This is a genomic window from Thiocystis violacea, from assembly GCF_016583565.1.
Taxonomy (GTDB): Bacteria; Pseudomonadota; Gammaproteobacteria; order Chromatiales; family Chromatiaceae; genus Thiorhodococcus; species Thiorhodococcus violaceus_A.
This window is the reverse complement of sequence record NZ_NRRF01000043.1, coordinates 1-44579: the sequence shown is the minus strand read 5'-3', so window position 1 is coordinate 44579 and position 44579 is coordinate 1. Positions and strand designations below refer to the sequence as shown.

Genomic DNA, 44579 nt, shown 5'->3' with positions numbered 1-44579 from the left:
GAGCGCGGCTTTCGCTTCCTTAAGGACCCGATGTTCATGGCCGCGACGCGCTTCCTCAAGAAGCCCGAGCGCATCATGGCCCTGATGATGGTCATGACCCTGTGCCTGTTGGTCTACGCCGCCTTGGAGCAGCGTATCCGAGAGACCCTCAAGGCCGAGCAGGAGAGCGTCCCCGATCAGACGGGCAAGCCCACCGCGCGTCCCACGGCGCGCTGGGTGTTCCAATTTTTCAAAGGCATCCATGTGCTGGTCGTTGAGCACGTCGAGCAGATCGTGCTCAACGTCGAGCAACACCACAGCGTCTTACTGCAGCTGCTCGGGCCGCGCTATGTGGCGATATATTCTGCAAGCGGCTGACGGGGTGCGGAATGACGGCTATGGGATCGGGACGGCCGGTCTTTGGTTTCTCGGAGATCACCTTGAGAGATCCGCCACTCGGCGATGCGCTGGGCGGCGCCCCTCGGCCCGACCGACCGGGACGGGGTTGCCCGACATCGCCGCGCTGGCGGACTCAGTCGACTGGGACGTAATAGAGCCAGGCGTCCTGGTCGACCTTGAGGTCGATGAGGCTGCCGTTGCGCACGTCCAGGTGCACGTAGATCGGCTCCCCGGCCTGGACCAGGATGCCGTAGCCGGCCGGGAAGCTGATGCTGGTGTTGGTGATGTTGGAGCCGATGTAGGTGCTCCCGGTACTCGCGCCGTAGTCGAAGAGTCCGGGGCCTGCATATTTCGCCCGGAAGATGCATCCCTTGGAGTCGTCTCCCGCACACTGGTACATCTCCGGCCGTGTGCTGACCTCGACATCCGCATAGAGGTCGATATCGGCCTGCTCGGCGACCGAGACGCCCAGGATGGCGATGGCCGTCTTTGGCGCCCAGGATCCGGCGCGGTCCTTGTGACAGGTTTCACCCCGGTTGCAGAGACCGGTGGTGGCCTTGATCACGGCCGTGCTCAGCGGTTTGATGCCGTCCCCGCTGGCGGGGCCGATCAAAAGAAGTGAAGAGAGGAACCCTAAGGCGGTCAGGGCGCGAACGGAGTGAGCGTTAAAGGTCATCGTCGATCCTTAGCGAGTCGAGACAGAGGCTGGCGAAGCGCCAAGCTTCACCTGAATGGAATGATTCCCTGGTCCGGGAGGTAAGACGACACGGGCCGCGCCCGCACGCACGGGAAGCGGCATGCCGTTGAGCTGGGCGGAGACGACCGCGCTGCCCGCGTCGGTATTCTCCACCTGGATTTCGCACTGGGTCAGGCCGTCGGGGAGGCGATAGCGGACGCGAAAGCCCGGCCAGCTCGCCGGGAGACAGGGGCGGATGATGAGCACCCGGCCCTCCTCGACCTGGATGCCCAGGACGGATTCGAGCGCGACCCGATACCACCAGCCGGCCGAGCCGGTGTACCAACTCCAACCGCCGCGCCCGATGTGCGGCGTGGCGCCATAGACGTCGGCGGCAACCACATAGGGCTCCAGCCGGTAGCGCCAGACGTCCCGGGGCGTTCGGGTGTGACTGACCGGACTCAGCATGGCCAGCAGCGGCGCCGCGCGCTCGCGCCGCCCCAGCTCCGCCAGCGCCTTGATGGCCCAGCACGCCGCGTGGGTGTACTGACCGCCGTTCTCGCGCACCCCGGCGACATAGCCCTTGATGTAGCCTGGATCCTTGGGCGTGTCGACGAACGGGGGCGTCAGCAGCCGAATCAGCCGCTCGGACTCGCTGACCAGCTCTGTCTCCATGGCGTCGAGGGCCTGCTCGGCGCGTGCGCGCGGAACCGCGCCCGAGATCACCGCCCAGGACTGCACGAGGGCGTCGATGCGGCACTCGGCATCGGCGGCGGATCCGAGCGGGGCTCCGTCGTCGTCGTAGGCGCGTCGGTACCAGCCGCCGTCCCAGCCGGCCGTCTCCAGGGCCGCTTCCAGATCCGCTTGATGGGCACGGTAGACCTCGATCCGGCGCCGGTCGCCGCGCGCCTCGCAGAGCGGGATGAAGTCGCCGAGGATGCGATGGAGGAAGAAGGCCATCCAGACGCTTTCACCACGCCCCTCGCGGCCGACGCGGTTCATGCCGTCGTTCCAGTCCCCCGTGCCCATGAGCGGTAGCCCGTGTGCGCCGAGCGTCAGGGAGCGGTCGATGGCGCGGCAGCCGTGGTCGTAGAGATCGGCGCTCTCGCCGCTCGGGGTCGGTTTCAGGTAGTCCTCGTCCTGTCCCGGCGCCAGCTCTGGGGCGCTCAGGTAGGGGATCTGTTCGTCCAGAATCGCCCGATCGCCCGTCACCCGGACATAGTGCGCGGTCAGATAGGGCAGCCAGAGCAGGTCGTCCGAGAAGCGCGTTCGCAGCCCGCGCTCCAGGGGCCGCGGGTGCCACCAATGCAGGACGTCGCCCTCGGCGAACTGGTGGGCCGCATGCAACAGGATCTGCTCGCGTGTCAGATCCGGCCGGATCGCGGCGAGCGCGGCGGCATCCTGGAGCTGGTCGCGGTAGCCGTAGGCGCCGCCGGACTGGTAGAAGGCCGAGCGCGCCCAGATCCGGCAGCCGAGGTTCTGGTAGAGCAGCCAGCCGTTGAGCATGAGGTCGATCGCCGGCTCGGGCGTCTCCACCTGGACGTGCGAGACCAGGTCGTCCCAGAAGCCCAGGGCCTCATCCAGTGCGGCCCCGATCGCGGCCGTGTCCTGGTAGCGCGCCAAGAGGCCACTGAGGTCTGCGTCGCTCATCACCTCGCCGAGCAGAAAATCGCAGGTCAGAGTTTCCCCTGGCTGGATAAACGCTTGCAGCTGCTGACCGAAGCAGGGATCCAGCCCGACACCGCGGGCGCCATTCAGGCGCATGCCCGGCGCAAGGGCCGCGGGTGCCGTCGGATCGGCGTGCCGACCCATGAAGGCCAGCCGATCACAGGTAAAAGCACGCTGCTCGATGAGAGCGCCAGAGGTGACCGCTGTCGCGAAGGCGATCCCGCCGGCGAAGTCGCCAGCGGCGGGATTGGTGGCGCGCAGGAGGGCTCGCCCGGCATCGAGCGCCGTCTCGATCGGGCTCTCGGTCGCCGACTGGTTGCCCATGACCAGGCGTTGATAGCTGAAGAGCGATAAGCGCCTTGGTTGGCTGCCCAGATTGGTGAGACGCAGGCGTAGCACCCGCAGTGGATCCTCGCGCGGGACGAAGAGCGTCGTCTCCTGCGCGAGACCGGCGTGCTCGGCCTCGAAGCGCGAGAACCCCAGGCCATGTGTCGCCCGGTAGTCGACGGGCGCCGGGCGCGGACCCGGCATGGGCGACCACGCCTCGCCGCTCGCCTCGTCGCGCAGATAGAGCGCTTCGCCGTGCGGATCGCTGACCGGATCGTTGGACCAGGGCGTGAGACGGTTCGCCTGGCTGTTGCGCGACCAGGTGTAACCGGCGCCGGACTCGCTCACCAGGCAGCCGAAGCGGGGATTGGCGATGACGTTGATCCAGGGCTGTGGCGGGCGCCGATGGTCCTCTCCCTCATGCGGCAGACGGATCTCGTAGGCGCGGCCGTCGGCGCGGAAACCGCCATAGCCATTGAAGAGGCGAAGTCCGTCGACCGCCTCGGCGGCGGGCGCTGGCGTCGGTGCCTCCTGAGCCGGTGGCGGGGATGTCTGCCCGACTCGGGCCACGCCCTCGCCGTCCAGCAGCGCAAGGGCGCCCGCGCGGTCCGGCGCGGCACCCGTGAGCCAGGTCAGCTCGACGGCCTGTCCGGGGTCCAGATCGACGCGGGCGCGCAGCGCAAGGATGGGATCCAGGACGTTGCCGAGGTGTCCGTCGAGCGGCCGATCCGAGGTCAAGGCGAGAGGACGCGCGGGCGTGCGACCGCGACCGAGAAAGGCCGCGCGGTCCGTCTCCCAGGCATCGGCGGAGGCACCGATCAAGGCATGCAGCATCCAGGGCCAGGACTCGTCCTTCCCGCGCGGGCGCCGGTGCGCGAGCAAAGCGCCTGTCGCCGGATCGCGCTCGGTCTGGACGAAGAGCTTGGCGAAGGCCGGGTGCGCGGCATCCGCGCCGGCATGCAGGAGCACCACCTCCAGATAGCTCGTGAGCTCGATCCGGCGCGGGAGGTCCGAGCCATTGGTGAGCCGCAGACGGCGGCGTTCGAGGTCTTTGCCCGCGTCGAGGCTGAGTTCCAGGCGGGCGGCGATGCCCTGATCCTCGCGTTCGAGCAGAAAACACCCGTCCTGGCAGCGGGTCCGGTAGAGGGATGGCGGAACGCGGGTCGGTTGGTAGCCGAGCGACCAGAAGTGGCCGGAGTCCAGGTCCCTCAGATAGAGAATGCTCCCGAGATCGTCCTGGATGGGATCCGCGCGCCACCGGGTGAGCGCCAGCCCGTTCCAGCTGGTCTGACCCGCGCCGGAGTCCGTGATGAGGACCTCCAGCCGGCCGTTGCTCAGTCCATGGGTGGCCGACTCCGGACCCATGGGATCCGTGAAGGTGTCATTGTCCATGCCTGCTCGCTCCGAATCGTGCTCGCGGTTGGATCAGCCGACCAGGCTGACCTCGGCCGGGAGGGTCGTGACACGCGCCTCCGTGGCGTTGAAATCCCGGGTCTGCTCGCCGTTCACCGCGACGCTCACCAGGGGACCCGGCAGCGGGACCGCGATCCGCAGACCGCCGATCGGGAGCTTCAGATCGCCGGCGACCCGCACCCAGAAGGCCTCGCCCTGCGTGCGCTTGATGTCGAGGTCGAGCGGGCCGTAGATGGTCGGCAACCCGCGCACCGAAATCTCGCCGGCGTCCAGCCAGTCGGTGGGAATGCCGGCGGCGATCACCAGCGAATGGTCGGCCTCGCGCTCATAGGCGAAGAGGTCGCGGAACGCCAGGCAGTATTCGGCGCCGATCCAGGCGTGCGGCAGATCGCCCTGGTGACCCGGCGCCCGGGGATCCCTCCAGGTGATCTCGGGCCACTGGTTCCAGACCGCCGGACGCCGGTCGCTCAGATAGAAGCGCAGCAGCTCGTGCGCGTCGTCGCGCCGCCCGAGACGGACCAAGGCGCCCACGATGCGGATCTCATAGGCGGTGTAGTTGGTCCAGGGCACCGGGTTGCGGCCATGCACGTCCCGGAAGCGTTGCATGAAGAGGTCGAAGCTGTGCTGCATGGCCGGACCGGGCAGCCGGTGGCTTTCGTCGATGAGCGTCAGGGCGTTGGCCGTCGCGGTCGGATCCGGGTCCGCCCATTCGACGGATCCAGGCAGAAACTCGATGCCGCGCTCCTGCATGGTCCGGCCAATGGAGACGTGCAAGGTGGCGCGGAAATCGTCGCGCAGGAGTCCGTCGTGCGCGACCTTGGCGCTGTCGCCCATCACCAGCGCCAGCTCGGCGGCGTCCTTGAGGCCGCGCAGCGCCCAGAAGTCGTCCCAGTAGGAATGGACCGGGTGGGCCAGGTAGCCCTCGTGACTGACCGACTCGGGCAGCAGGCCGAAGCAGGCGCGATGCTTGTTGGTCTGATAGTGCGGCGTCATGCGCCCGGCGCGCAGCTGCTCGAGATAGGCGACGGCCTTGCGCACGGCCGGCCACAGCGCCTCGACGAGCTGACGGTCGCCGGAAAAGCGGTAGTAATCCGCCACGGCGAAGATGAACTGGCCGTGGCTGTCATGCTCGGCCAGCCAATCGACGCCCTGGCGGTCGACGCAACAGGGTACGTTGCCATCCTCCGCCTGAAACTGGGCGTACCAGCGGATGAAGTCGCCCGCCTCGCGCACGCAGCCGAAGCGCAGCAGTGCCGCGGCCATGACCGCACCGTCGCGGATCCATGAGCGGGTGTAGCGGCGCGGTCCAGGCTGCAAGGCCGGGCCATCGCGATTGATGAGGATGTGGGCGAGCGCGGTCTTGGCGCACTCCCAGTAGTCTTGGGCCACTGCGGGGAGCCTCATCTCAACGCCGCCGAGCCGCTGCGACCATTGCTCGAGCGCCGCGCCGAGCCGCCCCTCGCCGTCGAAGTCCTCGCCCGCGACGTCCCGGGGATCGGCGTCCTGCCGCTCGCCGAGCGGCGCGGCGAGCCAGATGTCTTGCGAGCCGCCCGGCTCGACGGTCAGATCGAAGCGCAGGGCGCCAGAGGCGAAGCCGAACATGTCCAGAACCTCCTGCGCCGCCGGCAGGGTATCGTCGGCGACATAGTCGGCGATGGAGCCCTCGTCGAAGGTCGCCGCCCCGAAGCCCGCCAGCGGCGAGATGGGGACCAGCGCCAGGCGGCCATTGACCCGTACGGCCCCCGCCTTGAGGGCGATGATGCGCAGGTGGCGCACGCCACCGATGTCCTTGTAGCCCTGCCAGGGCGGCGAGACCTGGAAGGGGCGAATCGCCGCATAGAGGCTGGCCCGCAGGGAGGCCGAGCGGTGGTTCTCCAGACGGTAGCGCAGGTAGAGCCAGGCCCGCTCCGGCGGACCCTCCGCGAAGGCCGTCGTGGTCAGGGCCAGGCCGGCCGAGAGCCAGGTCGACTCCGGGATCGGCAGCGGCGGCTGCGCCAGCGACTGCTGGACGGTGCAGTCGGCCCAGGTCAGCAGCTCGCCCTGCACGCTCAGCATGGGTTCGATGCAATAGCCGGCGCGCACGACCTCCACCATGCCCTCCTCGTTGAAGAGTGCCGGGATGGTGCCGTCCGGGATGTCGACCGGGGTCCAATAGCTCTGCTCGCGGTAGAGCCAGCGCGGGTAGCGGCCGCGTTGCGAGTCCTCGGCCAGACGGTGGAAGAAGTCGTTGATGGAGCGCGCAAAGCTCTCGGGCTGCAGCTCGAAGCCCACCAGCCCGGGCGCCGCGTCAGCCTCCCGACCACTGATGGTGAGCCGGAGCAACCGCGAGCAGCCGCGCGGCAGGTAGACATAGCTGCGCGCACCGACGGACCGCGGCGCCTCATAGATGGACGTCCAGGCGTCCCCCTCGGCGCTCGCCAGAACTTTGAACGAGCGCGGCTCGGGCGAATTCCAGTGCAAGACCAGTCCGCCGTAGTCGCAGGGCTCGTGATAGTCGAGTTCGACCCAGGCAGGCAGGTGCTCCGGGGACCAGAAGCTGTCCGGCTGTCCGTCCAGGACGCAGGCGGCGCCATGCTCCGGCCGGCTGCTGGATGCCCGCGCAACCGGTGCCCGCGAGGGGGTGCGGTCCTCCAACCTCAGATCCGAGAGCCAGAGATCGCCGCGCCCCCCTGGCCCCGCCGTGACGGCGATCTCGATGGCGCCGATCTCGCCCGGCGCGCCACCGCCCGCCGGTCCCCAGCCGAAGTCGATCTGGCGGCTGGCGATGCGGATGCGGTGCCAGTCCGCGCCAAAATCGAAGGACTCGTCCCGGAAGCGCCAGACGTTCTCGCCACTGGGGTCGATCAGCTTGAACTCGAAGGCGTTGGCGGGCGCCCGCGCCCGCACCCGCATCAGCAAGGCGAAGCTGTCCGGCAGCGACAGACGCAGGGTCTTGCGCGCGACCACGAAGCCGCCGCCCTCGCCGAAATCGAAGCTCAACCGCATCGACGAGCCATCCGGACCCGAGTCCGGCACCAGGGCGAGCTGGGCCTGTCCGGAGACGATGGCAGACCAGGCGGAGAGATCCGAGAAATCATCCAGATCCAGGATTTGCATGCAGTCGATCCTCAACAATGGGGCATGAGACCGAGGGCGCCGGACGCGGGCTCCAGGGCGACGGCGAATGCATCTCGGCGCTGCTGGGGTCTACGCTATACTGCACCAGGCCCAAAGTCACCTGGCGCGCGGACTCACCTGACCGAAACCCGACCGCCCCCCTCACCCACACTCGAACGGTGACCGCTGCGATGCGCATCATCTGGCCCCTCCTGAACGCCTTCAAGGTTCCCATGACGCCTGCGATCTGGAACCGCTTCCTCCTCATGATGCGCCAGCTCGGCGCCTCCGAGATCGGCGGGCAGGCCAAGCTGCTCTTCGTGCTGTTGATCCTCTTTCTGTTTGCGATGAACGGCCTGAACGTGCTCAACAGCTATATGAACCGGGATTTCATGACGGCGGTCGAGCATCAGGACATGCAGGGCTTCGTGCACTATGCCCTGCTCTTCATCTTCGTCTTGGGCATTTCCACTGTCGTTGCGGTCATCTATCGCTACACCGAGGAGAAGCTGGGCCTGATCTGGCGCAAATGGCTCACCCAGCAGGCGATCGACCGTTACCTGGACGACCGCACCTATTTCCGGCTGCATTCCAGCGGTCAGCTGCCGAACCCAGACCAACGCATCTCCGAGGACATCCGCGCGCTCACGGCCACGACCCTCTCCTTCACCCTGATGTTCCTCAACGCGACCTTCACGGTGGTGGCCTTCTCGGGCGTACTCTGGACCATCAGCCCCCTGCTCTTCGTGGTCGCGGTCGCCTACTCCATCCTCGGCTCGCTGCTGACCATCTATCTCGGCAAACCGCTGGTCAAGCTCAACTACGATCAGCTCGACCGCGAGGCCAACTTCCGCTCGCGCCTGGTCCATGTGCGCGAGAACGCGGAGTCCGTCGCCCTGCTCAGGCGCGAGGAGCGCCTCAGGGTCCGACTGAGATACCGCCTGGATCAGCTCACGTCCAACTTCCAGCGCATCATCGAGGTCAACCGGAACCTCGGCTTCTTCACCACCGGCTACAACTATCTGATCCAGATCATCCCGGCGCTCTTCGTCGCCCCCCTGTTCATCAAGGGGCACGCCGAGTTCGGCGTCATCACCCAGTCCGCCGTGGCCTTCGGGCATCTGCTCGGGGCCTTCTCCCTGATCGTCACCCAGTTCCAGTCGATCTCGACCTACACCGCGGTGGTGGCGCGTCTCAATGCGCTGCGCGACGCCATGACCCAGACAGGCCCGGAGCAGGCGCCCAAGGTGGAATTCTGCGAGGACTGCGGCAGCATCGCCTTCGAGCACCTGACGCTCAACGCCCAGCGTGACGGCCGACTCCTGCTGAAGGATCTGAGCCTCTCCGTCCCCTCGGGCGTCTGTCTGCTGGTGCGCTCGACCAGCGAGGCGGCGGAGAAGGCGCTGTTCCGGGCGACCGCGGATCTCTGGTATCGCGGCGAGGGCCGTATCCTGCACCCCGGGCACGATGCCATCTTCTTCCTGCCGGAGCGCCCCTATGTCCCGCCCGGCACCCTGCGCGAGATCCTCCTGCGCACGGCGCAGGAGCGCTGGCTGCCGGACTGGCAGATCCTCGCCAGCCTCGAATCGCTCAACCTCCAGCAGGCACTGGCCAAGGCCGGCGGCCTGGATACGGAGCACGACTGGGGTGACCTCCTCTCGTTGAGCGAACAGCAACGCCTGAGCTTCGCGCGGGTTCTGCTCGCCTCGCCGCGCTTCGTCTTCCTGGATCACCCCAGCCGCAGCCTGAGCGAGTGTTCGCTGGGCGAGCTGCTGAATCTGCTGCGCAATCAGGGCATCACCTATCTCACCCTGGGCGACATGGATGACGATCCGCGTTTCTACGACCGCCTGCTCGAGATCGCGGCAGACGGCTCGTGGCGCATCCGCCCCCCGACGTCGAACGACGCAGCGGACAGCGACCGCCCGGGCGGCAAGGGCTCCGGCGCGCGCAAGCACCGGCCGCCAGCGTCGGATGTGGAGGATCTATGAGCCCTGCGGCCCCGTTTCCGGCCGGCTTCCTCTGGGGAGCCGCGACCTCGGCCTACCAGATCGAGGGCTTTCCGCTCGCCGGGGGCGCCGGCCCCAGCATCTGGCACCGCTTCGCCCACACGCCGGGGCGGGTCGCGCGGGGCGAGACTGGCGACCTGGCCTGCGATCACTACCATCGCTACCTGGACGACGTCGCCATCATGGCGGACCTGGGCCTGGACAGTTACCGTTTCAGCGTGGCCTGGGGGCGCGTGTTGCCCGAGGGGCGTGGCGCGGTCAACCAACAGGGGCTGGACTTCTACGCGCGCCTGGTCGACGCCTTGCTGGAGCGCGGCATCCGGCCCATGGCCACCCTCTATCACTGGGATCTCCCCGCCGCCCTGCACGACCGCGGTGGCTGGTTGAATCCGGACAGCCCGCGCTGGTTCGCGGACTACGCCGAGGTCCTCTTCCGGGCACTGGACGACCGCGTGCCCTTCTGGATCACGGTGAACGAGCCCTGGGTCGTCGCCGTCCTCGGCTATCTCGAGGGCCAGCTGGCCCCCGGACACCGCGACCTTTTCGAGACACCCAGGGTGGCCCACCATCTGCTGCTCGCCCATGCGCAGGCCGTGGCGGCCTATCGCAGCCTTGGCCGGCACCAGATCGGCATCGCGGTCAATCTCGAGCCCCAGCACCCCGAATCCCCGTCGGCCGCGGACCTGGAGGCGACCAATCGGCGAGACGCCTTCATCAACCGCTGGTTCCTGGACCCGCTGCGGCTCGGCCGCTATCCGGAGGAACTCGCATCCATCTTCGGGCTCGCCTGGCCGGACTTCCCGGAGACGGACCTGGAGCGGTTGCGGGACAGCGGCGATTTCATCGGCGTCAACTACTACGCACGCGGTCTGGTCCGCGCCGCCCCGGATGCGCCGCCCCTGTGCGCGGCGCGCGTCAGCCCGCCGGATGCCGAGCTGACAGCCATGGGATGGGAGGTCTATCCGCGGGGACTCACGCAGACGCTGCTCTGGCTCAAGGAGCGTTACGCCAATCCGCCCCTCTACATCACGGAAAACGGCGCGGCCTTCGCCGATCCGCCGCCGCGCGCAGGGCGCGTCGAGGATCCCAGGCGCGTCGCCTATCTGCGCTCTCACATCGCCGCCGCGGCAGCCGCCATCGCGCAGGATGTCGACCTGCGCGGCTACTTCGCCTGGTCCCTGCTGGACAACTTCGAGTGGGCCGAAGGCTACGACAAGCGCTTTGGCCTGGTTCAGGTCGACCCGCGCGACCAGACCCGAGTGCCCAAGGCGAGTGCCCGCTTCTATCGCGAGGTCATCGCCTCACGCGGGGCCGCGGCGATGCCGGATTGGGCGCCAAGAGGTGACGCACGCTAGGAGGGAAAACCTCCGCCCTGCGGGCTCGAATGCCGCCGTGGCGCTCGGCGGACCAGCCCATCGTGACGACGCGGCGCCGAGAGGAGATGACCAAGGCCCGGCCAGCAGCGGCGTTCCACGCTCGCCCGAGCCGCCCGCGGCGCGCTTCCCCTCACCCCGTCCTGGGCGTCTGCGCGACCGGGTCCGAGGCAGCCCAGAGGCGTGTGTGCAGCAGATACAGCCCCTCGCGGTGCGAGAGCAGCGCCCGCTTCTCGCGCAGGCTGAGCAAGTCGGCACCCTCATCCTGCAGCTGGAAGATCAAGCCTTCCAGGATATGCCGGCGTCGCCGGCTCTGGGGCTCATCGTGCAGCAGCGAGTCGTGCAGGGCATAGATGCAGGGCTCCTTCATCGCAGCCGTCCAAAGCGGCTGCGCTGCGGTGGACGCGCAGGCCAGGGGCAGCGGATCCGCCAGCTTCTCCTCCAGTTGCTTGAGCACCCGCGGCTCCTCGGTCTCGGCCGGCGTCAGGAAGAGCCCGGCCCCTTTCGCCCAAACCCCCAGCGAGGTCCGGCTGGTGAGGATGGAGACGGGAATGGAGAGCGCCAAGCCCGCGAGCACGGGCGTGAACCACCAGAAGAAGTCCGGCACATAGACGTAGGCGGCATAGCCGGTCACGACGGCAATCAAGGTATGGATGCCATGCGCGCCAACGGCCTCGACGAATCCGGTCTGGTGGTCGCCGCGCTGCTGCGACGGCCAGCCGACCGTGGTGCGCAGCAGGATGGCCGCGACGAACTTGCTCTGGAAGAGCATGAGCACGGGCGCGAGCAGCACCGAGAGCAGACTCTCGATGAGCACGCTCAGACTGGCCCCGCGCAGTCCGCCGAAGCGCCTCGCCTCGTCGCGATCGACGGCGAGCAGGACCAGCGCCAGGATCTTGGGCAGGAAGAGGATGATGAGCGTCACCCAGAGCACCGTGGTCATCTCGACCACGTAGGACTCCGGCCAGATCGGCACCACGTTGTGTCCGAAGAAGTAGACCGGCACCCGCAGGCTCTTGAGGTAGGCCTCGACCCCCGTCGCAATGAGGAACAGCAGCCACAGCGGCGAGGCCGCATAGGACATGACGCCCATGGCGAAGTGGATGCGACTCAAGGTCTTGAAGCGGTGCGCGAGAATGAGCCGAGCGTGCTGCAGGTTGCCCTGGCACCAGCGCCGGTCGCGCTTGGCGTAGTCGATCAGGGTCGGCGGGATCTCCTCATAGCTGCCGCCGAGGTCGTGCGCGAGCTGCACCTTCCAACCGGCGCGGGCGAGCAGCGCGGCCTCGACGAAGTCGTGACTCAGGATGTCGCCGCCGAAGGGCTCGCTGCCCGGCAGCTTGGGCAAGCCGCAGTGGTCCGCGAAGGGTCGCACCCGCAGGATGGCGTTGTGGCCCCAAAAATTGGCCGTGTCCTGCTGCCAGAAGGACAGACCCGCGGCGAACATGCGCCCGTAGAGGCTGCCCGCGAACTGGAGCATGCGCGCGAAGAACGATGAGCGGTTGACCGGGACTGGCGGCACCTGCAAGAGCGCGAGCTGGCTGTCCGCCTCCATCCGGCGGACCATCTCGACCAGGGTTTCGCCGCTCATGATGCTGTCGGCGTCCAGCACGATCATGTAGCGGTAGCGACCGCCCCAGTCGCGACAGAAGTCGGCGAGATTGCCGCTCTTGCGCGCGGTGTTCTCGACCCGGTTGCGGTAAAAGAGTCTGGCTGGCTCGCCCAAGTCCTCGATCCAGCGCCGCCAGAGCATCTCTTCCTGAATCCAGATATCCGGATCGCGCGTGTCGCTGAGGATGAAGAGCTCGAAGCCGGCCTGCTCGCCCGTCTCCTCCAGCGAGGCATACATGGCGCGCAGACCGGCGAAGACGCGCTCCGGGTCTTCGTTGTAGACGGGCATGACGAGCGCCGTCTTGAAGGCGCCCGCATCCAGCGCACGGGGGGGCGCCGCCGCGCGATCGCCGCGGAGGCGTTGGCGCATCAGACGGACGAATCCGATCGCTGCCGTCCAGAAGGAGGCGCTGATCCACAGCATGAGGATGGCGTAGAGGATGAGCAGCACCAGCTCGAGGGTCGAGATGCCGTCGTCCTGGATCGCCACCGACAGCAGCGACATGGTGAAGAGCGTGGTGAGGATGACCAGGGAGAAGTAGATCGGCCGATGGAAGTGCCGCGCGGGGACAGGTGCCAGCCAGAGGGACGTCATGAATTGCTCCGAGCGGACTTGCCGCGAATTCCGAGTAGCCGGCCCACCCGTGCCAGCAGCCTCGGCCCCGAGCGATGGCAGCAAAGCTCGATCGGGTTTGCGTCCATGACGAGCGGCGCACGCTCGGGAACGGCCGATACACGAGCGGCACGGATGGTCTGCGCCAGAGACGCCTGACTCAGACCGGCCCAACGCCGGGTCCAACCGGCGACATCGCCGCCGAGCACCGCGGCGCGCGCGGCGGAGAGCGCATCCGAGTCGCCATCCAGATCCAGCTCGGCGACCAGCCATTGATCGAGCAGCAGGTGCGTCTCCTCGATCGCGGCCTCCAGGGGATCGCCCAGCTGACCGACCACGATTCGCAGCTCGACACGCTTGAGGACCACTTGACTGAGCGCCAGGCGTTCATCTTCGGCGCGCACGCCGAGGGCGCTCAGGTAGCGGCGAGCACGCCGCTCCAGCTCCACGCGATCGAAGGGCACGGGTGCGCTCGCCGGGCTGAGGATCTCCAGCTCGGCGAGCAGATCGCTTACTCCCTCACCCATCGGAAACTCCAGGTTTCGCTCAGCACATCGTCGCCATGGCGCAGGAAGGCACGCAGGTCCGCCGGCTTGTCGCCATCGGGCTTGAGTTCGAAGAAGAGCCGCCAACCCTTGGTTTCGGGGTTCGCCTGCGCGACCGGCTTCGACAGCTCGCCCGAGGTGCTGGTGACCACGGCTTCGATCTCCGTCTCCGGATCGAGCTGCGCGAGCGACTCTCCGGCGAAATCCACCACGAACTTGCGCCGGCTGGGGTCCAGGATGTCGGTTCCGGCGGCCCCGATGCGCGTGGCGATGACATGCCCGCCCATCATGCCGGCCTCCAGATCCTGGCCAAAGCGCAGCCGGTACTCGAGCGTCCACTCCTCGCCGGCCTCCGGTTTCTGCTCGGGCATCCAGTAGGCAACGATGTTGTCGTAGCGCTCGGCGTTGCTCGGGATCTCGACCAGCTCCACGACACCCTTCCCCCAGTCCCCGACAGGCTCGATGAGGGCGCTGGGCCGATTCTGGTAGTGCGCCTCGAGATCCTCGTAGTTGCTGAAGTTGCGGTCGCGTTGGAAGACGCCGAACGACTTGGGGTTCTCCGCGACGAAATCGCTCACGCGCAAGCCGACCGGATTGACCAGGGGCCGCCAGATGCGCTCGCCGGTGCCGTTCTCGACCATGAGTCCGTCCGAGTCGTGGACCTCGGGCCGGAAGTCGTCGATGAAGCGGTCCGTGTCCTCGCCGTGGAAGAACATACTGGTGAGCGGGGCGATACCCAGCTTCTGGACCGACTTGCGCAGGAAGATATGCGCCTTGACGTCCATGACGGTCTCGATCCCGGGGCGGATCACGAAGCTGTAGGCACCCGTCGCGCTCTCGCTATCCAAGAGGGCATAGAGGGTGATGTCGACCGCGTCCTGCGCCGGCTTGCGCACCCAGAATTCGCGGAACACCGGGAACTCCTCCTTGGTCGGGAGGCCGGTATCGATCGCCAGCCCGCGCGCCGTGATGCCGTAGTTCAGCCCCTTGGAGACGCCGCGGAAATAGCTCGCGCCCAGGAAGACCACCACCTCGTCGAAGACCGAGTCCTGATTGATGGGATAGAGCAGACGCATCCCGGCGAAGCCGAGATCGGCCGGCATCTCCTGGGGCACCTGGTTCTTGCCGTAGTCGAAGAGATCGTGGCGGAAGGGCACGGGCTGTGACACCCCGCCATCGATGATGTTGAGCGTCACGCGGTCCTTGAAGAGGAAGCCGCGCGGGAAGAGCTGCATCTGGAAGGGCAGCCCCTCCTCTTTCCAGATGCTCTCCTTGCGATCGAAACGGATATCGCGGTACTTGTCGTAGTCCAGGTCGGCGAGGTAGTCCGGTAGAGCGGGCCGATCCGGCTCGTAGCCCGTGGTCGCCAGCTCCTGGGCACGCCGCACCACGGCCGCAAAGGTAAAGTTGCCAGGAGCGCCTTCGCTCGGTGACGGCTCGACCACGCCGGGCGTGTCATCGGCCCAGAGCGGCGCGCCAGAGACCAGCGTCAGTCCAAGAGAGAGGATTCCGAACAGTCGAGCGATCGTCATGATGTTCTCGATGAGTGGTTGATTCTTTGAGCGGGGGCGTCCGATCCGCCGCCCCATGAGGCGAGCGCCAGCGCGTTCGGCGCGGCGGGCACGCCGTTGGCCGCATTCCGGACGGACGGCCGAGCAGGCGGGATTCTACCTCGAAATGACCCTAGTTTTACGCCCCGAATAGCATCGGCGAGTCGATTTCACACTGCATCCATAGGGTCGCGGGCGGGCTCGCATGCCCGCGCAGCGCCAGCCACTGGCGCCAGCCGGCACGCAAGGCTTGAACTGGGTCCGCCGCGTCCCGGTCCGGACCTCAGGTGACAGCCGTGCGCGGGCGTTCCACCGCTGCGCTTCGCGCCCCCGCGGCATGCCGAAGAGCCAAGCGGCGGGCGACACGGTCATCGCGACGCCGCTGGGGCAAGACCGGCGCGCGCGGGGCGTGGGTCAGGCGTGGGTCCTGACACGTGCAGGAGGGGCGATGATCGAATCCGCGCGGGTCGCCGCGCATCGAGGCTCACGAAGTGGTCGCTTCGAGGCGCGGGAGACTGGTCACCGGTGAGCCCCCCTGACCGTCGCCGAAGGCCGGGATCGTCCGGCGCACCCGAGTGCGCGCGAGATCAAGCGGCGCGAGCCGCCTCCTCCTGCTCGTCGTGGTCGAAATGAATTCCGAGCAGGTATTGCCCTTCGGTCTTGAGATTCTCCGCCCAGACCACGAGTCCCACGCGCGAGGTGATCTTGTTCCAACCCATCTGCGGGCACTCGAAGGTGAGCAGCAAGTTCGCATTCACCGGGCAAGCGCGCGAGACCCACACGCACATCCCGCTCTCGCTCACATCACGAGCCACACCCTTTAGATTCAGGGGCTGCTCCGCCGCTCCTTCCAGATCCAGATTCTGCATCTGCACGTCGAACTCCAGGCCAAAACGCGGATGCCGACGCCGCTCTGCGACATAGCTCGATTCCATAGCCATTCCCTTTCAGCAATCACAGTGCCACAGAGCAATCATCGAAGTTGCTCTCGAAAAGATCAAGCCGGTCGGCGCGGAGAACTCGCAGCAACGCCCGCCTGAGGCGACTCCCTTGGCGGCCCCCGCCTGGCGACCCGGAGGGTGCTGACCCTGGCGTCGGCAGCGACCCGGTTGGCGCATGAAACCGACCATTGCGAGTCGAGGGAGAAGACTCTTGGACTATAGTTGAAGAGCAAGGTCTGCTCTCTGTGTCCATCTCCGCCGACCAAAGGGCCGGGGCCGCGGCGCCCTCCGACAGAGTCGATCGAGTCTTTCGTCAAGGCGCAGGGTCAGGAGCCAAGGCTGGTCAGCACGGACAACGCCACTCCCGAGTTCCAAGGGGCCGGCTGGATGAGCAGCAACCGGTCCGAAGGAGGCACGAAATGGCTAAGATCCACGTCTCTTACTTGATGATCGCACTCATCGCGTCAACCGGCCTCGGCGCCATCCCTGATTGCGGGCCGTTTTTCATGACAGCCGCGAAGGCCGATGTTTCACTCCAGGGTGCCGGCATCACCTTTCCTGACGGCAGTTTCCAATCCACTGCCTTTGCTGGCGCATACGGAGCGCCTGAGGAGGTCTTCCGTTCCGGTTGCAGCGTCAGCAGCTCGACGCAGACCAGCACGGGTCGCTGCACCGTCGAGCGCTCGATCCCAGAGGGCAAACGACTGGTGATCGAAACCGTGACTGGGCTCGGGTATGCGAGCGACTATATCCTTGGCGCAGCCAACCTGGGTTATTGGGTGGACAACGGCTCTGACACCGGCTCCCTGCACGTCAGGGCCGCCTTCCCCTGGATCGAGCAAGCCCAGGGATTCAGCCCGAGACGCTACTTCGGATTCAGCTTCTCCGGCCATCTCTACGTGGATGGGCCTGAGACGCTGCAGTTCGATGTCTATGGGAGTTCCAGCCAGGGGAGCGGGAGCTACTACAACATCGAGTATTTCGTGTCGGGTTATCTGGTCGACATGCTGCCGTAGGGACAGCAGGGTGCGCGCACCGCCCTCGGCGCGACAGGCGACCGGTCGCGGCGGGGCGCCGCTCCCACCGACTCAGGTCGCTGGGAGTCTCATTGAGCCGTTTTGATCAATTGAGCCGTTTTGATCAATTGAGCCGTTCTGATCAAGCGCCTGTCGAATCAGGCGCTGCGCGACGCGGGGTCCGCGGGCGAGGCGGCCGGCAGCCGAACCCAGACGATCAGGCCACCGTCGACGGCGGCATCGAAGCCGAGGGATCCGCCATAGGCATCGACCACGTCACGCACGATCGCCAGCCCAAGACCACTGCCGTCCTTGCGCTCGTCGAGCCGCACGCCCCGCTCTCCCAGACGGTCCCGATACTCGGCGGGCACTCCGGGACCATCGTCCGAGATGCGGATCTCGACCTGCTCGCCGGCCTTGACCTCCACCGCGATCTCGACTCTGGAGTGCGCCCATTTGCCGGCGTTCTCCAGCAGATTGCCGAGCAGTTCCAAGAGGTCGTCCGGCATCAAACCGACGCGAACCTGGTCCGGCGACACGACCTTCCACTGGAGTCGTTCCGCGCCCGGAATCCGCCGCAGGGTTCTGACGATCCGCCCAATCGCGGCGGCGACTTCGACCCCGACCGGTGCCGCGGCCCTGCCCGAGCGGACCCGTACCCGCACGAGCTCGCGGTCGACCCGACGGCGCATGGTCTCGGCGAGCTGCTCCAAATCGGCGGCGACGACCGGATTGCCCTGCGTTCGCAGGCGCGCGGCGTCCGCGGCGAGTGCGCTGAGCGGGGTCTTGAGACCATGCGCCAGATCCGCTGTCCAGGCACGGGCGCGCTCGACGGCCTCCTCGCGCGCCGCGAGCAATGCGTTCATCTCCATCACCAACGGCAGGACCTCGTCCGGGACGTTCTCGTCGAGTCGCTTCACGGCGCCCGAGCGGATCTTCGCCACGCCTCGGCGGACCCGCTCCAATGGGGCCAGGCCTGTTTGAATCTGCACCAGGGAGGCCAGCGTCAGGACGAGCGCCACGACGCCGAGATAGGGCAGCATGTCCGCGACGAAGGCGTCGCGCGCGTCGGTCAGCTCGCGCCGATCCATCGCGGCCATGAGGCGAACGGCCCTCGCCCCATCCTTGAACAGGACCAGGCGCTCACGCACCAGTAGGATCTGCCCGTCCGGTCCGGGCAGGACATGTGTGTGGACCGCGCCTGGCTCCAGGCGATCCGGCGGGAGGAGGATGCGGGTATCCCAGAGGGAGCGTGAGCGCAGCACGCCGATGTCCGGGGAGGCACCCGTCTCGTCGTCGATCTGCCAGTAATGCCCGCTCAAGGGATCGCCGAAACGTGGATCGGTCGGACTGGGGTCCAGCTGCAAGCGGCCCTCCGCGCCCAGGTTCGTGGCAGCCGCGAGCTGATTGACCTGGGCGAGCAGTTCGGCGCCGATGCGACGTTCCACATGGCGCTCGAAGAGCGTCATCAGACTGAGCCCGGCGACCAGGAGCGCGACCGAGACGGAGCCCGCCGCGGCCAGTATCAGCCGCACGCGCAGCGAGCGTCGCGTCATGAATCCTGCGCCTCGATGAGATAACCGAAGCCGCGCCGGGTCTGGATGAGATCGCTGCCGAGCTTGCGGCGCACCCGCCCGACCAGCACCTCGACCGCGTTGGAGTCGCGCTCGAAGTCCTGCGCATAGAGCTGCTCGGTCAGCTCCATCTGCGAGATCACCCGCCCGGCGTGTTGTATGAGATAGCTCACCAGGCGGTACTCCTGGGGCGAGAGGTGCACGGGAGCGCCGTCCAGACTGATGCGCATCTGGCGCGTGTCCAGAGTCAGCGTGCCGATCTGCAGCACGGCGGAGGCCCGACCCGCCGTCCGTCGGGTGAGCGCCCGCACCCGTGCGAGCAGCTCCTCCATGCGGAAGGGCTTGGGAAGATAGTCGTCGGCGCCGGCATCGATGCCATCGACACGCTCATGCCAGTCACCCCGCGCGCTGAGGATGAGCACCGGAAAGGTCTGACCGTTGGCGCGCCAGCGCCGCAGCACCGTCAAGCCGTCCATTCCCGGCAGGCCCAGATCCAGAATGACGCCGGACCAGTTCTCGGTATCGCCACGGAACCAGGCGTCTTCGCCGTCGCCGCTGCGCTCGACCACGAAGCCGGCCGTGTCCAAGGCCGCACTGACGCCCTCGGCCAGGCGATCGTCATCCTCGACCAGCAGCAGGCGCATCAGTCCGGCTCCCAGTGCAGCACGCGCGCATCCGCCCCATCCACGACCACCTCCAGCACTCGACCATCTTCGCCGATCATCTTGATTTCATAGACCCAATGGCCGTGCTCGCGCTCCAGTTCGAGACCCACGACCTCGCCCGCAACGGCCGCGCGGGCCGCCGCCAGGATCTCCTCGACCGGACGCACCTCGCCGTGCTCACGCGCGTGGCGGGCGCGATCATGATCGTGCTCATGGCGGTCAGGGTCGCACAGGCTCGGGCTCGCGCAGGTCGCCAGAACGAGCCCGAGACTGGGTGCCATGCGTGCGAGCGGCTTCACGGACTGGGATACCTCATATCGGCTGGTTCTGAAGATCAGATGGCTCCGCGGTCAAGGCGTCTGCCGCGACGGCAGTGGTTCAGACTGTCACAACCAAGCTGACCAAAGGCTGACAAGGCTGCTCAGCGAGCTGTCAGTGCCGCTGCGTTAGGCTGTGCGGCAATCCTCTCACCCCATCGCCCCACCGGCGTCGGGTAGCGAGGCCGACATCACCAGCACTGAAGCATCAGGCATTGGAGTTCCGAACAATGAGCGCCGAACAATGAGCACTGGGATGGGCGCCGCGAGCGCCCAGCACATCGATCGATCACCTCCCGCCAATCCCCAAGACCGGATCAATCCACCACCGAGGAAAGGGCCGACTTCCTCGCTTGCATCGAGGGCCAATAGGCCGGAGACATCCAGATGACCAGCCGCACAAGGATTAGCAGCACAATGACCAGCATCAAACAGATCCTTCCCCTTCTCACCCTCGCGGCACTCACCCTTGGTGGCGTCGGCGTCGCCTGCAGCGACTCGGACGATGACGAGGGGCACGGCGGCTGGGTGCGCTCGCGCGCAGACGTCGCCCCGGTCAGCAATCCCAACGACTCCGAGGAATGCGGCGCCTGTCACATGGCTTATCAGCCCGGCCTGCTTCCGGCCGATGCCTGGGCGCGGATCATGGATCCCACCGCACTGGCCGACCACTACGGCGACGATGCATCCTTGAGTGAGGAGCTACGCCGCGAGATCGCCGCCTATCTCAGCGCGAACGCCGCCGATCTGGCCGAGCGCACGCGCTCGCGGGCCTTCGCGCTCGCCTTGTCGAGCGGCACCGCGGGCGGCAGCCTGCCGCGCATCAGCGAGACGGACTACTTCCAGCGCAAACACGACGAGATCCCGGCCCGCATGGTCAAGGACAACCCGCGGGTCGGCAGCTTCAGCCAATGCAACAGCTGCCACCGCGACGCGGCCAAGGGGGTCTACAACGAGCACCAGGTGAGCATCCCAGGCTTCGGCGATTGGGAGGACTGAGCCGGACGGATCGGGGGTTGAAAGAACGGCCTCACACCCCGCCACGGCCTCGCGCGCGCCAGGCAGAGCGCCAGGCCGCGCGAGATCCGGGGCAATGGCGCCGCTGATCGACGATGAGCGCCATCACCCTGCACAGATTGGTCACCGAGATGTCATGCTTCCCAGCCGACATCCGAGCCGCGGCTGGACCAGAATAGAGAAGGAAGCACGCGGCCGATCTCCCGCCGGACCGGCGGAAAGACGACCTGGACAGAGTAGAGCAACAACCGCACTGATAGCTGAATGGAGCGCACCATGACGTACCGCAATCACAGACTCGCACTCGTCCTCGGCATGGCGACCTGCGCCGCCCTGCCGGTTTTTGCACAGGATGGCAGCCCACAGGCCCTCGGCCCCATGACCTTTGCCACCTTCGATCGCGATAGCGACGGCGTCGTCACCGAGCAGGAATTCAACGCCACGCGCGCCGAGCGCATGGCCGCGCGAGCGACCATGGGCGCCCCCATGCCCGGCGCCGCCAATGCGCCCAAGTTCGCCGACCTCGATCAGAATGGCGACGGGCAGGTGACGGCGGACGAATTCGACGCCTTCCACCAAGCCAGACTGCAGGGCCGCGGCGGGATGGGGCCAGGCGCGGGTCAAGGCATGGGGCCTGGGATGGGAATGGGTCAGGGTGGCGGTCGCGGAGCTGGCCGAGGCATGGGTTCCCACATGCCCACCTTCGCCGATTTCGACCTCAACGGCGATGGCAGCCTCACCGCGCAGGAGTTCTACCAGGCACGCGCCAACCGCATCGCCGAGCGCTCTCAGCAGGGCTATCCGATGCGCAATCTCGGCAATGCCCCGGACTTCAGCGCGATCGACCTCGATGGCAACGGGCAGGTCGATCCGCGGGAATTCCTCACGGCTCAAACCCAGCATCGGCAGCAGATGATGCAGGGGCCGACGGCACCGCAGGCACAGCCGCAAAACCGCTGACGCGCGTCACTGGACAGCGGGACAGCGGCAGGCGTTGCACACATGACAACGCAAGCGCCTGCCGCCGCCCATGAGCCGGTCGCCTCCGCGAGCACGCCCGAGACCGGCCGGCTCCCGTGACTGGACACCGATGCCTCAGAATCCCGCTAGCGGCCAACCGGTTCGGACCGCCCGCCCCCTGCATCTCAGGCCTTCTTGACGAACGCCGATTTCAGCTGCATGGCACCAATGCCAGCGATCTTGCAATCGATATTGTGATCGCCGTCCACAAGGCGGATGTTCTTGACCTTGGTTCCAACTTTCACGACAGACGACGAGCCCTTCACTTTCAAATCCTTGATCACAACCACCGCATCACCGTCGCTCAACACCGCGCCGTTGGCATCTTTCACGGCGGATTCGTTCGCCGCCGTGCTGTCCTCGCCCCCCCTCGCCCACTCGTGACCACATTGCGGACACACCAACATCGCGCCATCTTCGTAGGCGTACTCGGAATTGCAGTTTGGGCAGGGCGGGATATGACTCATTGACATCTCTCTTGTTCAGTCTTTGCGCGGGTGAAACAGCTCGCCACCAGGCTGGCCATTGCGAGCCTCGTCAATCGGCGACTCTCGATGGCGCGATACACGGCGCGCCGAAGCGGGCATCGCTGGCGCGGCGAAACGAAGGCATCCGTCCGCACCAACCCTGCTCGGCAAGGGTGGCGGCGATCTGATCGGCGATCCGCGGCAATTGGTCAGGAGGTCATGCAAAGGCGTTGCGGCGCAAGCCTTTGGCTCGGGGAGCTGGGGTGGCGCATTATCTGGCCGAAGTCGGGAAGCGTCCAGTCCTGGCGATCGACAATCCCAAGGCGCTCAACCAGATGCGCATGGCGACCCGAGATGACGCACGCGATTGTCGTTGACGTCGGGGCCAGGGCAAGGGTATTCCCATGGACGCAACGCGATACACTCCGCTTGAACCGGACCAATCGACATCACCATGCCTCTGACCCGCCGACAGCACGAGATCTTTGAGTACCTCAAGGAGAACATCGAGCACTTCGCTGAAGCACCCTCGCTCGACGTGCTTTGTGACCACCTCGGCCTGCGCTCGCGCGGATCGCTCCGCAAGCATATTCAGGCACTCGTTGCCGAGGGCTATGTCGAGCCCCTGCACGGCCGCCATGCTGGCGTGCGGCTCACACCAGGGCTCGGATCCGAAGATGCCCTGCCCTTCCTCGGCAGGATCGCCGCCGGCCGTCAGATCGAGGCCGTTCCCCAATGCGAAACCATTCAGGTACCCGCGCATCTGCGCACGCACCGGAATTGTTATGTCCTGCAAGTGACGGGGGATTCCATGTGCGAGGCGGGCATCCTCGACGGCGACTATGTCGTCATCGAGCATCGCAGGGTCGCCAGCAACGGGGAGACGGTCGTCGCCCTCGTCCGCGGCGAGGAGACCACGCTCAAGAACATCCAGCAGGAGCCGGACCGCGTCCTGCTCATCCCGCGCAACAGCGCGATGCAACCCCTGGAGTTCGCGCCGCACGAGGTCGAAATCCAAGGCGTTCTGGTTGGCTTGATGCGCAACTACGGATAGACAGGCATGACGGCCAGGGGCTGACTGGAGACGGGGCGAGCCGCCAGTCGAGGTCACCAAGAGTGCAGCGGGGAGGCGAACTCCCGCCGGAAAAACCGCACGAGCAAGACGTCGTCTCGTGCAGTCGGACCGAGGCTATCCCCGCGCCTCCTGCAGCTCCTGCAGCAATTCCAGCGGATCCATGACAATGCTGGTTCCATCCGGCGCCGAGAAGACGGAAACGAGCCGGTCGTCGCGCGCCATGCCCTTGAGCCAGCGGTCCATGAAGACGTCCAGATCCAGCGACTCGGCCTTGCAGTCCGACCAATCATCGTTGGCGAGCGCCTCGGCCAGCTCGGGCGAGGGCCAGAAAGGGAAGCAATCACGTCCGTCCTCGTCGCGGAAGGCGACGAAGCCGCCCGTCCCCGCGAGCGTCCAGACCTTGCCCTGCCTGACGCTTGCCTCGATGAAATACGCGTAGCGATCGTCCGCGGGGAGATCGAAGAGTGCGGCGAGGGTCTGGGTCGACTGAGGTGCGTTCATCGGCGGGATGATCCTTCTTGAGTGTGGCTGGCGCCTGGGCGCCGGAGATGCGGCCTTTGCGGGAGGCTTGACGTGTCTTGTTCAGCTCGGGCCAAAAGACCGCGCAGGGACTCTAACAGCCGCCTCTCGGGGACGAAAGCCCTAACGCTAGAACCGGCAGTCGACCGCTGTGCGCTTCATGCAGCGCATTGATCACCATGAAGACATTGGTCATCATGAGGACATTGATCGCCACGAAGATAGCGGCTTCCCGCTGAATCGCTCGCCGAGTGAAGGACAACCCAATCAACATCAAGGATTTCTCGATTTCGACCCTGTAGAGTGACGAAAGGCGGTCGCTGCGACTTGTCGAGCACCGATGTGCGCAGCAAAATAGCCTTAAAGTTCGTGTGGATCGAGAGAGGTGCGCGCGTGAAATGGTACGGAATCATGCTAGGCGCCATTTTGGGCATCTTGATGGGGACACTCATTGGGTACTTCCTCGTTCCTGGCATGCTCAAATAGGCCGTCAGGAAGCCTTCCCGTAACGCACGCCCACTCATACAGCCGATGGCGACTCCTCGACGCCCCGGCCCGAGCGGCGCGCCAACCATCGAATGGAATCAGGATCACCCCGGATCCGCTGACCAAGTGAGCGGACGGATTTACTGTGCTGGAGAATTGCCGATGAGGCCACTGAGGTACCGGGTCAGGCCTGGCAACTGGGATTTCGCTGGGGCAACCGTCAGGGAGGGCGGCGTGAATTTCTGCGTCTTCTCGCGTTATGCCGAACGGATGCAACTGATGCTGTTCGAGAGCGAGGACAGCACGGACCCTTACGAGGTCGTTCAGCTCGACCCGCGCACCAATCGCACCTTCTTCTTCTGGCACATCTTCGTCGAAGGGCTGCCGAACGGCACCTTTTACAACTGGCGCGCCGATGGCCATGTCGACACGCGCGAGACGGGCAGCCGGCTCGACAACGAGAAGGCACTGCTGGACCCCTGGGCGACGACCATCAACGACCAACTCTGGGACCGCGACGCGGCCTGCCGGCCGGGCGACAATGTGGAAACCGCCATCCGCGGTCAGGTGCTGCGCGACGACTACGATTGGGAGGGCGACAAGCCGCTCCATGTCCCACTCGCCGAGTCGGTCATCTATGAGATGCACGTCGCCGGCTTCACCCGTCACCCGTCCTCGGGGGTGGCCCATCCGGGCACCTTCGAGGGCATCATCGAGAAGATCCCCTACCTGAGGGATCTCGGGATCACCCACGTCGAGCTCATGCCCGTGATGGCATTCGATGTCCAGGATGTCCCGCCCAAGACCGCCAAGCTGGGCATGGAGAACTACTGGGGCTACAGCACCCACAGCTTCTTCGCGCCGCATCCCGGCTTCGCCGTCACCGCCTCGCATGCGCGCGATGAGTTCCGCGACATGGTCAAGGCCTTCCACAAGGCCGGCATCGCCATCATCCTGGACGTGGTCTTCAACCATACCGCCGAAGGCGGGGAAAATGGCCCCGTCATCAGCTTCAAGGCCTTCGGCAACGAGATCTTCTACCACCTCGACTTCGACGACCGACGCCAATACCGCGACTATACCGGCTGCGGGAACACCATGAACTGCAACCACCCCATGGTGACCCGCTTCCTGATCGACGCCCTGCTCTACTGGGTGCGCCACATGCACGTCGACGGCTTCCGCTTCGACCTCGCAAGCGCGCTGGCCCGCGGCGAAGACGGCAATCCGCAGTATCACGCCCCCGTGCTCTGGGCCATCGAGCTATCACCCTCGCTGAGCCGCGCGCACATCATCGCCGAGGCATGGGATGCCGCCGGGCTCTACCAGGTCGGCGATTTTCCCGGCTACCGCTGGTCGGAGTGGAACGGTCGCTACCGCGACGTGATCCGCAGCTTCGTGCGCGGAGACAGCGGCTTGGTGCCCGAGGTCGCGACCCGGATCGCCGGCTCCAGCGACATGTACGAGGGGCGCGGACGGCTGCCGATGAACTCCATCAATTTCGTCACCTGCCACGACGGCTTCACGTTGTGCGATCTGGTCAGCTACAACCAGAAGCACAACGAGGCCAACGGCGAGGACAACCGCGACGGCCACGACGACAACCGCAGCTGGAACTGCGGCCACGAGGGACCGACGGACGACCGGGAGATCCAACGACTGCGCACGCGCCAGGCACGCAACTTCATCAGCATCCTCATGCTGAGTCAGGGCGTGCCCATGCTGCTTTCCGGCGACGAGGTCTTCCGCACCAAACTCGGGAACAACAACACCTATTGCCAGAACAACGAGCTGTCCTGGTCGGACTGGGGATTGGTCGACAAGAATCGGGAGATGCTCGACTTCGTGCGCGCCATGATCGCCCTGCGCCGGCGCCATCCGAGCCTGACGCGCGACCGCTTCCTCACCGGCAAGCCGGAACGCGGCAAGACGCTGCCGGACATCGCCTGGCATGGCGTCGGGCTCGAGCAGCCTCAGTGGGACGACCCAACCAACCACGCACTGGCCTTCACCCTGGCTGGCAAGGACGAGGACGAGCCGCACCTGCATGTCATGCTGAACATGGGCATGACCGCGCTCGAGTTCGCCGTTCCTGGGCTCAAGGGGTTGAGCTGGTGCCTCGCCGTCGATACTTTCTGCGAACCCAGCGTGATCGAACCTGAAAACCAGCAACCCATCCAGCCGGGGCGCGTTGCTGTCCGCCCCCACAGCGTGGTGGTGCTCGAAGCCAGGGCGCTCTGAGGGCGAGCGGATCCGACCGCCCGGCCACGCAGCTCGGGAACATCCGCACTCTCAAAGAGGATTGAGTCATGCAGCTTGGAATGATCGGCCTCGGCCGAATGGGCGCGAACATGGTGCTGCGCCTCCTGGGCGCCGGCCACCAATGCGTGGTCTATGATCGTGATCCCCAGGCGGTGCAAGCCCTGGTCGACCAAGGCGCCGAGGGCGCGAGCGACCTGGCGGACCTCTGCGCCAAGCTGGACGCACCGCGCAATGTCTGGATGATGGTTCCGGCAGCCGTGGTCGAGGGGGTGATCCATGAGATCGCCCCCCACCTCGGCCGCGGCGACACCCTGATCGACGGCGGCAACTCCAATTACCGCGACGACCTGAAGCACGCCGCGCGGCTGCGGCCCGCGGGCATCCACTTCGTCGATTGCGGCACCAGCGGCGGCGTCTGGGGATTGGAGCGCGGCTACTGCCTGATGATCGGCGGCGAGCAGGAGGCGGTCGAGCGGCTGGATCCCATCTTCGCCGCCCTGGCCCCCGGGCCTGGCTCGATCGAGCGGACTCATGGGCGATCCGGCCCCGCGAGTCGATCCGAGCAGGGTTATCTTCACTGCGGCCCCAATGGTGCCGGGCACTTCGTCAAGATGGTCCACAACGGCATCGAGTATGTCCTCATGGCCGCCTATGCCGAGGGGCTGAACATCCTCAAGCACGCTGGCGTGGGTCGACAGGACCACGCCCTCGACGCCGAGACCGCGCCGCTCAGCCATCCCGAGCACTACCAGTACGACATCCCGATCGCCGAGGTCGCCGAGGTCTGGCGCCGCGGCAGCGTCGTCGCCTCCTGGCTGTTGGATCTCACCGCCAACGCCCTGCTCCAGGATCCGGAGCTGTCGGCCTTCGGCGGGCGCGTCTCGGACTCCGGCGAGGGCCGCTGGACCTGCCTCGCCGCGATCGAGACCGGCACGCCAGCCCCATTGCTCACCACCGCGCTCTTCGAGCGCTTCAGCTCGCGCGGCGAGGCGGACTTCGCCAATCAGATCCTCTCCGCCATGCGCTACCAGTTCGGCGGCCACCACGAGAAGCCCCAGGGCTGACCGCGCCCTCTTCGCGCTCGCCGCTCGGCGAGCCATCGACCTCACGGATCGCGCCTCAGGAGAAGCCTGGTGACCGACGAACGTCTGACCTCAGAGATCGCCCCGCCGGCCCCGCCGAACGTCATGATCATCTTCGGCGCCGGTGGCGACCTGACCAAGCGCAAGCTGATTCCCGCCCTCTTCTATCTGTGCCAAGGCCATCTGCTGCCCGACACCTTCGCGATTCTCGGTCTCGACCGGCTCGAGCTCGACGACGAGAGCTTTCGCGACGGCATGGCCGACGAGGTCAGGCAGCATGTCGGCGCCGCCTGGGACGCCGAGACCTGGTCACGCCTCTGTCAGCGACTGCATTACATGCAGGGCAACATCAAGGAGGAGACCACCTACATGGCGCTCTGCGAGCGTCTGTCTCGGCTGGACGCGGAGCGTGGCACCGAGGGCAATTATCTCTTCTACCTGGCCGTGCCGCCGAGTCTCTTCGGCGACATCACCCGGCACCTGGGCGCCGTCGGACTGACAGCGGAATCAGCAGAAGACTGGCGCCGCGTCATCATCGAAAAGCCCTTCGGCAACGACGTCGAGAGCGCCAAGGCGCTCAACCGGATGCTGCACGAGACCTTGGACGAGGGTCAGATCTATCGGATCGATCACTATCTCGGCAAGGAAACGGTTCAGAACATCATGGTGTTCCGGTTCGCGAACGGCTTCATCGAGCCCTTCTGGAACCGCCAGCACATCGACCACGTCCAGATCACGGTCGCTGAATCCGTGGGTGTCGAGCATCGCGGCGAGTATTACGAGCAGGCTGGCGCCCTGCGCGACATGATTCCCAATCACGTCCTGGTGCTTCTGGGATTCCTGGCCATGGAGCCGCCCAACTCCTTCGAGTCCCAGGCGGTGCGCGATGAGATCAACAAGGTGCTGGACGCCGTGCATCCACTGACCCCGGAGGAAGTCCTGACGCATGCCGTGCGGGGTCAATACGGCGAGGGCGTCATGCCCAGCGGCGAAAAGGTGCCGGCCTATCGCTCATCTCCGGGCGTCTCGCCCAACTCGGGCCGAGAAACCTATGCGGCGCTCAAGCTCACCATGGACAATTGGCGCTGGGCCGGCGTGCCCTTCTATCTGCGCACGGGCAAACGCCTGCCGGCCCAGTACACCGAGATCGTCATCCAGTACAGGCGCGCGCCCAAGATCATGTTCAAGAATACGGACGTCGAGCAGATGACCCCGGATCGGCTGGTGTTGCGTATCCAGCCCAACGAAGGCATTCAGATGAGTTTCGGCGCCAAGATCCCCGGGCCGCGCATGCGGGTCGGCACAGTCAACATGAACTTCTGCTACGCCGACTATTTCGGTAACGCCCCCGCGACCGGCTACGAGACCTTGATCTACGACTGCATGAACGGCGACGCCACCCTCTTCAAGCACGCGGATACAGTCGAAAAGGGCTGGGAGATCGTCGAGTCCGTCATGGATGTCTGGACCGCCCTGCCCGCGCGCAATTTCCCCAACTACGCGGCCGGGACCTGGGGTCCGGCCGCGGCCGGCGACCTGCTCAAGAACGATGGTCGCCTATGGCGGCGCATCGAGACCCCTTGAACCGAGTCCCTTGAGCCGAGACCAACTGAACCGAGCGAACAGCCGTGGTGAAACGCCGTGAATCCCATCGAGAGCCTGAACGCGGTCTGCCCCTGGTGCGATGCGCCTCTGGAGATGGAGATCGACCTGACCGCCGGAGACCGCTGCTATGTGGAAGACTGTCAGATCTGCTGCTCCCCCATCCTGGTCAACCTCACCCTGAGTCCAACGCCTGACGACGACTTCCGCGTGACCCTGACCAGAGAGGGAGACTAGATACCGATGACGCCGACTCCATTGGTGCTCGCATCCACGTCGGTCTATCGACGCGCCCTGCTGGAACGCCTCGGCTTGACCTTCGCAACCGCCTCACCTGACGTCGACGAGCGCCGCCGCCCGAATGAGCCGGCACAGGTGCTGGTGCTCAGATTGGCCGAAGCCAAGGCACGCGCGGTGGCTCAGACGCACCCGCACGCGCTCATCATCGGCTCGGATCAGGTCGCTTGTCTGGATGATGCGATCCTCGGCAAGCCGGGCAACCGGGAGACGGCGATCGAGCAACTAGAGCGCGCCTCGGGCCGCACGGTGGTCTTCCAGACCGGGCTCTGTCTCCTGGACGCTCGCAGCGGACAGGCCCAAACCCTGGTGGAACCCTTTCGTGTGCACTTCCGCACCCTGAGCGAGGCACAAATCCACGGCTATGTGGATCGCGAGCAGCCCTACGACTGTGCCGGAAGCTTCAAATCCGAGGGGCTCGGCATCGCGCTCTTCGAACGGCTCGAGGGCGACGACCCGAACGCCCTGATCGGCCTGCCGCTCATTCGGCTCATCGCCTTGCTCGAAGCCGCGGGCATCGACCCGCTCGGCGCCTAAATCACCGGTCTCGTAGGGGAATTTGCGCATTGCAAAGCGGTTCCTCGTGGGCGACACTTCGCGTTTGTTGGGAGAGATTCGTGCTAGAGTCTCGATATTTCAGGGGGATTTTCTGACAATGCGATCTGAAACCATGCAGGCCCGCGTGCTGTGGGCTTCAATGCTTTCCGTCTTCGCGCTGGTCATGTCGGGCTGCGCCGGGACCGGAGGCGAAAGACCACTGAGTGACGGTAGCGACATTGGTCAGACGCGTCACAGCTATGGCGACTCGCGCACCTTCCCGGTACCGGCCGAGCTCGAGAGCAACGTCGACTTCTGGCGTCATGTCTACGGCGTCTGGGGCCGGGGCGAAGTCGCCATCCACGACGACGAGCATCTGGACGTCATCTATGAGGTCGTCAAGCTCCCTGGCGCGGTCCAGGATAGCTACACGGCGACACAGAAATCCCAGATCGAATCGCGCAAGCATTACTACACCAGCCAGCTTGCGGATCTGGAGCAGCGGGTGCGCTCCAACCAGAGCCTGAGCAGTGTCGACAAGGAATTACTGGACAAATTCAAGCGATCCGGTGGCATATCGGCCGTCTATGGCGCATCCGAGCGTGTGCGCACGCAGCGCGGCTTGCGTGAGCGCTTCCGCCGCGGCGTCGAGATCAGCGGCAGCTATGACCAGATCTTCCGCGAGATCATGCGCAACCAGGGCGTCCCCGAGGATCTCGCCTACTTGCCGCACGTCGAGTCCTCCTTCCAGGCCAACGCACGCTCGAGTGTAGGCGCCGGCGGCATCTGGCAATTCATGCCATCCACGGGGCGACAGTACATGACCGTGGATCGCCAGATCGATGAACGCTTCGACCCCATCCTGGCCGCCGACGGAGCCGCGCACTACCTGTCCCAAGCCTACCGCAAGCTGGGTAGCTGGCCGCTCGCCATCACCTCCTACAACCACGGCCAAGGCGGCATGGCCAACGCCAAGGAGCTCTACGGCAACGATATCGGTCGTATCGTAGAGAACTACGACGGGAAGTACTTTGGCTTCGCCTCACGCAACTTCTATGCAGAGTTCATCGCGGCACGCGAGGTCGCGGGAAACCCAAGCCGCTACTTCCCCGAAGGCGTTCGCTACGAGGAGCCTTGGCTGCACGACCGCCTCGTGCTGCGCAATAGCGTGCCCGCAGACCATCTCGCCCGCCACTATGGCACGACCAAGTACCAGCTCGCGCAGCTCAACCGACACTGGCGCGACGCCGTCTTGGATGGCAAGGCCGCGATTCCGGCCGGTAGCACGATCTGGCTGCCCCAGGGGACGACGCGCCGTATCGCCAGTCAGCCCACACCACCACAGAGACCGGTGCTGGTGGCCAAGGCCGACCCACGTCCCGCCCCGCCCAGGACCGTGGTTGCACAGGTCTCCACCTCGACCAAGCCAGTCAACGGATCCATCAAGGCGCAGGTCGCGAAGACCAATTCGGCGAGTCAATCCAGAACCGGAGCGACCAAGGCGAAGTACCATGTGGTCAAGCCGCAGGAAACCCTGTACCGCGTCGCCGTACAGAACGGGATCACCGTGGCTCAACTGCGTAAGCTGAACAAGATGCGCCCGGAAGATAACCACATTCGAACCGGACAGAAGCTGATCGTCGGAATTTGACGACCAGCTGGCCTGACACAGGGATGTGTCCTCCCCCAGCCAAGCCAGCCCCGTCCGCCCCCACTGACTTCGATCATCAAGGTTCGAGGCGCGCCTTCCAGACGGATCGCTTTCATCGAACCGATGCTCTCGGATCGGACGTTTGCCGGGGCTGCGAGACGCCGGGCGCAGACCCGTTCATCCAAGGCTCTCGGGATTCTGCGTTGGCGGTTTTCAACCGCGAATACTTCCAGCCCGTTACCCCAGCGACTGGATGCTTGCCTCGCCCCGAGGCCCAACTCGCACCGCGCAGCCTCTTGGGAGAGAACACCCCGGACAAAAAAAGGGGTGCCGAGCACCCCTTTCCACTTCGCGACCGATCGGTCAGCGTTTAGACATCGAGATTGTCCAACGCCTTCTGGAAGCGGTTGGCATGCGAGCGCTCGGCCTTGGCCAGCGTCTCGAACCAGTCGGCGATCTCGTCGAAGCCTTCGTCGCGTGCCGCCTTGGCCATGCCGGGATACATATCGGTGTACTCGTGCGTCTCGCCGGCGATAGCGGCCTTCAGGTTGTCCGAGGTGCCGCCGATCGGAAGTCCCGTGGCGGGATCACCCACGGCCTCCAGATACTCCAGATGTCCATGTGCGTGTCCGGTCTCGCCCTCAGCCGTCGAGCGGAAGACAGCGGCGACGTCATTGTAGCCCTCGACATCGGCCTTAGCGGCGAAGTAGAGGTACCGACGGTTGGCTTGAGACTCACCTGCGAAGGCTTCTTTCAGACTCTGCTCAGTCTTGCTGCCCTTGAGTTCCATGTAGCTCTCCTCGTGATGACCGGTTGGATGGGGGCCGTGCGAACGGCTAAAACCTTAGTTTCCGGCGTCATTGGAAAGAAATTGTTTGTTCCAATGACGCCGATAGTCTAGTTATATGAGCTTGACGCAGGGTGCCTGGAAGCCCTTCACGGGCGCAATATCGGGGCGATGAGCGGGAATTAAAACCCCGCATCCGAACCCAGATCGGCAAGGTCCCATCCATGCCCAGCCAAGCGGAGGAGCCTGTGGGCCGCCCGGCAGAGACATCCGCCCTGCTTCCCCTGTGATCACCGGGCATGCTCCCGACACGGCACTTGACAGCCGCGACTCACTACCCCGGAGACTGTCCAGGCGCCCGGCGGCTCCCGACAAGAGTACCTGCGAGCGCGCCGATCTTGTGAACTATCTCTCACTCCGGTTGCGCCACATGATCAACCATTAAGGACACGTGAACGGGTTCATTGTTGAGGGACCTGAACGGCTGATAGAAAAGCGGGGAAGAGCTTTCGAGCTTCTGAGGATCTCCCCGTCAGCCGGATTATCGGGAACCACGCATGTCGGCACACAAGCCCAACCAAGTCGTTACCATTCGCCATCCTCTACAGCGCCAGAATGCTAGCAAGACAGACGAGAAAACGATGCCTCTGCGCCTGCTGCAATTGACGGACCTGCATCTATTCGGCGATTCCAGCGGTCAGCTTCTCGGGATGACGACGCGGGATAGCTTCGAGGCGGTCTTAGAGCTCGCCCTGTCGTCCTCTCCACCAGCCGGAGCGCTCATTTTGAGCGGCGATCTGGTGCATGACGAGACCCCCGCCGGGTACCGCTACCTGCGCGAGACGCTGAAACGAACCGAGCTGCCGCATTTCTGTGTCGCCGGAAATCACGACGATCTCGCGCTCATGGACACCTATCTCGGCAGCGCGGCGGTCGGACCCGTCGCCTTGCGCCGATTGGATGACTGGAATCTGGTCTTCCTGGATTCGAGCGTTCCGGGCAGTGACGGCGGGCACCTCACAGAGGCTCAGATGAACCAGCTCAGCGACCTGCTGGCTGGGAACAGCGCGCCGACCATGATCTTTCTGCACCATCACCCGGTGCCGATCCAGAGTGCCTGGATGGACACGATGGGCGTGGACAACGGCACCGAGCTGATGGAACTCTGCGAGCAGCATCCACAGGTCAAGGCCATCCTCTTCGGGCATGTCCACCAAGCCTTTATGGTCCGGCACGGCGGCTGCTCCGTTCTCGGAACGCCCTCGACCTGCTTTCAGTTCCTACCGGGGAGCAAGGACTTCGCCATCGACACCAGCCCGCCCGGCTATCGCGAACTCCTGCTCTACCCGGATGGCCACTTCACCACCGAGATCGTGCGGCTCGACCAGTACGCCGAGCAGCCCCTCCATCAGGCCGAAGGCTACTGATCGAGCGCGCGGCTAATCGATGACGAACCCCGGATGCGGGTGATAATCCAAGGGTTCACAGGCCACGCCCGTCACCTGGGCCGCCGTCGGTCCCGTGCGAAGCCAGTCACGCAACTGGGCCACAGCCGCGGATTCGCCGCAGACCAACACCTCCACGCGCCCATCCGGCAAGTTGCGCGCATAGCCGGTCACACCAAGGCGCATCGCCTGCTCACGGGCAGAGGCGCGAAAGAAAACACCCTGCACACGCCCACCGACGACACAGCGATAACAGACCCTCTGCTCCGCGTGCTGATCATCCATCTTCGACTCCTCGCGATCGCGGCCCAATGCCGCATCCGTTGTGGCTCGGCCCATGAGCGCCGACCATCCGAGCAACCCGCGTCTTTGCGGTCAAGGTCATTGCCGGCATCCGCCCAGGCACCGGCGCGGCTTGTGCTCAGACGGCTCGTTCATTGCACCGACGTCTTCTGCCTGTCCCGCTTGTACTGCTGGAAGCTGACGTCCTTGTAATGCCCGTCGACCACATAGGCGCCTAGCAGCAAGAACTCATCGGCATCACGCGTGGCCCCGATGTATTTGGCGACCAGATTGCCTTCGAGGTCGAAGAACGCAAAAACGGGGGTCGCGCGCACGCGGTAGGACTTGAGCGCGAAATCCTTCTGCTTCATCGCCTCGCCGGAGAAATTCGTGATCTCGATGTCACCCTCGATATCGACCGGGAAGATGAGGAAGTGCTCCTTGAAGTAGTCCTGAACCTCGGATTGATTCAAGACGGTGCTCTTCATGCGTTGGCAGAAGGGACATTCGTCCATCTCGAACATGAGCAAGACGCCTGCCTTGCCCGCCTCCTTCGCGGTTTGCAGCTCCTCCTTGAAATCCCCGAAGGTTGAATCGAAGAAGTGCTGGACCGGATCACGGGTCGCCGCCAGGGCGACGCTGAACCAGAGGATCGCAGCGCCAAGGGTGACGGCCATGACGAGCGGCCACGCGCGGCCCCGAAGGCGCACGGCAGAGAGTGAAGACATAGAACTCCTCCTGATCGCGATTCGATTCAGATGCTCCCGGAAAAGCCGGACGCATCTCCAGCCACGGCGTCCGACCCCGTAGGATCAGCGAAGCCGGCTCATCCACAGCGACGGTCGAAGAGCGTTCCCCGGCGCTGGATCCGGTTTCCGCGGCATGCACCTCGCACTCGCCGGTTGCCGATTCTCACCAGATCGGAGACAGGTTTCAACGTCGAGTGGCTGCGCCAGCGCTAGGCGACGCGGAGAACGCCCTCCGCATCGCGCCTAGCGCGCAACGCCGCGGCGGCAGCGTGGCCTCGCACGCCGATTGAATGCCCGGTGAGTTAGACTCTCGCCCAAAGTGCCAACCTCTTCAGACCAACGACATATTCAGACCAGCGACATAGGAGCAACATGAGCTACATCCTCATTCTCTATTACAGCCGCCATGGAGCGACCGCCGAGATGGCCCAGCAGATCGCGCGTGGGGTCGAGTCAGGCGGGATGGAGGCGCGCCTGCGCACCGTACCAGCCGTCTCCGCGGTCTGCGAAGCCGTGGGGAACAGCATTCCGGACAAGGGCGCGCCCTACGCCGAAATCGACGACCTGCGCCACTGCGCCGGTTTGGCGCTCGGCAGTCCGACCCGCTTCGGGAACATGGCCGCCGCCATGAAATACTTCCTCGATGGCACCAGCGCGCTTTGGTTGACGGGCGCCCTGGCGGGGAAACCGGCCGGCGTCTTCACCTCGACATCCAGCCTCCATGGCGGCCAAGAGACCACGCTGCTGAGCATGATGCTGCCCCTCATGCACCATGGCATGCTGCTCATGGGCCTTCCCTACAGCGAATCGGATCTCCTGCACACCCAGACCGGGGGAACGCCCTACGGACCCTCCCACATCGCCGGCACCGAGAGCGACCGCGCGCTGTCCGAGGAGGAGAAACGACTGTGTCACGCGCTCGGCAAACGCCTGGCCGTAACGGCTGCCCGGCTTGCCCAGACCGCGCCCTGAGCGACGCGGGCAACGGCTCCTTTGTCTACAGCCTTTCAGCAGCTTCACCTGCCCCTCGAGCTCGGCCGCGAGCCGAGCTTGGCCGAGTATTTGCCGGGACCGAACTCGGAGGCCGTCGCGGCCATCACCGCCAGCGCGGAGGGCGCCGGCGAACCCTTCCTCTTCCTGTTCGGGAGCCCTGGAACAGGTAAGACGCACCTGCTCCAGGCTGCGTGTTTGGCAGCCGTCTCCGCTGGGCGTCAAGCCCACTTCGTGCCGCTGGGCACGCGCGGCCTCGCGCCGAGCCTACTGGACGATCTGGAGCGTCTCGACCTCGTCGCGATCGACGACATTCAAGAGGTCGTCGGCGAGGCGGAGTGGGAAAAGGCCCTCTTCGCCCTCTTCAATCGCATGCGCGAGCTCGGGCGTCACCTCTTCATGGCGGCGGATGCCGCGCCGGACGCCATCCCCGTGGCGCTGCCCGACCTCGCATCCCGCCTGCTCTGGGGGCCGCGCTACTGCCTGCAGCCGCTCGGGGAAGAGGAGTGCGCGCGGCTCCTGACCCAATCGGCCGAGCGGCGCGGTCTGCGCCTGAGCCCGGACCTGGTGCGTTTCATCATGCACCACTATCCACGCGATCCGGGGTCGCTGATGGACCTACTCGCACGCGTCGACAGCCTCAGCCTGCGCGAGCAGCGCCAGCCGAGCATCCCACTGGTGCGGCGCGCCATGCAGGAAGCCCTCTAGGGGCCGGTCCGGCGTGGGGGCCGAGGCGAGGACGTGTGAGCGCGAGGCCACTTCGTTCCGGCTTCGACTTTCTCCTATTCTTTACAGGGTCAAGGCACCGCACCGCCCTTGACCCTTGACCCTTGCGCGAACGCATGGGACGCCATTGGGACTTGGCCGGATGAAAGCCTTCGACGGGGGAACGCGCCCTTTCCTGAATCATGGAGATGCGACGATGGCGATCACACTGGGCACACCTGGAAACGAGACGATCACTGGTACGGCAGGCTGGGACACCCTCTACGGTCTGGCGGGCAATGACAGGCTCAACGGGGGCACCGGGACCGACACCCTGTCCGGCGGGGCGGGCGACGACATCCTGATCGGCGGCCCCGGGCCGGACATCTTGCACGGCGGCGCGGGCCGAGACAGCGTCAGATTCGCCAACTTCAGCAGCGCCGACGGAGACCGCATCGTCGATTTCAGCCTCGACGACGTGCTCGACTTCTCGGCGATCCCGGCCGCTCGGCGGACCTTCATCGGCAATGAGCAGTTCCATGGCGTCGCCGGCGAGATGCGGTTCGATTTCGGCGCCCTCACCATCGACACGGACGGCGATGCCATCGGCGACATCGCGCTGTCTTTCAACGCGGCGACCAATCTGATCGAAACCAGGGCCGGCTCGGGCATCCTGACGCTGGCTGCCGACCAGACCCTGGTCGGCAGCGCGCTCGGCGAGACCTTGCACGGCGGGGCGGGAAACGACACTCTCCTCGGCCTGGGCGGCGACGATATCCTGGAGGGCGGTGGCGGCAACGACACGCTGATCGGCGACGAGGGGTCGGATGTCCTGACCGGTGGTCTCGGAACGGACACCTATCGAGGCGGAGCCGGAGACGACGTCTTCCGCTTCACCCGCCCCGATGACATCAATGTGGACACCATCGCCGACTTCTCTCCCGGCGACCGCATCGACCTCGACATCCTGGGAATCAGCTTCATCGGAGATGCCTCCTTCTCGGGCACGCCCGGTGAGTATCGCTACGAGCACTACGGATACGGTCCCTACGCATTCGGCAACATCGAGTTCGACAGCGACGGCGATGGATTCGGCGACCAGATGATCGCCCTGTATCCGGCCGGATCCTTGATGCTGGAGGAGTCGGCGCCTGGCTCCAACCAGCTGATCGCCTCCTTGAACCAGGTGCTGACCGGGACGCCCGGCGACGACATGCTGCGTGGCGGCAACGGGCACGATCTCCTGCAGGGTCTCGAAGGCAACGACTGGCTGGATGCGGCCGCCGGCGATGACAACCTCGACGGCGGCGCCGGCAATGACGTCCTCGACGGCGGGACAGGCGACGATATTCTGAATGGCGGAGACGGAGACGACCTGCTCCTCGGCGGGGCGGGTTTCGATACCCTCATCGGCGGTCTCGGCAACGACACCTTCAAGTACACGGCCTTGGACGAGCTGGGATACGAGATCCTCAGCGACTTCGGGATCGGGGACAGCATCGATATCAGCGCGCTATCGGAGCTGCGCTTCATCGGATTCGCGGCGGATTTCAGCGGCACCGGCAATGAGGTCCGCCTCGACGACGATGGCTACATGACCTACCTGTTCATCGACGCGGACGGAGACCGATTCGGCGAGTATTCCATCGCCTTGAACGGCAGCCAGAGCCTGGTCGAGACAGCGCCGGGATCCTTGGTGTTCCGGTTGGCGAACGATGTGATCGTCACCGGAAGCGAGGGTGACGATGTCCTGTCGGGAGGCGACGGGAACGACCTGCTCACGGGCCACGCGGGTAACGACATCCTCGACGGGGGCTATGGCCGGGATCTGATCGACGGCGGCGATGGCGACGACCTCCTGATCGGCGGCCTGGGCGCGGACGTCCTCACGGGAGGACGCGGCAACGACGTCTTCCGCTACGAATCCTCGGTCGAGAAGTGCTGCGACGCCTTCGTCGAGACCATCACGGACTTCGGCATGGGAGACAGAATCGACTTGACCGGCATGGACGCCAGCCTCTACCTGGATGGTGATCAGTCCTTCACCTTCATCGACAACGCCGACTTCAGCGGCCACGCCGGGGAGCTGCGCTACGAATTCGGCCTGCTTCAGGGCGACGTCGACGGCGATTTCCAGGCGGATCTCACTATCGCCTTCGCCGATCCGTCCATGGCCCTGAGCGCCTTCGAGCTCTTCCTCTGACCGCCAGGGCCGCCCCGCGGCCCGTGGGGACGTCGAGCGGACAATGAAACGCGTGGATGGCTCGGTGCCATCCACCCCGGCCGTCCGCGTGGCAGCCGATGATGACCCGAGCGAACCGCAGATACACAGGAGACCCGCTGATGAAGGCACCCACAAAGCTCGACGCCTGGCTCTCGACCCTCTTCCTCTACATCGAGAAGCTGGTCCTGGTCGGGGTCGGTGGCTTGGCGCTGATCGGCATCGCCCAGCTCATCGTCGGCATCTATCAGAACGCTGCCGTGAGACTCGAAGACCTCTTGCTGATGTTCATCTTCATCGAGATCATGGCCATGGCGAACGTCTACTTTCTCAGGCGCGCCGTGCCCTTCACCTACCCTATGTTCATCGCCGTCACGGCCCTGTCACGGCTGATCGTTCTACAAGGCAAGAATATTGCTCCAGAGAATCTGATTTATGAGAGTGGCGCCATCCTGCTCGTGAGTCTCGCCATTCTGATCATCCGCTTCAGCCAGCGTTTCAGCGCGGATGCGCAGGATCATGCCGAGCACCACGAGGAGGGGCACCGCTGAGGCCAACGGCGGCCGAGTGACCCTCGAGTGACTCTCGAGTGACTCTTAGGCGATACACGCGGGGCGATACACCAAGGTGCTGATCGTCACAGCCTGTGACACTCGCATCGGCAACCGAGCGACGATCGGTGACCGGCTGACGTGCGCGATGACCCTCGGCCCTTGGTGCTGTCATCCCGCATCTCGCTAGTCACGCTTGGTCGATCATCGTAGACTCTGGACACTTGAGATCGAAGTGCATTCCCCGATGTGGGCAGCTTCGTCTCCGAAATGCCCTTATAGCGATGGTCTCCGCGAGCCGGCTCTGAATCAGCGCATCTCACGCGATGAGCCATGCAGCCGTCGAGCTCTGGACATCGCGCTATCGGCTAACCGCATGAGCTGAAAAAGGTCACGGAGCATGAAAGAGCCTGTATCCCCGTCCAAGAGCCACCTGCTCGATCTCATCAATTCGCTGTACGCAACGCGCGCCTATACGCAGCTGACGAAGGAGCTGCTCGCCTGTTTGCAGGTGTTCGTCCCCTTCGATGCGGCTGCCCTGCTCGAGATCGATCGGGGACGCTACGAGGTCACGCCAGGCGTTTGCGCCGGCCGCGACGCGGGGCTCATCGAGGACTACCTCGGCCGCCACGCGGCTCTGGACCCCTGCCTACTCGATTCCTGCTGCCCGACACGCCTGAACCAGACCAACAGTCTATCGCCACTGCTGGCCACGCCAGCCTGGTCCCAGACCAAGGTCGCGGACATCCGGTCCGCCTTCCAGTTCGAGCACGCCGTGAATGTCATCGCTGGGTGGCGCGATCAGCCAATCGCCCTATTGCGACTGCACAGGCGCGCGAGTTCGCCGGACTTCAGCGCGCAGGAGATGGAGCTGATCGACACCATCGCCCCGCACATCGCCACATCCGCGGTCCTGCACAAGTCGGCGGACACCCAGTCCATGGAGCCCGATATCGGGCTGCTGGCCCTGACGAGCGATGATCAGCTGGTCTATGGCAATGGCGTCGCGCAGTACGTCATGTCTCAGCTCGACCCCGACACCATCCGAGCCCTTGCCATCGCCCGAGCCATTTGGCGCAGCGAGGATGCCGGGGTCTTCCGCCTGCGGATCTTGCCGATGACCTCGCGCAGCCTGCTGAGCTGGCTGGACCTTCAGGATCTCGGAGGCGCGCATGAGCGCCCGCGCGGGCGAGATTCCGGGGTGACGATCCTAGTGATCGAGCCGATTCAAAGACGCCATGCATTGGCAAGCAGGCTCGTCCACAGCCGATTGTCGCGGCGCGAAGTGCAAGTCGCGCTCTGCGTGATGCGCGGACTCTCCAATGCCGATATCGCCACCGAGCTCCGCATCGACGAAAAGACGGTGAAAGACCACTTACGCCGGATCTACGGCAAGATCGAGGTGCGTAGCCGCACCGCCATGATCTCCAAGGTCCTGGGGCTGGAAGCCGAGCTGACGCCGATGACCGAACTGGCGTCCAAGGCCAGACTCTAGGAGATCCAGAGTAGATCGCTCGGCCCGCGCCAGCTGCGACCACGACCGCGGGGACCGGTGCCCGAGACACTCTCCTCGCACTGTCGCGGGGACACCGGCGCTCGGCCGCGCGCGTGCTCAGGCACACATGACCCGCCTCCTTCTGATTGAGCGAAAACGCCGCCCGCAGCACTGTCGCGGTCGTTCTCCACTGCTTCTCCGACACCACCTCCACACACGCGAGAGCGTCGCCGGATACCGCAGCGCGCGCACCCGCTTCTGGCCTCGCCATGAGTCCTGCGAGCCCTCTGCAACGAGGCTCAACGCGCATCCCCAGGCGGACAGGCACGCCGGGCTGAACGCGCCGCTCCTGTCGGCAGTCCTTTCGCACCTTTGAGACGCCCACACCATGCCGTTTCCCGAGCTCGTCTCCTACCTCCTCATCGGCGCCCTGTCCGGGCTACTTGCCGGACTCTTCGGCGTCGGCGGAGGGGCCATCATGGTCCCTGCCCTGATCCTGGTCTTCACCCACGGCGAACTCGCGCAGGATTGGATTCCCCACCTCGCCGTCGGCACCTCGCTGGCGACCATCATCGGGACCGGCGCCGCCTCCACGCTTGCGCATCACCGCCGCGCGGGCGTGCGCTGGGATCTCTTCGTGAGCCTGACGCCCGGCATCGTCCTCGGCGCCTGGGCGGGCGCCGCCTTCGCGGCCCAGATCCCGGATCTCTGGCTGAAGCGACTCTTCGCCGTCTTTCTCGCCTTCGTCGGCGCGCGGATGCTCTTGCCCGTTGCGCGCTCGGTCCCGACGCGCGTCATGCCCGGCCGTCTCGGTCTCTGGGGTGTGGGTGGCGGAATCGGCATGCTCTCCGCCCTGGTCGGAATCGGTGGAGGGACACTGACGGTCCCCTTTCTGAGCAACCGGGGAATCGATATGCGCAAGGCCGTCGGCACCTCTGCCGCCTGCGGTCTGCCGATCGCGATCGCCGGCACGATCGGATTCATCCTTGCCGGCCTGGGACGGGCCGGGCTTCCCGATCTGAGCTCCGGATTCGTCTACTGGCCGGCCGTTGTCGCCATGCTCCTCGCCAGCATGCCGACCGCACCGCTCGGAACCCGTCTGGCCCATGCGCTGCCGGTGCAGGTTCTCAAACGCATGTTCGGGGTCCTGCTCCTGCTCATCGCGGCCAAACTGGCCCTCGGCTGAGGGCCTGGCGGAGACACGCACAGAGTCTGGAGTGGGAAAATACGAGGCACGAGTCGTATCATTGCCGTTCCCCCACGACCTCTGTCGCGATGGATCCGACCACGAAGCTGCCGACCGCGTACCCATGACCTTCAACCGAGACACAGAAACGATCCGCAGGCTCCGTTTCTTCCTCGCCGCCTGCCTGCTGGCGGTTGGCCTCTTCAACTTCAGTTTCATGCTGAACGTTTCCCCCGTGGTCAAGATCCAGCTGCTCATGGACGAGGCCAGCGTGCTCACGGAAACGGAATCCGCCTTCCTCGTGGACTACCACAACGCCCTGCTCGACGACTATGGCATCGACTATCGCGTGATCACCACGACCGAGGGTGCGGACCTCGACGCGCTGGCCCTCGAGCGGTTCGACTCGCTCGAAGCCGGCACCTTCTACGACTCCGGACGCGGCTTGCTGCTCGTGGTCAATCCGCGCTCGCGGCAGGTACGCCTCGAAGTGGGCGAGGACCTCAGCGAGGTCTATACGGAGACCTTCGTCGAGCACATCGAGAACGGCCAGATGGCGCCCTTCTTCAGCGATCAGCATGTCGGTGAGGGGATCGTGGCAACCTCCGAGCTGATCGTGACCCGGGCCCAGGAGGCGACCAAGGACATGGCGTTCGACGCCTCCAAGACGCCCGAGCCCACCCCCAGCGCTCCCGGCATCAGTCAGGCCACCACGGCGCCGGCCCCGGATATCCTGACCCCGATGCCCGACGTCAGCTCGCAGGGCAGTCCCATCAAGACCATCGATGCCTACATCCAGGCCATGGAGGAAGGTAACGCACGCCCGGACCTGGACATCTACACCAAGGCATCACAAGAAATGTTGAAGGATTGGGTGGTGACCAAGACGCAGATGCGCAACGTCGCGCGCGAGCATCGCCGCTGCACCGCCGAGCGCTATCAGATCCATGGCAGGAACGCCGTGGTTCAGTACGACCCGGAGCCGCGTGTCTGCAATCCCTATTTTCTGCGGCGCGAGGAAGGCAGGTGGCGCATCGATTTCGTCAAGATGCAGAAGTACATCCGCTTCGACGAGAACAACCACTGGAGCATCCCCTGGGGGGCCGGTGAATTTTCGTTCGCCTTTCCCGAAACGCCGCCAAACGCCTCTCAGGAAGACCGCTGTCGCTGGTGCTTCACCTTCAGGAGCGAGGACCTGGTCGTCCTCTCCATCGACCCTGGCTCGATCGGCGAAAAGATGGGGCTCAAGGTCGGCGACAAGATCCTGGAGTTGGACGGCGAGAAGCAACCCAGCATGCAATGGGTCTTCAGCCACCTCTACACCGTCGACAGCGGCGAGTTGGTCACCATCACCGTGCAGCGCGGCGAGCAGCGCTTGGCGCTCTCCCATCCCGCGCCCTGAGCGGTGCGGCTCAGCGATCCTGGCCGAGCACCAGACGCCGGTAGAGAAACACCGTACCGCTGGGGCTGCGCAGCACCAGACGCCCCTGGTCCAACGCCATGTCGAAGGTCTGAGTGATGTTCTCCCGGGAATTGCCCAGCTCGACCTGATCATTGCTCACGCGGATGCGGCCTTCGATATAGCCGCGACATTGCGAGTAGAGCCGGTAGAACCCGCCCTGCACGATGAGCACGCCGCCTTGGTTGTCCTCCCACAGACCCTCCAGCGGGCCGGCGCCTGAGCCGTCTCCGCCCTGCATGGGCAGACTGCGGTAGAGACGCTCCCCCATCTGCGACATTTGACTCATGGGCGAGCCGCCCGACCCGGGCGACATCGGCCCGCCTGGCCCGGACATGCCCGGCAAGGCACCGAAGGCCGACGGCCAGCCATCCGCCGGCATGGGTGGCGCGGAGCCGGACGGGCCATAGCCCGCCGATCCGTTGAACCCCATGCTCTCCATCATCCGAGCGATTGCATGCGCCATGGCTTGCGCCGGCGTATCCAGCGATTCAGCCATGGCCGTAATCGTGGCGAAAGAGATGACCGTCAGCAGCGAGACACGCGCAATCACGGCGAAGAGGAATTGACGGGTCACTGGCCTTTGCATGGGTTCGGTCGTACGGATTGGGCCTGGGGAGCGATCGACGATCGCGGGCGTCCTGGCGACCCTATGATTCCTGTGGAAGCGCTGCGCGATGCCGGCCTTGGTCATCGGTTGGACCGGTAGGGTGGACGAGCGAGAGCGAAGTCCACCGAACCCCGCGCCGTTGTTGGTGGACTGCGCCGCGCTTGTCCACCCTACCGAAGACGACTGGTACCGGGTGGCCACGGGTGCTTACGCACCCGCGGCTCCCACAGATCCGGACGTGCGGGACTACCGCATCCGGCTCCTCGGTTGAGCACACGCTACGCGACATAATTGCCGTCACGCACCCGCTGGTCG

Annotated in this window: 37 protein-coding genes and 1 pseudogene; 22 read left to right on the top strand and 16 right to left on the bottom strand. The window is 65.6% G+C overall.

The genetic code is table 11. The annotated features are described in order from the left end of the window. Positions 1-357, top strand: a pseudogene (locus CKO23_RS16360) (IS1634 family transposase); the annotation flags it as partial. A 154-nt stretch (positions 358-511) separates the two neighbouring features. On the opposite strand, the gene CKO23_RS16355 reads toward CKO23_RS16360, so the two are convergent. Genes CKO23_RS16355 through CKO23_RS16345 form a run of 3 tightly spaced genes read right to left on the bottom strand, consistent with a single transcriptional unit; the run spans position 512 to position 7558 of the window. Then, positions 512-1054 carry a hypothetical protein gene (locus tag CKO23_RS16355; RefSeq protein WP_242482493.1) on the bottom strand — a complete coding sequence of 181 codons (543 nt, stop codon included), beginning with the start codon at positions 1052-1054 and terminating at the stop codon, positions 512-514. Between the two features lie 9 nt (positions 1055-1063). Then, entirely contained in the window at positions 1064-4441 is a 3378-nt protein-coding gene (locus tag CKO23_RS16350; protein WP_200332889.1) for a GH36-type glycosyl hydrolase domain-containing protein, read from the bottom strand. A 33-nt stretch (positions 4442-4474) separates the two neighbouring features. Further along, positions 4475-7558 carry a discoidin domain-containing protein gene (locus CKO23_RS16345; RefSeq protein ID WP_200332888.1) on the bottom strand — a complete coding sequence of 1028 codons (3084 nt, stop codon included), beginning with the start codon at positions 7556-7558 and terminating at the stop codon, positions 4475-4477. A 191-nt stretch (positions 7559-7749) separates the two neighbouring features. Between CKO23_RS16345 and CKO23_RS16340 the strand changes: the two genes are divergently transcribed. Next, positions 7750-9549 (top strand): ABC transporter ATP-binding protein/permease, encoded by a 1800-nt coding sequence (locus tag CKO23_RS16340; RefSeq protein WP_200332887.1) that lies wholly within the window; start codon positions 7750-7752, stop codon positions 9547-9549. Beyond that, positions 9546-10922 carry a GH1 family beta-glucosidase gene (locus tag CKO23_RS16335; RefSeq protein ID WP_200332886.1) on the top strand — a complete coding sequence of 459 codons (1377 nt, stop codon included), beginning with the start codon at positions 9546-9548 and terminating at the stop codon, positions 10920-10922. The genes CKO23_RS16340 and CKO23_RS16335 overlap by 4 nt, the downstream gene beginning before the upstream one ends. Positions 10923-11073: 151 nt before the next feature. On the opposite strand, the gene mdoH is transcribed toward CKO23_RS16335, so the two are convergent. The 4 genes from mdoH to CKO23_RS16315 all read right to left on the bottom strand — a co-directional run bounded on the left by mdoH (position 11074) and on the right by CKO23_RS16315 (position 16191). Then, positions 11074-13143 (bottom strand): glucans biosynthesis glucosyltransferase MdoH, encoded by a 2070-nt coding sequence (mdoH, locus tag CKO23_RS16330; RefSeq protein ID WP_200332885.1) that lies wholly within the window; start codon positions 13141-13143, stop codon positions 11074-11076. Continuing rightward, the gene (locus CKO23_RS16325) at positions 13140-13688 is read right to left on the bottom strand and encodes a hypothetical protein (RefSeq protein ID WP_200332884.1); all 549 of its coding nucleotides are present in this window, start codon (positions 13686-13688) and stop codon (positions 13140-13142) included. The genes mdoH and CKO23_RS16325 overlap by 4 nt, the downstream gene beginning before the upstream one ends. Next, positions 13673-15238: a glucan biosynthesis protein gene (locus CKO23_RS16320; RefSeq protein WP_200332883.1), complete on the bottom strand. Its 1566-nt coding sequence runs from the start codon at positions 15236-15238 to the stop codon at positions 13673-13675. Before CKO23_RS16320 ends, CKO23_RS16325 begins: the two co-directional genes overlap by 16 nt. A 605-nt stretch (positions 15239-15843) precedes the next feature. Beyond that, a complete protein-coding gene (locus CKO23_RS16315) occupies positions 15844-16191 on the bottom strand; it encodes a PilZ domain-containing protein (protein ID WP_207168580.1) in 348 nt (115 codons plus the stop codon). 425 nt (positions 16192-16616) lie between these two features. Between CKO23_RS16315 and CKO23_RS16310 the strand changes: the two genes are divergently transcribed. Next, positions 16617-17213, top strand: coding sequence for a hypothetical protein (locus CKO23_RS16310; RefSeq protein ID WP_200332881.1), 597 nt, complete (start codon positions 16617-16619; stop codon positions 17211-17213). 158 nt (positions 17214-17371) lie between these two features. Here CKO23_RS16310 and CKO23_RS16305 read toward each other — a convergent pair whose 3' ends face one another. From CKO23_RS16305 to CKO23_RS16295, 3 genes are read right to left on the bottom strand one after another with little or no spacing between them, the layout of a single operon-like run. Beyond that, entirely contained in the window at positions 17372-18769 is a 1398-nt protein-coding gene (locus CKO23_RS16305) for a sensor histidine kinase (RefSeq protein ID WP_200332880.1), read from the bottom strand. Continuing rightward, positions 18766-19431: a response regulator gene (locus CKO23_RS16300; RefSeq protein ID WP_200332879.1), complete on the bottom strand. Its 666-nt coding sequence runs from the start codon at positions 19429-19431 to the stop codon at positions 18766-18768. Before CKO23_RS16300 ends, CKO23_RS16305 begins: the two co-directional genes overlap by 4 nt. Beyond that, positions 19431-19751 (bottom strand): PepSY domain-containing protein, encoded by a 321-nt coding sequence (locus tag CKO23_RS16295; RefSeq protein WP_346014622.1) that lies wholly within the window; start codon positions 19749-19751, stop codon positions 19431-19433. The genes CKO23_RS16300 and CKO23_RS16295 overlap by 1 nt, the downstream gene beginning before the upstream one ends. A gap of 435 nt (positions 19752-20186) precedes the next feature. Here CKO23_RS16295 and CKO23_RS16290 point away from each other — a divergent pair, with 435 nt between their 5' ends. Both CKO23_RS16290 and CKO23_RS16285 read left to right on the top strand, forming a co-directional pair. Further along, on the top strand, positions 20187-20768 hold the full coding sequence (locus CKO23_RS16290) for a diheme cytochrome c (RefSeq protein WP_200332878.1): 582 nt from the start codon (positions 20187-20189) through the stop codon (positions 20766-20768). 294 nt (positions 20769-21062) lie between these two features. Continuing rightward, positions 21063-21746, top strand: a complete 684-nt coding sequence (locus CKO23_RS16285; protein ID WP_200332877.1) for an EF-hand domain-containing protein — start codon at positions 21063-21065, stop codon at positions 21744-21746. 185 nt (positions 21747-21931) lie between these two features. Here CKO23_RS16285 and CKO23_RS16280 read toward each other — a convergent pair whose 3' ends face one another. Beyond that, entirely contained in the window at positions 21932-22273 is a 342-nt protein-coding gene (locus CKO23_RS16280) for a zinc ribbon domain-containing protein YjdM (RefSeq protein ID WP_200332876.1), read from the bottom strand. A 454-nt stretch (positions 22274-22727) separates the two neighbouring features. Between CKO23_RS16280 and lexA the strand changes: the two genes are divergently transcribed. Continuing rightward, the gene (gene lexA, locus CKO23_RS16275; RefSeq protein WP_200332875.1) at positions 22728-23327 is read left to right on the top strand and encodes a transcriptional repressor LexA; all 600 of its coding nucleotides are present in this window, start codon (positions 22728-22730) and stop codon (positions 23325-23327) included. A gap of 135 nt (positions 23328-23462) precedes the next feature. Here lexA and CKO23_RS16270 read toward each other — a convergent pair whose 3' ends face one another. Further along, positions 23463-23849 (bottom strand): DUF2750 domain-containing protein, encoded by a 387-nt coding sequence (locus CKO23_RS16270; protein ID WP_200332874.1) that lies wholly within the window; start codon positions 23847-23849, stop codon positions 23463-23465. 178 nt (positions 23850-24027) lie between these two features. On the opposite strand from CKO23_RS16270, the gene CKO23_RS16265 reads away from it, so the two are divergent. From CKO23_RS16265 to CKO23_RS16235, 7 genes are all read left to right on the top strand, one after another. Beyond that, positions 24028-24174 carry a hypothetical protein gene (locus CKO23_RS16265; RefSeq protein WP_200332873.1) on the top strand — a complete coding sequence of 49 codons (147 nt, stop codon included), beginning with the start codon at positions 24028-24030 and terminating at the stop codon, positions 24172-24174. Between the two features lie 341 nt (positions 24175-24515). Then, entirely contained in the window at positions 24516-26594 is a 2079-nt protein-coding gene (glgX, locus tag CKO23_RS16260; RefSeq protein WP_200332872.1) for a glycogen debranching protein GlgX, read from the top strand. Between the two features lie 68 nt (positions 26595-26662). After that, the gene (gene gnd / locus CKO23_RS16255) at positions 26663-27679 is read left to right on the top strand and encodes a phosphogluconate dehydrogenase (NAD(+)-dependent, decarboxylating) (protein WP_200332871.1); all 1017 of its coding nucleotides are present in this window, start codon (positions 26663-26665) and stop codon (positions 27677-27679) included. Between the two features lie 69 nt (positions 27680-27748). Further along, positions 27749-29281, top strand: a complete 1533-nt coding sequence (gene zwf / locus CKO23_RS16250; RefSeq protein ID WP_346014621.1) for a glucose-6-phosphate dehydrogenase — start codon at positions 27749-27751, stop codon at positions 29279-29281. Between the two features lie 57 nt (positions 29282-29338). Then, a complete protein-coding gene (locus tag CKO23_RS16245) occupies positions 29339-29536 on the top strand; it encodes a CPXCG motif-containing cysteine-rich protein (RefSeq protein WP_200332870.1) in 198 nt (65 codons plus the stop codon). Between the two features lie 6 nt (positions 29537-29542). Then, a complete protein-coding gene (locus tag CKO23_RS16240) occupies positions 29543-30133 on the top strand; it encodes a Maf family protein (protein WP_200332869.1) in 591 nt (196 codons plus the stop codon). Between the two features lie 118 nt (positions 30134-30251). Continuing rightward, positions 30252-31784 carry a lytic transglycosylase domain-containing protein gene (locus CKO23_RS16235; protein WP_200332868.1) on the top strand — a complete coding sequence of 511 codons (1533 nt, stop codon included), beginning with the start codon at positions 30252-30254 and terminating at the stop codon, positions 31782-31784. A gap of 370 nt (positions 31785-32154) precedes the next feature. Here CKO23_RS16235 and CKO23_RS16230 read toward each other — a convergent pair whose 3' ends face one another. Further along, complete coding sequence (locus tag CKO23_RS16230; protein ID WP_200332867.1) at positions 32155-32574, bottom strand: rubrerythrin family protein; 420 nt, start codon at positions 32572-32574, stop codon at positions 32155-32157. Positions 32575-33212: 638 nt separating this feature from the next. Here CKO23_RS16230 and CKO23_RS16225 point away from each other — a divergent pair. Further along, positions 33213-33998 (top strand): metallophosphoesterase, encoded by a 786-nt coding sequence (locus tag CKO23_RS16225; protein ID WP_200332866.1) that lies wholly within the window; start codon positions 33213-33215, stop codon positions 33996-33998. 12 nt (positions 33999-34010) lie between these two features. Here the strand turns inward: CKO23_RS16225 and CKO23_RS16220 are convergent, their stop codons facing one another. Both CKO23_RS16220 and CKO23_RS16215 read right to left on the bottom strand, forming a co-directional pair. Further along, positions 34011-34301 (bottom strand): acylphosphatase, encoded by a 291-nt coding sequence (locus CKO23_RS16220; RefSeq protein WP_200332865.1) that lies wholly within the window; start codon positions 34299-34301, stop codon positions 34011-34013. 149 nt (positions 34302-34450) lie between these two features. After that, positions 34451-35026 (bottom strand): SoxW family protein, encoded by a 576-nt coding sequence (locus CKO23_RS16215; RefSeq protein ID WP_200332864.1) that lies wholly within the window; start codon positions 35024-35026, stop codon positions 34451-34453. Positions 35027-35419: 393 nt separating this feature from the next. Between CKO23_RS16215 and wrbA the strand changes: the two genes are divergently transcribed. The 7 genes from wrbA to CKO23_RS16180 all read left to right on the top strand — a co-directional run bounded on the left by wrbA (position 35420) and on the right by CKO23_RS16180 (position 43597). Continuing rightward, on the top strand, positions 35420-36019 hold the full coding sequence (gene wrbA, locus CKO23_RS16210) for an NAD(P)H:quinone oxidoreductase (RefSeq protein ID WP_200332863.1): 600 nt from the start codon (positions 35420-35422) through the stop codon (positions 36017-36019). Positions 36020-36040: 21 nt separating this feature from the next. Then, positions 36041-36745 carry a DnaA regulatory inactivator Hda gene (gene hda / locus CKO23_RS16205; protein WP_200332862.1) on the top strand — a complete coding sequence of 235 codons (705 nt, stop codon included), beginning with the start codon at positions 36041-36043 and terminating at the stop codon, positions 36743-36745. A 214-nt stretch (positions 36746-36959) separates the two neighbouring features. Next, positions 36960-38945, top strand: a complete 1986-nt coding sequence (locus CKO23_RS16200; RefSeq protein ID WP_200332861.1) for a calcium-binding protein — start codon at positions 36960-36962, stop codon at positions 38943-38945. Between the two features lie 140 nt (positions 38946-39085). After that, entirely contained in the window at positions 39086-39514 is a 429-nt protein-coding gene (locus tag CKO23_RS16195) for a phosphate-starvation-inducible protein PsiE (protein ID WP_200332860.1), read from the top strand. A gap of 400 nt (positions 39515-39914) precedes the next feature. After that, positions 39915-41009, top strand: a complete 1095-nt coding sequence (locus CKO23_RS16190) for a helix-turn-helix transcriptional regulator (protein WP_200332859.1) — start codon at positions 39915-39917, stop codon at positions 41007-41009. A gap of 388 nt (positions 41010-41397) precedes the next feature. Continuing rightward, the gene (locus tag CKO23_RS16185) at positions 41398-42195 is read left to right on the top strand and encodes a sulfite exporter TauE/SafE family protein (protein ID WP_200332858.1); all 798 of its coding nucleotides are present in this window, start codon (positions 41398-41400) and stop codon (positions 42193-42195) included. Positions 42196-42319: 124 nt separating this feature from the next. Continuing rightward, positions 42320-43597 carry a TPM domain-containing protein gene (locus tag CKO23_RS16180; RefSeq protein WP_200332857.1) on the top strand — a complete coding sequence of 426 codons (1278 nt, stop codon included), beginning with the start codon at positions 42320-42322 and terminating at the stop codon, positions 43595-43597. Between the two features lie 10 nt (positions 43598-43607). Here the strand turns inward: CKO23_RS16180 and CKO23_RS16175 are convergent, their stop codons facing one another. Beyond that, a complete protein-coding gene (locus CKO23_RS16175; protein ID WP_200332856.1) occupies positions 43608-44243 on the bottom strand; it encodes a hypothetical protein in 636 nt (211 codons plus the stop codon). Between the last annotated feature and the right edge of the window lie 336 nt (positions 44244-44579).

What these genes read in the sequence shown, in the direction of transcription:
- CKO23_RS16355 (WP_242482493.1), bottom strand. Translation starts at nt 1,054, where the DNA reads ATGACCTTTAACGCTCACTCCGTTCGCGCCCTGACCGCCTTAGGGTTC.
- CKO23_RS16350 (WP_200332889.1), bottom strand. Translation starts at nt 4,441, where the DNA reads ATGGACAATGACACCTTCACGGATCCCATGGGTCCGGAGTCGGCCACC.
- CKO23_RS16345 (WP_200332888.1), bottom strand. Translation starts at nt 7,558, where the DNA reads ATGCAAATCCTGGATCTGGATGATTTCTCGGATCTCTCCGCCTGGTCT.
- CKO23_RS16340 (WP_200332887.1), top strand. Translation starts at nt 7,750, where the DNA reads ATGCGCATCATCTGGCCCCTCCTGAACGCCTTCAAGGTTCCCATGACG.
- CKO23_RS16335 (WP_200332886.1), top strand. Translation starts at nt 9,546, where the DNA reads ATGAGCCCTGCGGCCCCGTTTCCGGCCGGCTTCCTCTGGGGAGCCGCG.
- mdoH (WP_200332885.1), bottom strand. Translation starts at nt 13,143, where the DNA reads ATGACGTCCCTCTGGCTGGCACCTGTCCCCGCGCGGCACTTCCATCGG.
- CKO23_RS16325 (WP_200332884.1), bottom strand. Translation starts at nt 13,688, where the DNA reads ATGGGTGAGGGAGTAAGCGATCTGCTCGCCGAGCTGGAGATCCTCAGC.
- CKO23_RS16320 (WP_200332883.1), bottom strand. Translation starts at nt 15,238, where the DNA reads ATGACGATCGCTCGACTGTTCGGAATCCTCTCTCTTGGACTGACGCTG.
- CKO23_RS16315 (WP_207168580.1), bottom strand. Translation starts at nt 16,191, where the DNA reads ATGGAATCGAGCTATGTCGCAGAGCGGCGTCGGCATCCGCGTTTTGGC.
- CKO23_RS16310 (WP_200332881.1), top strand. Translation starts at nt 16,617, where the DNA reads ATGGCTAAGATCCACGTCTCTTACTTGATGATCGCACTCATCGCGTCA.
- CKO23_RS16305 (WP_200332880.1), bottom strand. Translation starts at nt 18,769, where the DNA reads ATGACGCGACGCTCGCTGCGCGTGCGGCTGATACTGGCCGCGGCGGGC.
- CKO23_RS16300 (WP_200332879.1), bottom strand. Translation starts at nt 19,431, where the DNA reads ATGCGCCTGCTGCTGGTCGAGGATGACGATCGCCTGGCCGAGGGCGTC.
- CKO23_RS16290 (WP_200332878.1), top strand. Translation starts at nt 20,187, where the DNA reads ATGACCAGCATCAAACAGATCCTTCCCCTTCTCACCCTCGCGGCACTC.
- CKO23_RS16285 (WP_200332877.1), top strand. Translation starts at nt 21,063, where the DNA reads ATGACGTACCGCAATCACAGACTCGCACTCGTCCTCGGCATGGCGACC.
- CKO23_RS16280 (WP_200332876.1), bottom strand. Translation starts at nt 22,273, where the DNA reads ATGAGTCATATCCCGCCCTGCCCAAACTGCAATTCCGAGTACGCCTAC.
- lexA (WP_200332875.1), top strand. Translation starts at nt 22,728, where the DNA reads ATGCCTCTGACCCGCCGACAGCACGAGATCTTTGAGTACCTCAAGGAG.
- CKO23_RS16270 (WP_200332874.1), bottom strand. Translation starts at nt 23,849, where the DNA reads ATGAACGCACCTCAGTCGACCCAGACCCTCGCCGCACTCTTCGATCTC.
- CKO23_RS16265 (WP_200332873.1), top strand. Translation starts at nt 24,028, where the DNA reads ATGCAGCGCATTGATCACCATGAAGACATTGGTCATCATGAGGACATT.
- glgX (WP_200332872.1), top strand. Translation starts at nt 24,516, where the DNA reads ATGAGGCCACTGAGGTACCGGGTCAGGCCTGGCAACTGGGATTTCGCT.
- gnd (WP_200332871.1), top strand. Translation starts at nt 26,663, where the DNA reads ATGCAGCTTGGAATGATCGGCCTCGGCCGAATGGGCGCGAACATGGTG.
- CKO23_RS16240 (WP_200332869.1), top strand. Translation starts at nt 29,543, where the DNA reads ATGACGCCGACTCCATTGGTGCTCGCATCCACGTCGGTCTATCGACGC.
- CKO23_RS16235 (WP_200332868.1), top strand. Translation starts at nt 30,252, where the DNA reads ATGCGATCTGAAACCATGCAGGCCCGCGTGCTGTGGGCTTCAATGCTT.
- CKO23_RS16230 (WP_200332867.1), bottom strand. Translation starts at nt 32,574, where the DNA reads ATGGAACTCAAGGGCAGCAAGACTGAGCAGAGTCTGAAAGAAGCCTTC.
- CKO23_RS16225 (WP_200332866.1), top strand. Translation starts at nt 33,213, where the DNA reads ATGCCTCTGCGCCTGCTGCAATTGACGGACCTGCATCTATTCGGCGAT.
- CKO23_RS16220 (WP_200332865.1), bottom strand. Translation starts at nt 34,301, where the DNA reads ATGGATGATCAGCACGCGGAGCAGAGGGTCTGTTATCGCTGTGTCGTC.
- CKO23_RS16215 (WP_200332864.1), bottom strand. Translation starts at nt 35,026, where the DNA reads ATGTCTTCACTCTCTGCCGTGCGCCTTCGGGGCCGCGCGTGGCCGCTC.
- wrbA (WP_200332863.1), top strand. Translation starts at nt 35,420, where the DNA reads ATGAGCTACATCCTCATTCTCTATTACAGCCGCCATGGAGCGACCGCC.
- CKO23_RS16200 (WP_200332861.1), top strand. Translation starts at nt 36,960, where the DNA reads ATGGCGATCACACTGGGCACACCTGGAAACGAGACGATCACTGGTACG.
- CKO23_RS16195 (WP_200332860.1), top strand. Translation starts at nt 39,086, where the DNA reads ATGAAGGCACCCACAAAGCTCGACGCCTGGCTCTCGACCCTCTTCCTC.
- CKO23_RS16190 (WP_200332859.1), top strand. Translation starts at nt 39,915, where the DNA reads ATGAAAGAGCCTGTATCCCCGTCCAAGAGCCACCTGCTCGATCTCATC.
- CKO23_RS16185 (WP_200332858.1), top strand. Translation starts at nt 41,398, where the DNA reads ATGCCGTTTCCCGAGCTCGTCTCCTACCTCCTCATCGGCGCCCTGTCC.
- CKO23_RS16180 (WP_200332857.1), top strand. Translation starts at nt 42,320, where the DNA reads ATGACCTTCAACCGAGACACAGAAACGATCCGCAGGCTCCGTTTCTTC.
- CKO23_RS16175 (WP_200332856.1), bottom strand. Translation starts at nt 44,243, where the DNA reads ATGCAAAGGCCAGTGACCCGTCAATTCCTCTTCGCCGTGATTGCGCGT.